Genomic DNA, 57,671 nt, shown 5'->3' with positions numbered 1-57,671 from the left:
AGGTATTCGAGCGCGTCCACGAGGAAATCCTCGCTCATCGTGGCCAGAGACCGGACCTCGATGTGTTTGGATTCTCCGAACAGTGACGGGCTCGCGGCCATGAGCAGTTCGCCGCGCTCGTAGGAGGACGCGTCGAACCGGGTGACTTCCGTTTCCGGCTCTGCGGCCATCACCTGGCTGCGCACGAGATCGAAGCTGCGCGAGGCGACATACTCCTCCGGTCCGGACAACAGGATCAAAGGCGCCGGCTCGACACCCCGCCAGGCGTGCGGGTCAACCGCGCCGCGCTGGGAACCGCGACGTGGGCGCGCTCCGGACATGAATTCCTCCTCGGTGACGTCGGTCTTCGATCCTATCGCGTCGCGTTCCGCGCCGAGGGTCGAGGACGCGCACGGCCAGCCGCGCCGCCCCGGACCCGCCCTGCAGGTCCAGCAGCAGGGTGCCCTGTTCGTCGGTCCGCAGCAACGGGACCCCCGCGTCCCGGTAGGCGTCCACGATCCGCGGCGAGGGATGACCATAGGTGTTCTCCCGCCCGACACTGACGAGCCCGATCTTCGGCCGGGCGAGCTCGAGCGTCTCCGTGCCCCCGTTGGATGCACCGTGGTGGGAGACCTTCAGCACGTCGGCCCGCAGATCGGGGTGCGCCCGGAGCAACGCTTTCATGGCCTCGTCCTCGATGTCGCCAGTCGCGAGCATGCGAGCCTCCGCTCCAGCTTCGGAGACGATGAGGTCCAGTACGAGCGACGCGTCGTTCTCCCCGCCCGGAATGCGGTCGGCGTCCGGCCACAGCGCCCGCCACGACAGGGAGTGCTGCCCGTGCCCGAAGTCTCCGTGGTCCCCGGCGACGAGCCTGCGAATCAACGGCGGGGCCGAGGATCCCGTACCGGACAGCCCCAGCAGACGTTCCGGGTGTCCCTCCCCCGGGCCCATATATGGTTGCGCGGTCGAATAGTAGACCTCACGAACAGGGTATCGACTCGCCACGTCCGTCAGGCCGCCCACGTGGTCCGCGTGCAAGTGGCTGACGAAGACGGCTTCAAGCTGCTCCACTCCGACCCGGTCCAGGCACGAGAGGAACGCTTCGGGCTCGTCGCCGACATCGATGGCCACGGCGGCCGACTCGCCGGTGCGAATCAGAAATCCATCCCCCTGACCCACGTCGCACGCCACGACGTTCCAGTCCTGCATCCGGGGTTCCAACAACGGCGTGGCCGGGGCCAGGACCGCGGCGATCATCGCCGCAGCCGCCGAGACGGCACCGGTGGCCGCAGTCCACGGCGGGACGCGACCCGCCGTATCCGGTCCACGGCGGACGCGAGCGGGCCGCCGCGCCTGCCGGGCGACCGCCCACAGGGCAAGGGCAGCGCACAACACCAGGCCCACCGCCAGCCCGGAGCCGACCCCGCCCTCCGGCCAGGGCACGGACGCGCCCGGCCAGCTCCCGATCGTCGTGCCGAGCAATCCCACGAGGTGCGCCGCCCACCCCGAGAGGAAGACCAATGGGGAAGCAAAGACGCTGGGCAGGGTCGAGGTCACCAGGCCCGCAGTGCCGAGCACGGTGATGAAGGGCACGAGCGGTGCGACGACGAGATTCGCCAGCACCCCGTAAGTGGCCAGCCGGGGCTGCAGCGCCACGAGGACCGGCTGGCAGAACAACTGTGCAGCGAGGCTGATGGCCACGCCTTGAGCGAGCCAGAGCGGCATCACCGCGGCGAGCCGGGCGGCCATCGGCCGCCCCATCACGACGATCCCCGCCGTCGCGAGGACCGATAGCTGAAAGGCCGGGTCGCGCGAAAAAGCAGGCATGAGCCCCAGCAGGACGACGCTGCACGCGCACAGTGCCGCGAACGCCTGCCGGCCGCGTCCGACGAAGACCGCCACTGCGGCGATCGCCCCCATGACGGCCGCGCGGATCACGCTGGCCTCGAAGCCCACGAGGACGACAAAACCGGCCAGCGAGGCGGTCGCACCCGCGAAGGCTGCCCATCTCGGGCACCGCGCCAACCGCATCACCCAGAGCACCGTGCCGAAGATGAAGGCGCAGTTCGCCCCGCTGACCGCAGTCAGGTGCGCTAATCCCGTGACCTTCATCGCCTCGTCCAGTTCCTCGGACTGCCCGCTCCGGTCACCCATGACCATGCCCGGCAGCAGTGCGGACCCGTACTCGGGGAGGTGACTGCTGCGTTCGACGAAACGATCCCGCAGCTGGTGCACGAGCCCGTCGCGTCGGGGATCGACGATGGTCTCGCCGTCGTCCATCGCGGCCCAGTACGCGTGGTTCATCCCCTCCTCCGCCGCCTTCAGCACGGCGAACCCGTAGACGCGGGTCTGCGCGCGTTGTGGTCCTGGTCGGGCGCTCCCGTGCCCCTCCCCCGGCAGGCTCAGGTACACCGGAACATCGGCCTCGTGCCATCGCCCCCGGGACCAGAAGCGCTGCACTTCGGCCGGGCCGGAGATCTTCCAGCGGCCGCCCTCTACGTCGGCAGCCTCATCGGGGGCCCCGTCTGTGTCCCAGGTGGCGCGCGGTGCACGGCCGACACGGTCGGATTCGTCCGTTCCTCGCGACCACGGGTCCTCCCTCCACCTCGACAGCGCGTCCCCCGTCAGCTCGATCTCGACGCGCACGGCCGAGCCGCCATCGACATGCTCGGCGAGCTCCTCGCGGCCCGTCATCGGGTCGATCAGCGCGACAGTGGAGGCCACGAGCGTGCCACCGGCCATCACGGCCAAGGCCGGCCCCCACAGGTGATGGGACCAGGCAACGATCCCCCGATTGCGCGCCAGCGCCCACCCGAGCACGCCGAGCAGGCAGACCCCAGCGGCTGCGGCCCAGCCGGCGAGGACCGGGCTGGCTTGCCCCAACGCCAGCGCCGCACCCCACGCCCCGGCGACGGCCCAAATCCCGCGCGCGTCGAAACCAGGGTGCCGGCTGCCGGAGTGGTCTGAAACCCCTGGCATCAGAACGCGACGAGGTCGCCGAGCTGCTCGAGCAGCACCGGCCCGATGCCCGAAACGGCGCCCAAGTCGCTGACGTTCTGGAAGGGTCCATTGCGCTCGCGGAAGTCGACGATGCGCCCGGCCAGCGCCGGGCCGATGCCCGGCAACGCCTCGAGGCCTGCGGCATCGGCAGTGTTCACGTTGACGGTCGCTTCCGCACCAGTGCCGCCGGGCTGTCCGCCAGCCTGAGCTTGAGCGGGCATCTCCTCGGCCTCCGACCGGGTCGGGATCCAAATCTGCTGACCGTCCGCGACTTCGGCGGCCAGATTGACGACCTCTGTCGCGGCCTCCTTGGTCGCGCCCCCGGCCGCTTCGAGTGCCTCGAGTGCACGGGCGCCGCTGTCGAGTTCATAGACCCCGGGTTTCCGGACGGCGCCGACGACGTGCACCAGCAGCTCCGACGCGGCCTGTTCGGGTGTCGTTCCAGTCGTCTCCGGGCTCGCGTACTCCACCGCGGGCGAACTATCAGCGGAGTCCGGAGCGTGCGCCTCTTGGTGCAGTTCGACGGTCTGGAGCTCCCGTGCGCCGCCGCTGAACGGCCGCACGACGAGGCTGACCCCGATCCAGACGATCACCCCGACGGTGAGACAGATGAGCACGCCGCGGCTGAGCGACCAGCGCACGCGGGCGGGCGCCGGCTGTTCCCGGGTGTCGTTGCGTGTCTGCCAGCGGTGTCGAACCATGCCTCGACGCTAGGGCCACGATGAGCCCGCCGGGGTGCGCCGAGGCCTCCTGTGGATCGCCACGTCGGGTCCGCGTCATTGTGGACGCGGAGTCAGGCGACGACGACGGCGACGACGCCGGCGCCGGTGTGCGCGCCGAGCACGGCCGGCAGCCCGACGACACGCACCTCCTCCGCCGCGTAAGCGGCGAGCTCGTGCACGATCTCTTGGGCCCGGTCGGCGTTGCCGTAGCAGTGCACCGCGATGTGCGCCGGCCGTCCCGTGCGCTCCGCGCGCGCCACGGCCTCGTCGCGGCTGATCTCGACGAGCCGGGCGAGCGCGCGCGACTCGGTGCGTACCTTCTCGCGGATCTGGATGTGACCGTCACTGAGCGTCAGGAGCGGCTTGACCGCCAGCAGGGTGCCCAGCACGGAGGCGGCCAGCGTGATGCGCCCGCCGCGACGGAGCTGGTCCAGCGAGGGCACGACGAAATTGATGACTCCCGGATCCTCGACCGTGGCCGCGGCAGTCACGTCGTCGACGCCGGCGCCGACGCGGGCCGCTTCGAGCGCGGCGAGAACCGCGTACCCCTGGGCCATGCCGACGGTCTCCGAGTCGACGACGCGCACGTCGATCCCGATGTCTTCGGCGGCGAGCCGGGCGGCGTCCACCGTCCCGGAGAGCCGAGAGGAGAGATGCACGGAGACGATTCCGGCGTATCCGGCCGTCTCGAGCTCGCGGTAGGTGCGGGCGAAGACGCCCGGAGCCGGACGCGACGTGCTGATCTTGGCCCCCGTGGCGAGGCCCGTGGCCAAGGCGGTGGCGACGTCGTCGTGCCCCTCGGTGTAGATCTGTCCGTCGATCATGACGGGCATCGGCACGACGCGCACCCCGGCCCCGAAGCGGGCCAACCAGTCCTCGGGCAGCGCGGCTGCGCTGTCGGTCACGACGGCGACGCGTACGGCCACCTGACCCGGACGCAGCACGGGGACGGTCAGCTCGCGGAGTCGTTCGATCCACCCCGCGGCCTGCCGTCCCCGCGTCTCGCCCATACCGTGCAGCCTACCGGGCTAGGCCGGGACGATGTTGACGAGTTTCGGCGCCCGGACGATGACCTTGCGCGGTTCGACGCCACCGAGGATCTTCTGCACGGCGTCGGAGGCGAGGGCCAGCTCGCGCAGCTCGTCTTCGCCGATCTCCGGGGAGACCTCGAGGCGGGCGCGTACCTTGCCCTTGATCTGCACGACGGCGACGACCGTGTCGTCGACGAGCAGGGCCGGGTCGACCGCAGGCCAGCCGGCCTTCGCAACGGAGGGCTCGTGGCCCAGACGGGCCCACATGTCCTCCGCCGTGTAGGGGGCGAACAGGCTAAGGACGACGGCGACGGCCTCGACCGCCTCGCGAACCGCCGGGTCTGCCGGACCCGCGCCCGAGTCGATCGCCTTGCGGGTCGCGTTGACGAGTTCCATCGTCTTGGCCACGACGACGTTGAACTTGCCCGATTCGAGCAGCTCCCCGGCCTCGGCGACGGTCTTGTGGGTGATCGAGCGCAGACCCGCATCACCGGTGGCCGCGTCCGCGCCGGGGGCGCTCGTCACGTCGCCGGCGAGGCGCCAGGCGCGCGCCAGGAACTTGGCGGAACCGGACGGCGAGACGTCCGCCCAGTCGACATCGTCTTCAGGCGGGGAGGCGAAAATCATCGTCAGGCGGACCGCGTCGACGCCGAACAGGTCCAGCTGTTCGCCGAGGTCGACGCCGTTGCCGAGGGACTTGCTCATGGCCTTGCCCCCGTTGAGCACCTGCCCCTGGTTGAGGAGGGCGCTGAACGGCTCGGAGGCCTCGATGAGGCCGAGGTCGTGGATGACCTTCGTGAAGAATCGGGCGTAGAGCAGGTGCAGGATCGCGTGCTCGACACCGCCGACGTACTGCCCGACGGGCATCCAGTTCTTCGCGGCCTCGGGGTCGAACGGGCCCTCGGTGTACTGCGGGGAGACGAAGCGCAGGAAGTACCAAGACGAGTCCACGAACGTGTCCATCGTGTCGGTGTCGCGCTTGGCGTCGGCCCCGCAGCGCGGGCACGCCACGTTGACCCAGTCCTCCGCTGCGGCCAGCGGGCTCGTGCCCTTCGGGGAGAGCTGCTCGCCGCGCAGGTTGTCCGGCAGCCGCACGGGCAGCTGGTCGTCGGGCACCGGCACCTCGCCGCAACTGGCGCAGTGGATGATCGGGATCGGGGTGCCCCAGAACCGCTGGCGGGAGAGCAGCCAATCGCGCAGGCGGTAGTTCACCGTCTTCTCGCCGGTGCCGGCACCCTCGACAATCTCGATGGCCTTCGCGATGCCCTCGGCCTTGCCCAGCCCGTCGAGCTCACCCGAGTTCATCAAGGTGCCCTCGCCGGCGGTCGCGACGCCGGTCTCCGCCGGGTCCTCCTCGCCGGTGTCGACGACGGCGCGCACGGGCAGCCCGAATTCGCGCGCGAAGTCGAGGTCGCGCTGGTCGTGGGCGGGCACGGCCATGATCGCGCCGGTGCCGTAGTCGGCGAGGACGTAGTCCGCGGCCCACACGGGCAGTTTCTCCCCGGAGAGCGGGTTGACCGCGTAGCGCCCGGTGAAGACACCGGTCTTGGGCCGCTCGGTGGACTGGCGTTCGATCTCGCTGAGGGCCTTGACGCTCTCCTGGTAAGCCGTCAGGTCGGCCCGGTGCTCGTCGGTGACCAGCTGGTCCGCGAGCTCGGCATCGGCGGCGACGACGAAGAACGTCGCGCCGTGCAGGGTGTCGGGCCGGGTCGTGAACACGGTGACCTTCTCCGCCTCGCGGCCGCCTCCGGCTTCGATGACGAAGTCGACGTGCGCGCCCTCGGAGCGGCCGATCCAGTTCTTCTGCATCAGCAGCACGCGCTCGGGCCAGTGGCCCTTAAGCGCCTCCATGTCGTCGAGCAGCCGGTCGGCGTACTCGGTGATCTTGAAGTACCACTGGTTCAGGGACTTCTTGGTCACCGCCGTGCCGCAGCGCTCGCACGCGCCGTCGACGACCTGCTCGTTGGCCAACACCGTCTGGTCCTTCGGGCACCAGTTGACGGGGTGGTTCTTCCGGTAGGCCAAGCCCTTCTCGTAGAAGCGCGTGAAGAGCCACTGGGTCCAGCGGTAGTACTCGGGGTCGGAGGTGTGCAGGCGGCGCGACCAGTCGGCGCTGATGGCGTAGCGCTTGAACGACGCGGCCTGCGTGTCGATGTTCGTGTAGGTCCACTCCGCCGGATGGGCGTCGCGCTTGATCGCGGCGTTCTCGGCGGGCAGTCCGAAGGAGTCCCAGCCGATCGGGTGCAGCACGTCGTAGCCGCACTGGTTCCAATAGCGCGCGACGACGTCGCCCATCGCGAACGCCTCGGCGTGGCCCATGTGCAGGTCGCCGGAGGGGTAGGGGAACATGTCGAGCACGTAGCGACGCTCGCGGCTGCCGTCGTCGGCCGGCGTGAACACGCCTAGCTCCTCCCACACCGGGCCCCAGGTGGCCTCGATCTCGCGGAAGTCGTAGGCGACACCGCTCTGGGTCGCTTCGCTGGGCTGCGTGCTCACGTGTTGTTTCACCTTCACTGTAGGTAGGTCGTGCGTCGGCGCGGTTCCCCAGTACAAGGGAACGCCGGTGGTGTGGCCAGAACATGCAAAAGCCCCTTGCATGCAAGGGGCGAACCGCGCGAAGACGTCCGTGGGGATCGTCTCGGCGCGGTCAACGTAGGACTGGGCGCAATACCATGCCCGTCAGTTTACAGCACGTCCGGAGGACGACGGCGGCACTCCCCCGCCGCCGTCGTCCCCCGCCCAGCTGGGCGCGGCCGTCGCCGCGCGGCGGCCCTACTTCACGTCTTCGTCGACCCAGTCGAGCGTGCGCGCTACGGCCTTCCGCCAAAGGCGCATCTGGCGCTCGCGCTCGGCGACGTCCATCGTCGGCTCCCACCGCTTGTCCTCGGCCCACTTGGCCGTGAGCTCGCCGAGGTCGTTCCAGAAGCCGGTGGCGAGGCCGGCCGCGTAGGCCGCGCCGAGCGCCGTCGTCTCGGTGATCTTCGGGCGCACCACGGGCACGCCGAGGATGTCAGACTGGAACTGCATCAGGGCGTCGTTGGCGACCATTCCGCCGTCGACGCGCAACTCGGTCAGCGGGACGCCAGCGTCGGAGTTGACCGCGTCGAGCACCTCGCGCGTCTGGAAGGCCGTGGCCTCCAGAGCCGCGCGGGCCATGTGGTTCTTGTTGGCGAAGCGGGTCAACCCGACAATCGCGCCGCGAGCCTCGGGGCGCCAGTGCGGAGCGAAGAGGCCGGAGAACGCCGGGACGATGTAGACGCCGCCGTTGTCTTCAACCTTCTGCGCCAGCTCCTCGATCTCGGGCGCGCTGGCGATGATGCCCAGCTGGTCGCGGAACCACTGCACGAGCGAGCCCGCGACGGCGATCGATCCTTCGAGCGCGTACACCGTCTTGTTCTCGCCGAGCTTGTAGGCGACCGTGGTCAGCAGTCCGTTCTCCGAGTGGACGATCTCCTCACCCGTGTTGAAGATGAGGAAGCAGCCGGTGCCGTACGTGTTCTTGGCCTCGCCCTGGTTGAAGGCCGCCTGGCCGAACGTGGCCGCCTGCTGGTCGCCGAGGATGCCGGCGACCGGGACCTCGCGCAGCAGCTGCGATCCGGCGACGTGGCCGTAGACCTCGGAGGACGAGCGGATCTCCGGCATCATGGACACCGGAACACCGAAGTCCGCCAGGATCTCCTCGTTCCACGTCAGCGAATCCAGGTTCATGAACAATGTGCGCGACGCGTTGGTGACGTCAGTAGCGTGCACGCCGCCGTTGGTCCCGCCGGTCAAGTTCCACAGCACCCACGAGTCGGTCGTGCCGAACATCAGGTCCCCGGCCTCGGCGCGCTCACGGGCACCGTCGACGTTGTCGAGGATCCACTTGATCTTGGTGCCGGAGAAGTAGGTCGCCAGCGGCAGACCGACACGGTCCTTGTAGCGGTCGGTGCCGCCGTCGGCGGCCAGCTCGTCGACGATGCCCTGCGTGCGGGTGTCCTGCCAGACGATTGCGTTGTAGACCGGTTCACCGGTGTTGCGGTCCCAGACCACAGCGGTCTCGCGCTGGTTGGTGATGCCGACGGAGTCGATGTCGTGGCGGGTCAGGTTGGCGCGGGAGAGCGCCTGGCCGACGACCTCGCGGACGTTCGTCCAGATCTCCGCAGCGTCGTGCTCGACCCAGCCGGCCTTCGGCAGGATCTGCTCGTGCTCCTTCTGGCCGACCGAGACGATGTTGCCCGCGTGGTCGAAGACGATGGCGCGGCTGGACGTGGTGCCCTGGTCGATCGCAATGATGTAGCTCATGTGGGGTCTCCTTTGACTGAGTGGATGAGTTGACGATATTGCAGGCTTAGACGAAGACGGCGCCGGCGGCGAGACCGCCGAGTGCGCCGCCGATCAGCGGCCCGACGACCGGGACCCACGCGTAGCCCCAATCGCTACCACCCTTGCCCTTGATGGGCAAGAGGGCGTGCGCGATGCGGGGGCCGAGGTCGCGGGCCGGATTGATCGCGTAGCCCGTCGGGCCGCCGAGCGACGCGCCGATGGCGACAACGAGCAAGCCGGCAGCCAGCGGGCCGAGGCCGTTCGGCGTGCCGTCGAAGGCGCCGAGGACGAAGACGAGGAAGAAGGTTCCGACAACCTCGGTGACGACGTTCCACGGCTTGTTGCGGATCTCAGGCCCGGTGGAGAAGACGGCGAGCTTCGCGCCGGTCTCGGTGTCCGCGTGGTCGAAGTGGTTGCGGTAGGCCAGCCACGCCACGACGGCGCCGATGAACGCGCCGAGCATCTGGGCCGCGAAGTACAGCAGTGCGTTGGGGAAGTTGGCGGCAACGCCGTCGGCGAATTCGGTGGCGTTCGGGTTGGTCAGCAGGCCCACAGTGACCGCCGGGTTCAGGTGCGCGCCGGACTGGGCAGCCACGAAGACACCCGAGTAGACGCCGAGGCCCCAGCCGAAGTTGATGAGCAGCCAGCCGCCGCTGAAGCCCTTGGTCTTGGCGAGAACCACGTTCGCTACGACGCCGCAGCCGAAGGCAAGCAGCGTCATTGTGCCGAGCATCTCGGCGAGGAATATCTGGGCGGTCATCAGGTGACTCCTTTGTCAGTCATTTTCGGTTCGGTGATGAATGTCGTCCAGGCGAGTGCCTAGACAAGCACGACTTGGTGCTTATCGTGCAGAACCGACTCGCAGCCGCGGATCTCGGCTGCTCGGCGGTCGGCGTCCCAGCCGAGGCGAGCAGCGAGCTCGTCCCCCAGCTGTGCGACGAGTTCGTGGGTGACGAGGCCCCGGAAGGCCAAGGCGGTGCGGCGGACAAGCACGTCGATGATGTGGCCGATCTGCTCCCGCTCGACCATGTAGGTCAGCTCGCCCGTGGTCAGCTCGTTCGAGTTGCCGAGTCCGGCCAGCGGCACGTCATCGGGGCCGCCAAGGTACGGAAGCACCTCATCCGCGCGGGTGCCGTATCGCTCGAGCAGGACATCCAGACGCTCGGCGCCGGCAAAGCCGGTCCGCGCCGAGACCCACGCGCGCCGCCCTTCCTCCGTCGTCGGGAAGTTGCGGCCCCCTCCGATGGCGAGACCGGCGGTCTGAACCGAGCGGGTCAGGCCGATCTGTTCGAGGACCTGGTTCGTCAGGTCTTCGGCGACGGCCCGGAACGTGGTCCATTTGCCGCCGACGAGGGAGAAGACCACGTTGCCGCCATCTCGGCGCTCGATGCGGTAGTCGCGCGAGACGAAGCCCGGAGCGGTGTCGTCGTGGCGCGGCAACGGCCGGACCCCGGAGAAGCGGTAGACGATCTGCGAGCGGTCGACGGCGATCTTCGGGAACACGTGCCCGACGAGATCGAAGAAGTAGTCGACCTCCTCCTCCGTGCAGACGGCGTCGGTGCTCATGTCGGCGTCGACGTCGGTCGTACCGACGAGGACGCGGTCCCCCAGCGGGTAGATCAGCACGATGCGGCCGTCGGTGTGCTCGAAGAAGATCTCGCGCCCAGCGCACGCGGCGTGCAGCTCGGGGTGATCCAGGACGATGTGCGAGCCCTTCGTGCCGCCCATGTACTTCGTCGGCGCCCCCATGTCCTGGTTGGTCAAGTCGGTCCACGCGCCGGTCGCGTTGACGACGACGTCAGCGGCGAACTCGAAAGTCTCGCCGGTGAGCTCGTCACGCAGAGTGGCCTTGCCGCCGTCGTTCCCCACGAGCGAGACGTAGTTCGCGGCCCGCGCCTGCGGGTTCGCGGCGAGTCCGTCGCGCAGAACGTCGAGAGTGAGGCGCTCGGGGTTGTGCACGGACGCGTCGAAGTAGGTCGCGGTGTACTTCACGTCGTCGCGCATGGCCGGCAGCTGCTCGAGGCTCGCCTTGCGACCGACGAACGTGTGCCACGGAGTGTTGCGCTTGACGCCGGCGAACGCGTCGTACATCACCAATCCGAGCTTGATCAGGACGGCGCCGCGCTCGGTCGGCTTGCCGGAGCGGTGGGTCAGAAAGCGCATCGGGGCCGAAAGGATCCCGGAGAAGGTCGAGAAGATCGGGATCGTCGTCCGCAGCGGCTTGACGTGGTGGGCGGCGACGGCGAGCAGGCCGTTGCGCTCCTGGACGGACTCGTGCACGAGCCGGAACTCGCCGTTCTCCAGGTAGCGAATGCCGCCGTGGATCATGTGACTGGACGCGCCCGAGGCGCCCTGGCAGTAGTCGCCGCGCTCGACCAGCGTGACGTCGACGCCCTGGAGCGCCAGATCGCGGAACGTTGCAACGCCATTGATTCCGCCACCGACGACCAGCACGCGGGCCTCGGGGCGTTCCTGAAGCTGGCGGACGATCTGGCGGCTCTGTTCGGTCTGCACGGTGGTGATGACTCCTCGAATACGTGGTGTTGTGACCTCAACTGCGGGGTCACACCACCAGTCTTGAAATCCGCCGCACGATCGGTCAATCTAGATGCACAAACGTGCAATAATTGAGCCTCCAGGGAGCTACTCCAGCGTAGGAAAGGTGTCCTCCGTGAGAAAACGTGAGGCGGGTCACCGCAGCGAGGCAGCCGTGCGGCGCGACGTGCAGGCGCTGCGGGCGTCTCAGCTCTATTACGTGCAGCACCTGACCATGGAGTCGATCGCCCGCGACCTCGGCACATCCCGATCCACCGTCTCCCGGCTGCTGACCTACGCGCGCGATGCCGGGATGGTCACGATCACCATCACCGAGAACGAGCGCCAGGCACCGGAGACCGCGGCGGCCATCGCCCGCCTCTTCGGGGTCCGCGTGCACGTGGTCCCCACCGACGGCGGGCTCAGCGAGGCGCAGGTGCTCGACCGCGTGGCGGCTCAGGCCGCATTGCTGACGGGGCGTCTCGTCGACTCCGAGATGACGATCGGCGTCGCCTGGGGGTCGACGATGAGCGCGATCAGCCGACACCTCAAGCGCAAGCCCACACACGACGCAGTTGTCGTCCAGCTCAACGGGTCCGGCAACACGCAGTCCTCCGGCATCGGCTACGCCTCCGAGATCCTGCACCGCTTCGGCACCGCGTTCACGGCGCGGGTCGAGCAGTTCCCGGTGCCGACGTTCTTCGATCGCGCCGAGACCCGCGCGCTGATGTGGCAGGAGCGGTCCGTGCGCCGCGTGCTGGACCTGCACGCGCACATGGGGCTCGCCGTCTTCGGCCTGGGCACGATCGGCGCCGAGGTTCCCAGCCACGTCTACCGCGGCGGTTACCTCACCCCGCGCGACATCAGCGGCCTCCGCCGACAGGGAGTCGTCGGAGACATCGCCACCGTGTTCTTCCGGTCCGACGGCGACACGGAGGGCATCGAGCTCAATGCCCGGTCCACGGGTCCGCCCCTCGAGCAGCTGAAGTCCGTGCCGCGCCGGCTCTGCGCCGTGGCGGGTCAGTCCAAGGTCCCGGCTCTCGCCGCGGCACTTGAAGCGGGCTACATCACCGACCTCGTCGTGGATGAGGGGGCGGCCAGGCACCTCGTGAGGCACCACGAGCGCCACTCGGCGCAGCGGTAGATTGTCACCATGACCTCTCGACGCGCCCTCATCAGCACCCATGCCGTCCACGGAGCGACGGTCCGCTGCTGGACGTACCCGGGCCAGTCCATGGCGGGCCGAACGCCACCAGTGATCGTGGCCGTGCACGGTTTCCGGGGGGACCACCACGGCCTCGCCCGCGTCATCGACGGGCTGGAGCACTTCACCGTCGTGGTCCCGGACCTGCCGGGCTTCGGCGCGTCCAGCGACCTACCAGAGTCCTCCGGCCACCGCCACGACATCGGCGGCTACGCCGCGGCCCTGCAGGAACTGCTCGTACAGCTCGAGGTCCCGGCCGACGCGAGGCTGCTCGGCCACTCGTTCGGCTCCATCGTGGCCGCGGCGCACGCGGCGACCCACCCGGAGCGGTGGTCGCGCGTGATCCTGATCAACCCGATCAGCGAGCCGGCGCTCGAGGGCTCCGAGGCCCTGCTCTCCCGCCTCGCGCACCTCTTCTACCTGCTCGGCGCTGCCCTGCCCACCCGGCCCGGGGAGGCATTGCTGCGCTGGCGGCTCGTCACCGACATCATGAGCCTGACCATGACCAAGTCGCGGGACCGCGCCACGCGCGAGTACGTGCGCCGGCAGCACCGGCTGTACTTCGGCGGCTTCGGCAGCCGCCGCGCACTGCTGCAGGCTTTCGAGGCGTCGATCACCAGTACCGTTCGCGACTACGCGGCAGCCGTCCCGCTGACGACCCTGCTCATCGCCGGCGTCGAAGACGAACTCGGCAGTCCCGCGTCCCAGCAGCACCTCGCGACCCTCTTCCCGGACGCCCGGCTGGCGATGCTCGACGACGTCGGCCACCTCGTGCACTACGAGGCCGCCGGCTCCGCCGCCGCTCTGGTCGCGGAGTTCGCGGCACGCTAGAGCTGAGTGTCTCCGTCGACACGGACATTGACGATGGGTTCGCGGTTCGCGGAAGACACTGCTTTGGCCTCGCGCAGCCGCCCCGTCACGGCCGTCCCGTCGGCGTGCCGGAAGAACAGCAGCCACCGGTGCTTCACTGTTTCCTCCTCTTCGAGGATCACCGGCCCGATCCGGCGCACCTCAGCGGGCAGCTCGAGGGCGCCGACGAAGGCGTCGGCGGCCGCGGACGGACCCGTGACGACGGCACTGCGCACTGCGGGCGGCAGGCCCAGCTCGCGCCGTTCGACCAACTCCCGCTCGGCGAACCCGGGCGCGTCCCAACGGACGAAAGCTCGCAGCACCTCAGATTCTGCGGCTGTGGCCACGACCACCCCGCCGTCGTCGCGGGCGCGGCCGAGTGCGGCGGCGGCGAACCAGCGGTGCAGGACCTCCTCCGCGGTGCGCAGCGAGTCGCGCGCGAGCATTCGGTCGCCGTCCAGCAGCAGGACGGCGGCGTAGCCGTCCACGGCCACGGGCTCAGCGCCGGGGGTCGCGACCACGAGCACACCAGAGCCGGAAACCGAAGCGCGGGGATTCGCCCCGGTCGCCGAGACCACCCGGGCCTGGGGAAAGGCGCGTCCGAGCTCTTCGGCCGTGCGATCAGCACCGATCGAGGAGGCGCGAAGGCGCTGGAAGCCGCAGCTCAGGCACGCCCACCCGTGGGCAAACGTCCCGCACCAGCGGCAGCGCGGGGCGGCCTCGCGCGATCCGAGCTCGAGCGGGCCGTTGCAGTCGAGGCAGCGGGCCGGCTCGCGGCAGCGTTCGCAGCGCAGGGCCGGGATGAAGCCGGTGCGGGCGACCTGGACGAGCACGGGCCCGCGCGCCAGCCCGTCGTGCGCGGCCTGCCAGGCGGCGCGCGGCAGCCGGGCGGCGTGCAGAGTCGGGTCGCGTTCGACCTCGTACGAGTCCGACGTCGCGAGCACGCGCGGCGCCCGCCGCCGCAGGACCGGGCGGGGCAGCTTCAGCTCGCGCGCCCAGCCCGTGAGAACCAACCGATGGGCCTCGGGCGAGCGCGACCAGCCGGCGATCAGCAGGCCGCATCCCTCCAGCTCGCTGCGCAGCAGCAGGATCTCCCGTGCGTGCTGGTACGGACTGCGCGGCTCGGCGTGCGATGTATCGTGATCCTCCCAGAGCACCGCGAGGCCGAGATCCGCAACGGGCGCGAAGGCCGCGGAGCGCGTGCCCACGGCGATCCGCACGTCGCCGCGGCTGACCGCGAGGAAGTTGCGGTAGCGAGCGGTGGCGCCGTCGTCGGCGGTGAGCCGGGCGTAGGCGGTGGCGCCGAAGACGGCGTCGAAGAATTCGCACAACCGGTCGACGTCTCGCTGGTCGGGGGCGACGACGACGGCGCCGCGGCCGGCCGCGACGGCTGCTGCGACGGCCGAAGCAATCGCCTGCAGCCACGCGGCTCCCCCACCATTCCCAGCTGGCTGAGGCGCAGGCACGTTGGGGGCGAGCGTGATGACCGCGCGCGGCGCCGCACCTCCGGCGAGCTCCCCCAGGAAGGCCGTACCGCCGTCGTACGCGGCGAGGGATTCGGCGGTGGCTTCGGGCGCGGGCGCGGGCTCGCCCCACGCGGGGCGCTCCTCCTTCTCGACGCGCGCCATGCGCGGCGGCACGGCGGCGCGGACGACGTCCGAGACGACGCCGGCGTAGCGGGCCGCAACAGCCTGGCAGAGCGCGAGCACGTGCGCGGACAGGACCGGCTCGGGCGAGACGACCTTGTGCAGTGGTTGCAGCTTGACGCCCGCGTCGGTCTCGGCGCGGCGCTCGGTGATGAACCCTCCGAGCTCCTGACCGCCGAAGCGGACACGAACGCGGGTACCGGCCACGGCCTGTTCGTCGAGCTCCGCCGTCACCGCGTAGTCGTAGAGCTGATCCAGGTGCGGGACCGGGGTCTCCAGGAGCACACGGGCCACCGGCAGGTGCTCTGCGAGGCGGGGACCGCCGGGCGCCGGCCGGCTGACGTCGAAGCCCTGCAGGAGGGACGGCTGCGATACGTCCACCCTCGTGCCCGTCCTACGCGTTGAAGTAGCGGCGCAGTGCGTCGGTGCGGTTCGTGGCCTCCCACGGGAAGCCCTCGCCGTCGCGGCCGAAGTGCCCGTGGGCCGCCGTGCGCTTGTAGATCGGGCGAAGCAGGTCGAGCTCCTCGATGATGCCCAGCGGGCGCAGGTCGAAGACCTCCTGGATCGCCGCGGGCAGGCGCGCCGGGTCCACAGTCTCCGTGCCGAACGTCTCGACGTAGAGCCCGACCGGACGGGCCTGGCCGATCGCGTAGGCAACCTGCACTTCGACGCGGCGGGCCAGACCCGCGGCGACGATGTTCTTGGCCACCCAGCGCATCGCGTACGCCGCGGAGCGGTCCACCTTCGACGGATCCTTGCCGGAGAAGGCGCCGCCGCCGTGGCGGGCGAAGCCGCCGTACGTGTCGACGATGATCTTCCGGCCGGTCAGGCCGGCGTCGCCCACAGGGCCACCGACGATGAACTTCCCGGCCGGGTTCAGGATGATCTTGGTGTTGGAGGTGTCCAGCTCGAGGTCCAGGCCCTCGAGCACGGGGCGGACGACGTCGGCGTCGAGGATCTGCTGGAGGTCGCCGAGTTCGAGCTCGCGGGCGTGCTGGGCGGAGACGACGACGGTGTCGACGGCGACAGGCGTGTCGCCGTCGTAGCCGATCGTGACCTGCGTCTTGCCGTCCGGGCGCAGCAGCGGCTGGGAGCCGGACTTGCGCACGTCGGTCAGGCGCTCGGAGAGGCGGTGCGCGAGATAGATGGGGGTCGGCATCTGCGCCGTGGTCTCGTCCGTGGCATAGCCGAACATGAGGCCCTGGTCGCCCGCGCCCTGCGCGTCGCGGGGGTCGCTCGCCGAGCCGTTGCGAACCTCGAGGGAGGTGCTGACGCCGTCGGAGATCTCCGGGGACTGCTGCCCGATGGAGATGGAGACGCCGCAGCGCTCCCCGTCGAACCCGTTCGCGGAAGAGTCGTAGCCGATGTCGAGGATCGTGTCGCGGACCAGGCGCGGAATCTCGACGTAGCCTTCAGTCGTGACTTCGCCGGCGACGTGCACGAGGCCGGTGGTCGTCATCGTCTCGACGGCGACGCGCGAGTTGGCGTCCTGGGCCAGCATCGCGTCCAGGATCGCGTCGCTGATCTGGTCGCAGATCTTGTCCGGGTGGCCTTCGGTCACCGATTCGGAACTAAACAGGCGGAGGGAGTTGGCTTCAGTCACCCGATCCACTTTACCGGTTGAAAGCCTCACCCATGACGTCCGCGACCTTCCGGGCCACGTCGTCCTTGCTGCCGGCGACATGCTCGGGCGCGCGGGGGCCTCCGGGGGCGTCCTCGCGGAAGAGCAGCGTGGCCGCGTTCTCGTCCCGGCCGAAACCCTTCTGCTCGCCAACCTCGTTGACCACGAGCACGTCGCAGCCCTTGCGCGCGAGCTTGGCGCGGCCGTACTCCTCGACGCTCGCGGCCTCGTCACCGGTCTCTGCCGCGAAGCCGACGATGACCTCGGGCAGCTCGGCCCCGGCACGTCGCTCGGCGACGATCTCGGCGAGGATGTCGGGGTTGCGCACCAGCTCGATCGTGGGTGCGCCGTCGTCGCCAGTCTTCTTGATCTTGGAATCGTTGTAGGCGGCGGGCCGGAAGTCCGCGACGGCCGCAGCCATGACGAGCCCGTCGGCCCCGCGGACGGCCTCGCGCACGGCGGCGCGCAGCTCGACGGCTGTACCCGCCACGCTCAGCTCGACGCCCTCGGGTGCGGGCTGATCCATGTGGGCCGCCACGAATCGCACGGTCGCGCCGGCCGCGGAGAGGGCCTTCGCTACGGCGATGCCCTGCTTGCCCGAGGATCGATTGCCGAGAAAACGAACGGGGTCCAGCGGCTCACGGGTGCCGCCGGCCGTGACGACGACGGTGCGACCGGCGAGCGGTCGCTCCACGTCGAGGGCGCTTCCGCCGAGGAGCGCACGTGCGGCCGCGTAGATGTCCTCCGGCTCGGGCAGGCGCCCGGGCCCGGTGTCGACCCCCGTCAGGCGGCCGACGGCGGGGTCCAGTACCGCGACGCCGCGCTCGCGCAGCGTCGCGACGTTTGCGCGCGTGGCACCGTGTTCCCACATCTCGGTGTGCATGGCCGGGGCCATCAGTACCGGGGCCCGGGTGGCCAGCAGCGTGTTGGTCAGCAGGTCGTTCGCGAGCCCGGCGGCGGCGCGGCCGAGCAGGTCGGCGGTGGCGGGGGCGACGACGACCAGGTCGGCCGCCTGGCCGAGGCGGACGTGGTTCACGGTCTCGACCGCGTCGAACACGCTGTCGGTCACGGGGTTGCCGCTGAGCGCCTCCCACGTGGGCCGGCCGACGAATTCCAGAGCGTTCGCCGTGGGCACGACGTCGACGTGGAAGCCGTCCTCCTTAAAAAGCCGCAGCAGCAAAGCGGCCTTGTAGGCGGCGATACCGCCGCACACCCCTAGGACGATTCGCTGCTGCGACATACGTTCAGCTCTCAGCGCTCGAGCCGGATTACTCGGCCGGCTTGTCGGTCGCCTCGGTGACCTGAAGCAGGCCCTCGTTGATCTCGCGCAGGGCGATCGAGAGCGGCTTCTCGTTGAGCTTGGTGTCGACGAGCGGGCCGACGTACTCGAAGAGGCCCTCGTGCAGCTGGGCGTAGTAAGCGTTGATCTGACGTGCACGCTTGGCCGAGTTGATGACCAGTGCGTACTTCGAGTCGGTGGTCTTCAGCAGGTCGTCGATCGGCGGGTTGATGACGCCCTCAAGGTTCGTGGACACGAAGTCTCCAAATTCTGTAGAAAGTCGTTCGGTGGAGCCGGTTCTCAGCGCTGGTGCGGGGCCAGACCCATGAGGCCGACCAGTTCGTCCGCAGCGCGCCGGACGTCGTCGTTCACGATCGTGACGTCGAACTCCGACTCGGCAGCAAGTTCCAGTTTAGCGGTTTCCAGCCGTCTCTGCTGCTCCTCGGGAGATTCCGTGCCGCGGCCGATGAGTCGGCGCACGAGTTCGTCCCACGACGGCGGTGCCAGGAAGACGAATTTGGCCTCGGGCATAGAGGCTTTGACCTGGCGTGCGCCCTGCAGATCGATCTCCAACAGCACGTGCTTTCCGTCCTCGGCGGCCGCCTGGACTTTGTCCCGGATCGTGCCGTAGCAGTTCTTGCCGTGCACGACGGCCCACTCCAGCATCCGCCCGGTGTCGGCCAGGCGCTGGAATTCGTCCCGGTCGATGAAGTAGTAGTGCACCCCGTCCTGCTCGCCGGGGCGCGGGTCGCGCGTCGTGGCCGAGACGGACAGCCAGACATCCGGGTAGTTGTCGCGGATGTATGTGGAGACGGTCCCCTTGCCAACGGCGGTGGGGCCGGCCAGGACAGTTACCTGCGGCTGGCGTGTGGCGGACATGGTGCCTTTCGTGGAGGTCAGTCGGCGAAGTGCTCGATCAGCGCCGCCTGTTGTTTGCGCCCGAGTCCGCGGACTCGGCGGTTCGCGGAGATCCCCAGACGCTCCATGAGCGCGGCGGCACGGACCTGGCCCACGCCCGGGACGGATTCGAGCAGGTCAGCGACGCGAAGGCGCCCGACCGCCTCGTCGGAGGCCCCGAGTTCCATCACATCGCCGATGGAGATGTTACCCGTTCGGAAGGCTTCCTTGATCTCGGCACGTCGGGTACGGGAGCGCAGGGCCTTGGCCCGCGCATTCGCGCGATCTTCGTCTGACAGCGATTTCAGGACCATGTCGCTCTTCCCCTTGGTTGACTAGGCCGTCTTGTAAACAAGACGCTGTGGCTCTGAACCTAGCGAACCGGGTGGTCAGGCGCAATGGTTTGCGGCAAGGATTTTGCTCAAGATTGGATATAGGTGCGGGGTGGGAAATCTCACCCCGCACCTGCGATCCGCAGACTAGGCCAGCTCGTCGCGCGCCTTCTCGGCGGCCGCACGCAGCCCGGCCGCATCCGGACCGGCGGCCAGGATGCCGCGGCTGCTCGTCGCGAGCACCTGCTCCCAGGCACCGCCGAAGGTCCGGCGCATGTCCTCGGCCGTGGCGCCCTGGGCCCCGAAGCCCGGGGCGAGCACGGGCGCGCGGGTCGCGGCGAGGTCGATCCCCAGTTCCTCGAGCGCCTCGCCCACGGTGGCCCCGATGACGAGCCCGACGGAACCGAGCGCCGGGGCGCTGGGGCCGGGGACGACGTCGTCGCCCGCGTTGTCGGTGCCCGCCGCCTCGATGATGCGTTTGGCCACGGAGGCCTGAGCACCGACGTGCTGGACGCTGGCTCCCTCGGGATTGGAGGTGAGTCCGAGCACGAAGACACCGCGGCCGGTGCGCTGGGCCAGATCGATCGCGGGCCGCAACGACTCGTAGCCGAGGTACGGGCTCAGGGTCACGGAGTCAGCCGCGAGGGGCGAGCCCTCCCCCAGCCACGCGTCGGCGTACGCCGCCATCGTCGAGCCGATGTCCCCGCGCTTGGCATCTGCGATCGAGAGCACGTCGAGCCCCCGGGCTGCCGCGAGCAGCTCCTCGAGCACGGCGAGCCCGGCGGAACCGTGCCGCTCGAACAGGGCGACCTGCGGCTTGACGGCCGCCGCGACGGGCGCGAGCGCCTCGAGCGCGGTGAGCGAGAACCGCCTGAGCCCGGCGACGTCGTCGTCCAAGCCCCACTGCGCCAGCAGCGACGGGTGGGGGTCGATGCCAGCGCACAGCGGCCCGCGGTCCGCCATCGCGGCCGCGAGCCGCCGCCCGAAGGGGGCGCGAGCTGCGGTCGGCTGCGGCTGCGCGTCAGGCATCGACTGCCTCGGCGGCGGCACGCAGTCCGGCGGAAATCGTCCGCGCGTGCTCCTGCAGGCTCGTCACGTTCCACTGGAAGTGACGCATCGCGGTGATGGCCTGGATCGCTGCGCCCAGCTCGGCGACGGTCGTGATGACCGGCGTGCCGACGCTCGTGGCGGCCGCGCGGATCTCGTAGCCGTCGCCGCGGGCGTCGCCGCCGGAGGGCGTGTTCAGGATCAAGTCGATCTTGCCGTCGGTGACGAGGTCGACGATGTTGTCCTCGCCCTCGGCGACCCCCTCGCGGACCTTGCGAACCACGGTGGCCTCGATGCCGTTGCGGCGCAGCACGTCGGCGGTGCCGCCCGTGGAGACGATCTCGAAGCCGAGATCGGCGAGGTGCTTGATCGGGATGACGATTGAGCGCTTGTCGCGGTTGGCCACCGAGACGAAGACGCTGCCGGAGGTCGGGAGCGGGTTGTTCGCCGCGGCCTGGCTCTTGGCGAAGGCCGTGTCGAAGTGCTTGTCGATGCCCATGACCTCACCCGTGGAGCGCATCTCCGGGCCGAGCAGGGAATCCACGACCTTGCCCTCGGGGGTCCGGAAGCGGGCGAACGGCAGGACCGCTTCCTTGACCGAGATCGGGGCGGACTCGGGCAGCGTCGAACCGTCGCCGACGGCGTTCAGCAGACCCTGTTCGCGCAGCCCGCCGATGGTCGCACCCGTGCCGATGAGGGCGGCGGCCTTCGCGAGCTGGACGCCCGTGGCCTTCGACGTGAACGGCACCGTGCGGCTGGCGCGCGGGTTGGCCTCGATGACGTAGAGGACGTCGGAGGCCAGCGCGAACTGGATGTTGATCAGGCCGCGCACGCCGACGCCGGCGGCGATGTGCCCCGTCGCCTCGCGAACGCGGTCGATGACGTCGGCGGCCAGCGTGATGGGCGGCAGGACGCACGCAGAGTCGCCGGAGTGGATGCCGGCCTCCTCGATGTGCTCCATGATTCCGCCCATGTACAGGTCGGTCCCGTCGAAGAGGGCGTCGACGTCGATCTCGATCGCGTCCTCGAGGAAGCGGTCGACAAGGACCGGGTGGTCCGGGGTGATCTCGGTGGCGTTCTCGATGTAGCGGGCGAGGTTGGCCTCGTCGTAGACGATTTCCATGCCACGACCGCCGAGCACGTAGGAGGGGCGGACGAGGACCGGGTAGCCGATCTCGTCGGCGATCCGCTTGGCCTCCTCGAAGGACACGGCGGTGCCGTTCTTGGGGGCGATCAGCCCGGCCGCGTCGAGCACGCGCTGGAACGCGCCGCGGTGCTCGGCGAGGTCGATGGCCTCCGGCGAGGTGCCGAGGATCGGGACGCCGGCGGCCTTGAGGTCGGCCGCGAGCTTCAGCGGGGTCTGACCGCCGAGCTGCACGTAGACGCCGAGGACGCCGCCCGTGACCTGCTCCGCGTGGATGACCTCGAGGACGTCCTCGAGCGTCAACGGCTCGAAGTAGAGCCGATCGGCCGTGTCGTAGTCCGTCGAGACGGTCTCCGGGTTGCAATTGACCATGACGGTCTCGTACCCGGCGTCGCGCAGGGCCATCGTGGCGTGAACGCAGGAGTAGTCGAACTCGATGCCCTGGCCGATGCGGTTCGGGCCGGAGCCGAGGATGATGATGCTCGGCTTCTCGTGCGCGCCCACTTCGTTCTCCTCGTCGTAGGACGAGTAGTGGTAGGGGGTGAACGCCTCGAACTCGGCCGCGCAGGTGTCGACCGTCTTGTAGACGGGGCGCACTCCGAGCGCGTGGCGGACGCCGCGGACGACGGCCTCGTCGAGGTTCCGCAGCTTGCCGATCTGCGCGTCCGAGAAGCCGTGGCGCTTCGCCGTGCGCAGCACGTCCTCGGTGAGGTTCTCGGCCTCGCGGATCTCCGTCGCGATCTCGTTGATGAGCACGAGCTGGTCGAGGTACCAGGGGTCGATCTTCGTGTAGCCGAAGACCTTCTCGATCGACGCGCCGCCGAGCAGGGCGCGCTGCACGTTCGACAGGCGCGCGGTGCTGCCCTTGATCGAGGCCTCGAGCAGCTGCTCGATCTCCTCGTCACCCGGGGCGTCGAACTCCAGCTCGGCACCCTTCTGCTCGAGCGAGCGCAGCGCCTTCTGCAGGGCCTCGGTGAAGTTGCGGCCGATGGCCATGGCCTCGCCGACGGACTTCATGGTCGTGGTCAGCGTCTTGTCGGCGGCCGGGAACTTCTCGAACGCGAAGCGCGGGACCTTGACGACGACGTAGTCCAGGGTCGGTTCGAAGCTCGCCGGCGTCTTCTTCGTGATGTCGTTCGGGATCTCGTCCAGGGTGTAGCCGAGTGAGAGCTTCGTGGCGATCTTCGCGATCGCGAAGCCGGTCGCCTTGGAGGCCAGCGCCGAGGAGCGCGAGACGCGCGGGTTCATCTCGATGACGACGACGCGGCCCGTGTCCGGCTCGATCGCGAACTGGATGTTGCAGCCGCCGGTGTCGACACCGACCTCGCGGATGACGTTGATGGCGATGTCGCGCAGCCGCTGATACTCGCGGTCGGTCAGCGTCATGGCCGGTGCGACGGTGATGGAGTCGCCCGTGTGGACGCCGACCGGGTCGAAGTTCTCGATCGAGCAGATGACCACAACGTTGTCGTTCTTGTCGCGCATCATCTCGAGCTCGTACTCCTTCCAGCCGAGGATGGACTCCTCGAGGAGCACCTCGGTGGTCGGCGAGTACTGCAGGCCGGCGCCGGCGATGCGGCGCAGGTCCTCAGCGTTGTACGCCATGCCGGAGCCGAGCCCGCCCATCGTGAAGGAGGGGCGCACCACCATCGGGTAGCCGAGCTGGTCGACGGCCGCGAAGGCCTCCTCCATGGAGTGCACGATCACCGACCGGGCGGATTCCGCGCCGGAGCGCTCGACGACGCCCTTGAACTTCTCGCGGTCCTCACCGAGCTCGATGGCGGCGATGTTCGCGCCGATGAGCTCGACGTCGTATTCGGCCAGCACGCCGTTCTTGTCGAGGGCGATCGCCGCGTTCAGGGCCGTCTGCCCGCCGAGGGTCGGCAGAATCGCATCGGGCCGCTCCTTAGCGATGATCTTCTCGATGACTTCGGGCGTGATCGGCTCAACGTAGGTGGCGTCGGCGAACTCGGGGTCGGTCATGATCGTCGCCGGGTTCGAGTTGACCAGGATGACGCGCAGCCCCTCCTCTTTCAGGACCCGCAGGGCCTGCGTTCCGGAGTAGTCGAACTCGGCCGCCTGGCCGATCACGATCGGGCCGGAGCCGATGACGAGGACGGACTTCAGATCTTCGCGCTTCGGCATTAGTTTTCTTCCTTGGTCGATGCGGTGTTGGCCGCCATCACGTCGATGAAACGGTCGAACAGGTAGGCGGAGTCGTGCGGCCCCGCGGCGGCCTCCGGGTGGTACTGCACGGAGAACGCTGGCAGATCCAGGCAGCGCAGCCCCTCGACGACGTCGTCGTTGAGGGAGTAGTGGCTGACCTCGACCCGACCGTAGCGCTCGTTCGGCGCCTCGACAGCACCCTGCGTGGGTGCGTCGACGGCGAAGCCGTGGTTCTGGCTGGTGATCTCGACCTTGCCGGTGGTCTTGTCCATCACGGGCTGGTTGATACCGCGGTGGCCGAAGCGCAGCTTGTAGGTGCCGAAGCCGAGGGCGCGCCCCAGGATCTGGTTGCCGAAGCAGATGCCGAAGAACGGCGTCTTGGCGTCGAGGACCCGCTGCAGCAGCGCCACCTGGGTTTCAGCGGTGGCGGGGTCGCCCGGCCCGTTGGACATGAACACGCCGTCCGGGTCGAGCGCCACGATGTCCTCGTAGGTTGAGGTGGCCGGCAGCACGTGCACGCGCACCCCGCGCTCGGCGAAGCGGAACGGGGTCATGCCCTTGATGCCGAGGTCTACGGCGGCGAGCGTGTAGCGCGCCTCGCCCTCCCAGCCGCAGTCGGCCGGCTCGACGACGTAGGCCTCCTCGGCCGTGACCTCCTCGGCCAGGCGGGCGCCCTTCATGGACGGCTGGTCCTGGACCTCGGCGATCAGGTCCGCCTCGGGCCGGCGGGCGTCCGCGCCCGAGAAGATGCCGCCCTTGAGGGAACCGGCCTCGCGCAGGTGGCGGGTGATGGCCCGGGTGTCGACGCCCTGGATGCCGATGACTCCCTGCTCCTCGAGCTCGGCGTCGAGCGCCTTCTCGCTGCGCCAGTTCGAAGGGCGGCGGGCGGCGTCGCGGACGACGTAGCCGGAGACCCAGATCCTGCGGGACTCGGCATCTGCGCTGTTCACACCGGTGTTGCCGATGTGCGGGGCCGTCTGAACGACGATCTGCCGCGCGTACGACGGGTCGGTGATGGTCTCCTGATACCCGGTCATGCCGGTCGCGAACACGGTCTCGCCGAGCGTCGTTCCACGCGCACCGTAGGAGCGGCCGCGGAAGATCCGTCCGTCTTCAAGCACCAGCAGGGCCGGTTCGGCCTGTGCCGAACGAGGCGTTGCCTGCTCGGGGTTCGTCTGTGCAGTCACTTGGTGTCCTTCTTCTCAGCAACGTGGTTGGTCTGTGGGCCGCGCGTCTCGGCTGCGTGCGCGGCGATGATCATGTCGAGGGCGGCGACGGTTGCGTCGCCGTCGTCCCCGAATCGGGGGCGGAAGCCGGTGTCGACGGCGAGGGTGCCGAGGGTCCATTCGGCGACGACGAGCCCGTCGCGCTCGACGAATTTGCCGGCCATGCCCGATTCGCGCCGCACGCTCGTCAGGTCGGCTACCGGGACGAAGACGTCCGGCGCGCCATCACGGGCGAAGAGGGCACCCTCGGGGTGCACGGTCAGGGTGGCGTTCGCCTTGAACCCGAGCGAATGCACGGCGATCCGGTCGAGCCAGTCGCCGGCCGTCGTCGTGCTGACGTACTGGCCCTCTACGCTCACGTGCGGCTCCGAGAGCTCGGCGGGGACGGCGACCGGCGCTGGCACGTGGCCCTGTCGCTTGAGCCGGTGGCGCCACCCGAGGGCGATGAGCAGCACGAACACCGCACACACCGCCAGAGTCGCCAGGATGGCGGGGAGGTACTCGCTCATGCGTCCTCCCCCACGCTCCGCGGGCTGTTCAGCTCGCCGTCCAGGACCGTGGCCGTGCCGTGGAAGAACGTCGCGCGGACGCTGCCCGGCAGCTCGAGGCCCGAGAACGGGGAGTTGCGGCCCATGGTGGCCATGGCCTCGGGATCGACGATCCAGCGCGCCTCGGGGTCGACGAGGGTGACGTTCGCGGGCTCGCCGGCCGCGAGCGGGCGGCCCTGGTCCGCGACCTGGCCGATCGCCGCCGGCGTCGTCGACGTGACGCGCGCGAAGTCCTCCCAGGTCATCATTCCGGTCTCGATCATCGTGTGCTGGACGACGGACAGGGCGGTCTCGAGCCCGGTCATGCCCATCGCGGCCTGCGCCCACTCGCACTCCTTGGCCTCGGTGGGGTGCGGGGCGTGGTCGGTGCCGATGATGTCGATCGTGCCGTCGGCGAGGGCCTCGCGCAGGGCCATGACGTCGGCCTCGCGGCGCAGCGGCGGGTTGACCTTGAAGACGGGGTCGTAGGTACGGGCCTTCTCATCGGTCAGCAGCAGGTGGTGCGGGGTGACCTCGGCGGTGACGTCGATGCCGCGGGACTTGGCCCAGCGGATGATGTCGACGCTGCCGGCGGTCGAGACGTGGCAGACGTGCAGGCGGGAGCCGACGTGCTCCGCGAGCAGGACGTCGCGGGCGATGATCGCCTCCTCGGCGACGGCGGGCCAGCCCGGCAGGCCGAGGACGGCGGAGACGTCACCCTCGTTCATCTGCGCGCCCTCGGTCAGCCGCGGCTCCTGCGCGTGCTGGGCGACGACGCCGCCGAAGGCCTTCACGTATTCGAGGGCGCGGCGCATCAGCACCGGGTCGTGCACGCAGATGCCGTCGTCGGAGAAGACGCGGACTCCGGCACGGGACTCGGCCATCGCGCCGATTTCGGAGAGCCGCTCGCCGGCGAGGCCGACCGTGACGGCGCCGACGGGCCGGACGTCGACCCAGCCGCTGCGGCGGCCGAGGCTCCAGACCTGTTCGACGACGCCGGCGGTGTCGGCCACCGGGTTCGAGTTCGCCATCGCGTGCACGGCCGTGAAACCGCCCAACGCGGCAGCGCGGGTGCCCGTCTCGACGGTCTCGGCGTCCTCGCGGCCGGGTTCGCGCAGGTGCGTGTGCAGGTCGACCAGGCCCGGGAGGGCGATGAGCCCTGCGGCGTCGACCACGACGGCCTGCGCGGCCCGTTCGTCAGCGGCTGCGGCCTCGCCGGTTGCGGCGATGATCCCGTCGGCGAGCAGGAGATCGGTCGGCGCCCCGCCCAGGAGGGAGGCGCCGCGGATGAGATAGGTTTCGGTGGCTGCGGTGCTCGTCATGATTGCTCCAAAGTCTAGATTGCTTCGGCGGGTGGTCGCCGGTGTTACGTGGGGTCCGGCGGGGCTAGTGGTCGCCGGAGAGCAGCAGGTACAGGACGGCCATGCGGACGGCGACGCCGTTGCTGACCTGTTGGAGCACGACGGCTCGCGGCGAGTCCGCGGCCCCGGAGGAGATCTCCAGGCCTCGGTTCATCGGTCCGGGGTGCAGGATGATGGTGTTCTCGAGGCCGCGCGCGTCGAGCGCGGCCAGCCGAGCGTCGTCGAAACCCCAGCGCCGCGAGTACTCGGCGGTGCTCGGGAAGTAGGCCGCGTTCATGCGCTCGGCCTGGACGCGGAGCATCATGACGGCGTCGGGGCCGGCGGCCAGCGCGTCGTCGAGATCGTAGTTGATCGTGCACGGCCAGGCGTCGGCGCCGATGGGAAGCAGCGTCGGCGGCGCCACGAAGGTCACGTCGGCACCGAGCGTCTTGAGCAGCCAGAGGTTTGAGCGGGCCACGCGGGAGTGCAGGACGTCGCCGACGATGACGACACTCATTCCGTCCAGCCCCGTCCCGAGGGGATCGACGCCCTGGACCTTGGCCCAGTGCTGGCGCAGGGTGAACGCGTCGAGCAGGGCCTGCGTCGGGTGCTCGTGCGTACCGTCGCCGGCGTTGATGACCGCGGAGGAGATCCAGTCGGTCGACGCCAGACGGGCAGCCGCCCCGGAGGCACCATGACGGATCACGACCGCCTCGGCGCCGATCGCTTCAAGGGTCTGAGCGGTGTCCTTGAGCGATTCGCCCTTGGAGACCGAGGAGCCCTTCGCGGCGAAGTTGATGACGTCGGCGCTGAGGCGCTTGGCGGCGGCCTCGAAGGAGATGCGGGTGCGGGTCGAGTCCTCGAAGAAGAGGGTCGCGACAGTGCGGCCGCGCAGCGCCGGCAGCTTCTTGATCTCCCGGGTCCCGACGGTCGCCATCTCCTCGGCGACGTCGAGGATCCGGACGGCGTCGGCGCGACCGAGATCGTAGGTGGAGAGCAGGTGTTTCATGCGCGGGCCTCGATGACTACCTCGTTGATGGGTTCGCCGTCGATCTCATCGAGTTCGGCGAGGCGGACCTTGACCTTCTCGCTCGTGGCGGTGGGCAGGTTCTTGCCCACGTGGTCGGCGCGGATCGGCAGCTCGCGGTGGCCGCGGTCGACGAGGACCGCGAGCCGGACGGTTTTGGGCCGGCCGATGTCGGCCAAGGCGTCGAGGGCGGCGCGGATCGTGCGGCCGGAGTAGAGGACGTCGTCGACGAGGACCACGACCTTGCCGTCGAGCCCGCCGCCGGGGATGCGGGTCGGGGCCGGCGTGCGCGAGGTGCCGTGGCGCAGGTCGTCCCGGTACATCGTGACGTCGAGCTGGCCGACGAGCTCTTCGAGCTTCACGGTGGGATCGGTGGCGGCGATGCGCTGCCCGAGCCGTTGGGCCAGCGGATGGCCGCGGGTGGGGATGCCCAACAGGACGAGCCCGTCGGTGCCCTTGTTGGCCTCAATGATCTCGTGGGCGATGCGTGTGAGAACGCGCTCGATGTCGCTGCCCGTCAGGACGGTCCGCGATGTCGTGGGCACAGGTGTGCTGCGGTCTGGTGAATCAGCAGGATTCATTGCGCCGCCTCCTTCCCCGCCTCACAGGACGGAATTTAAAGGGTGACTGCCAGGAGCAAACTTATCACGCGCCCCGCGGCGGTTCCCCCGGCCCGGGTGTCCTCGCGGCGCGAACGTGACGGAGTTCATTCGGCTCAGGCCGGGGCCACCCGGTTGTCGAGGCCCTCGGCCTCGGAACGCACGTCGAGGCGCGCTCCGCCGTGCGCCCGGCCACTCGACTCTCTGCTGTCGTGCCGCCGGGGCGTGTTCTTGGCACGCTCCTCACTCGTCAGGTATCCGGGCCCGGGCAGCGACGCCGTGTCGGCGAGGTCCCAGGCGGCCAGCGCCTGGACGCTGATCCCGCGCGGGCCGGTCCGCCGGGTGATCCCGTGCATCAGCAGCAGCCGGGTGCCGAACAGGAACGGCCCGGAGCGCTGCTGCGCCTCGTGGAAGAACGTGCAGTCGACGCATCCGGTGCCGTCGTCGACGCTGATGAAGACCACTCTCCGGCCTCCCCGCATGGGCGGGGTCTGGGTCGCCACGCGGACCCCGGCGACGAGGACCTCGGTCCCGTTGCGCAGGCCCAGCAGTTCGCTCGAGGGCGTGACGCCCAGCCGGCGCAGGAGCGGGGCGTGGCTGTCCATCAGGTGTCCGCTGACGTCGACGGCGAGCAGGTCCAGCTCGGTGCGCACGGTTTCCTCGCGGGTGGGGGCCGCGGCGCCGATCGGCAGCGCCGCGCGCTCGAGGTCCGGCAACGGCAGCGGCAGCTGCCCCGGAAGCGGCCGCTTGGACGCTGGCAGGGCGCGTGGCGGCCGGCGGCCGAAGTGGCGCATCAGGTCGACCCTGTTGCCGCGCCCGTCCTGCAGCGAGTCGAACGCGCCCAGCGCGGCGAACCGTTCGAGCGAGGCCCGCTTGAGCCCGGAGCGCTCCCGCACGTCGGACAGGGTCGCGTAGGGCTGCCCGGATTTCAGGCGCGCGACCTCGCGCCCGGAGACTCCGTGCACCCCGGCGAGCGCGAGGCGGATCCCGAGGGAGCCGTCGTCGCACCGTTCGACGCGGTAGCAGGTGTCGGAGGCGTTGACGTCGAGCGGCAGGATGGGGATGTTCAGGCGTCGGGCCTCGGCGACGAGGAGCCGCTTCGGGTACATCCCGGGGTCGTGCTCCCACAGGCCGGCGAGGAACGCCTCCGGGTGGTGGGCCTTCAGCCATGCGCTCTGATAGGTGGGTACGGCGAAGGCGGCCCCGTGCGCCTTGCAGAACCCGAAGCTGCCGAAGGCCCGCAGCGTCTGCCAGACCTCGTCGACCACTGCCGGGGCGTAGTTCCGCCCGGCGCGCTCGCGGAAGTACTCCTCCACCCGCGGCTCGTGCGTGGGGCTGCCGAGCAGGCGCCGGAAGACGTCGGCCTGGGCGTAGTCGCACCCGGTCATGACACTCAGGATGCGCAGGATCTGCTCGTGGAACACGGTCACGCCGTGAGTTTCGGCGAGCGCGGGGCGGAGGTCGGGATGCGGGTAGACCTCCGGGGCGAAGCCGTGCCGGTTCTCGAGGTAGGGCTTGACCATGTTCGATTGCATGGGCCCCGGCCGGAAGAGGGAGATGTCGATGATGAGGTCGTTGAATTCCCTGGGCGCGAGTTTGCCGATGAGCTCGCGCTGGCCCGGCGATTCGATCTGGAAGCAGCCCAGGGTGTGGGTGCTGCGGATCAGTTCGAAGGTCGGCTCGTCGTCGAAGGGGATGCGTTCGAGGTCGATGGTTCCGTCTGTCTGCACGAAGTCCGGTGCCCGGCCGTCCTGCAGGTGTCCCCCGGCGGCCGCGACCTGTGCTGCGTCGCCGTGGATACGGCGGACCTCGGAGACCGCATGGGCCATGGCGCTCTGCATGCGCACCCCGAGGACGTCGAGCTTAAGCATGCCCATCGGGTCCATGTCGTGTTTGTCGAACTGGCTCATCGGGAGGTCGAGGCCGCTGGGCTGGACCGGGGTGCGGGCCAGCAGCGAGGTGTCGGAGAGGATCACTCCGCAGGGATGCATCGAGATGTGCCGGGGCAGGCGGTCGAGCCGCTCGGTGAGGTCGACTAGGAGGTCGAGCTGCCGGTGGGAGCTGACCTGTTCGGAGAGGCGGGCGAGTTCGGGTTTCTCGGCGAGCGCCTCGCGGAAGTTCGAGGCGGAGAAGCGCCAGAGCTGCTTGGCGATGTCGTCGAGCCCGTCGGACTCCATGCCGAGGGCGAGGCCCGCGTCCCGGACGGCGCCTCGTGCGCGGTAGGCGTTCTGCATGCTCATGAGGGTCACGCGTTCGGAGCCGAAGCGCGCGAAGATCTCCCGGTAGACGCGGTGGCGCTCGGCGCTCTCGACGTCGATATCGATGTCCGGGAGGGTGGTCCTGTTGCGGGAGAGGAATCGTTCGAAGACGAGGTCGTGGCGCAGGGGGTCCACCTGGCTGATGCCGAGCAGGTAGTTCACGAGGCTCGAGGCTCCGGAGCCGCGGGCTGCGTTGCGCACGCCGAGCCGGGTGATCATCGCGGAGACCTCCGCGACGGTGAGGAAGTAGGAGGCGTAGCCGAGGTCGGAGACGACGTCGAGCTCCAGGCGCAGCCGGTCCCGCAACCGGGTCTCGGCCGCGTTCCCGGGCGCGGCGGCGCCGTCGTGCCCGTAGAGCCGTTCGATGCCGGCCTCGCAGCGCAGGGCGAGTTCCCGGTCTGGCGCCCCGGTGATCCCGATGACTCCGGCCTCCGGCACCACGGGCACACCCCACCCCGTGTCGCCGACGGGGTCGAGGATGCACGACCCGGCGACCGTCTCGGTGTCGCGCAGCAGCTCGGTGGCGACGCCTGCCCCGGCGCCGACCGCGTAGGCGATGTCCCGGGCGATCCGTTCCATCGCGGCCCCGTCCTTAAGCCATCCCTGTCCGTTCGGTTGCCAGCCGCCGGGGGTTCCGGGGGCGCCCGCCCGCCCGAGGTGCTGCAGCGGGGTCAGCGCGCGGACCGCGTCGAGCACGTCGGCGGTCGCCGCCCCGTCGGGGCCGACGTAGCGCACGGCGTTGGTCAGCACGGTCCGCACGCCGGCTGCCCGGCCGGCCCGGACCATCCGCGCCGCGTGCGAGGTACTCAAGTACTCCCCCGGCGCGTTGAGATGCGTTACGGCCTCGACGGCGACGCTCCCGGGCGGCAGGCTGCTCGTCCAGCGCCGCAACAGTGCGCGCTGGCGTGCGTCGTCGCGGCCCAGGCAGGCGCGGCCGAGGTCGGACTCCGGGCCGATCAGCACTGTCAGCGCCGGGTCCCTGCCGGCGGCCTGCGCGATCTGGTCGCGCGTCACGCCCGTCGTACCGCCCGAGGCGTGGGCGGCGGAGACGAGGCGGCAGAGCGCGCCGTAGCCCGCGCCGCCGTCGTGCCCGCGGGCGAGGACGGTGACCCGCCCTTCGATGTCTCCACCCGCAGCCGTCCGCCCGCCTTTCTTCGCGGGCCTACGACGGCGTTCGGCGCCGTCCGCGCGCACCGCCAGGTTGACCCCGATGATCGCGCCGAGGCCGTGTTCGCCACAGGCCTTCAGGTGCTTGACGACCCCGTAGAGCCCGTCCCGGTCGGTGCAGGCGAGCGCGGGCTGGCCGTCGGCGGCCGCGGCCGCCGCCAGGACGTCGGGCCGGGAGACGCCGTAGTGGGCGCTGAAGGCGCTGGCCACGTTGAGGTGGGAGAACCCGACGGGAGCGCTCATGCCGCGTCCCGCAGGGCCTCGTGAACGCGGATCATGCGCCAGCGCCTCGAACGCTGGTGGCGCGACAGGTCGAAGGTGCGGTGCTGCCCGTCCGTCGCCCCGATCGCCTGCACGCGCCAGATCTCGTGGTCGACCAGGCCGGAGCCGCTGCCGCGCTGTGCGCGCTGTTCCTCGGCCCACCAGCTGCGTCGCTCGAACCAGCGCACAGGTTCAGCGCAGACGGCATAGTCCTGCCCCTGCCAGTGCAGCCGCTCCGGAACCCCGTCCGGGGAGCAGCCGACCTCGATGCCCTGTGTGAATAGACCCATGTGAAAAACCTCCATGCCCTGCGCCGGCAGTGTGAGCGGCTGCGCGGCGCATGGAAACGGGGGAAGCCCTCGCCCTCGGGAAGCGTGAAGACGAGACCTCCATTGTATTCGAAATCCTGTTCGAATGCACGCAGAAGGCTACCCATCGGAACCCGCAGAATGGCTGCGTTCGGGCGGTCGGGACTAGAACAAGGCGCTGACAGGCGCGATCAGTTCGGGACCGTTGTTGCGGACGTTCCCGACGGCGGCGCCGACCGGGTCCAGACGCCAGGAGGCGGCGACGTCGTACGCCTCGGCCCGGATGCGCTCCACCAGCGACGCCGCGTCGCGCTCGGCGGGATCCAGCCAGGCATCCATCGCCTCCCCGGAGAGCGGGACGGGCAATCGGTCGTGCAGACCACCCAGGTCGCCGAGCACCCCCTCCGCGCCCGGATCGGGCGAGGGCATCGTGACGATGCTCGTCGAGAGCATCCACTGGCCGGGCTCGCCATCGGAGACCGCCGGGTCCTTCCACCACTCGTAGAGGCCGGCGAAGAAGCTCAGCCCGCCATCTGCGGCATGCACGAAGTAGGGCTGCTTGGGTGAGGTGCGCCCGGTCCCCTGGCGTTTCCACTCGTAGTAGCCGTCCATCGGGACGGCGCAGCGGCGGGAGACGACGGCGGAGCGGAACGTGGGCTTCTCGGTCACGGTCTCGCTACGGGCGTTGAAGGCCCGCACGCCGACCTTCACATCCTTGGCCCAGCGCGGTACGAGCCCCCAGTGCGCGACGTGCACTTCGCGGCGCGGCTCGTCGCCGACCAGCCGTTCGAGCACGATCGGCACATCGGTCGTCGGGGCCACATTCCACGACGGACTCAGCTCTCGCCCCTCGAGCTGCTCGCCCAGCAGCGCATCGGCCTCCGCCATCAGATCTCCAGAGGCCCGCGCCATCACGTATCGGCCGCACATACGGCCATGGTATCCCCGGCAGCTGCGACCATCACGTCAAATGGTCGAATTCTCCACTCGCCCAGGCGGCGTGACGGCGCGCGGAGTACCGCAGCGCCTCCTGGGCGCCGGATTCGTGGCAGTTCCCGAAGTTAGCGTAGACACGGTCGAACTCGAGCGGCTCCAGTTGCTCGACGATGCGTTGAGCGACCGCGCCGGAGAGCGGGATGCGGTTCGGGTACGACCACAGGAAGGTCAGCGTCCGCCCGTCCGGGTTGGGGGCGAAGGCGTCTCCTGCCAGCAGTACACCGCGCCCCTCCGCGCCGGAACGCCAGTGGGCCACCGCGCTGCCGGGGAAGTGCCCGCCGACGCGGTGCAGGACGATCTGCGGGGCGACCTCGAAGCGCTCGCCCCAGAATTCGATAGCCGGGTCGCCCCGACCCAGCCACTCCCGGTCGGCCTCGTTGACGAGCACCGGAACCCCGCCCAGCGCCCGGCTCCACTCCACCTGCACCCCGAACATGTGCGGGTGGCTGGCCGCTACGGCACGGATGGGCCCCAGCGCGACGACGGCGCGGACGGCGTCGTCGTCGATGTAGGCCGGCGGGTCCCACAAAAGCCCTCCCTCCCCGGTGGCGGCGACGAGCGCGGTGTGGCCGATGCCCACTTTCGGGTGGGCCCGCAGGCCGGTCAGGCCGGGCTCGAACGCGCGCAGGCGCAGCTCGTGGCTCGCCGACATCTCCTCCAGCGCGAGCCATTCCTGGCCCGAGGCGGGGACGTACTGACGCTCGTCGGCGCAGATGGGACAGGTCTCGGGCAGCGGCTCCTCGCGCTCGACCCCGCAGGTGGCACAGATCCTCATGCTCCTCCTTCGCCACGGCGTACCGTGCTTCACCCGCCCAGCCTTCCCGCCGCGCGCGCCCGAAGTCAACAGCACGGCGTACGCTTGCACTGCCGCAGAACGATCCGAGGAGGGCGATGAGAACAGCAGGCGTGCAGCGGGCGCTGATCGCGACCGTCCAGGTCCTGGCCCTCGCCGTGTGGTTCTCGGTTTCCGCCGTCGTCCCCAGCGTGCAGCAGGATCTGGGCATCTCGAGCAGCTCCGCGGTGTGGCTGACGGCCTCCGTGCAGCTCGGCTTCGTCGCCGGCGCGGTCACGTCCGCCGCACTGAACCTCGCGGACCGCGTCCCGGTACACCTGTTGCTCGGCACGTCCGCCGCGCTGGCCGCCGTCGTGACCTCGCTGCTGGCGCTCGTCGCGACGGGCCTGCCCGAAATGGTCGGGCTGCGGTTCCTCACGGGCCTGTTCCTCGCGGGCGTCTACCCGACGGGCATGAAGCTCATGGCCTCCTGGGCGTCGGCGACGCGACGGGGACTGTCCATGGGTCTTCTCATCGGCGCCCTGACGCTCGGGTCCGCGCTGCCGAACCTCGTCGGGGGCCTGGCCGCCCTCGAGTGGCGTTCCGTCCTGCATGTCACCGCCGTGGTGGGCGGGCTCGGCTCGCTGCTCGCGTTCGCCCTCGTCCGCCCCGGCCCGCACCTCAGCCGATCCAAGTCCCCGCTGGATCCCGGGTACGCGCTGCGCATGTTCACCCAGCGCCGGCCGCTGCTGATCAACCTCGGCTACTTCGGCCACATGTGGGAGCTCTACGCGCTGTGGACGTGGATCCCGGTGTTCGTGCTGCATGCCTCAGCCGATTTCGGCGGCTACAGCCAGGTCATGGTCTTCGCGACGATGGGCGTCGTGGGCTTCGCGGGGTGCCTGCTCGGCGGCTGGGCGGCGGACCGCTTCGGGCGCCGCCGGGCGGCCGTGACGGCGCTGACTGTCAGCGGGGCCTGCTGCCTGCTCTCGCCGCTGGCGTTCGACGCCGCCGCTCCCCTGCTCGCCGTGTTCTGCGCCGTGTGGGGCGCGTCCGTCATCGCCGACTCCGGCGTGTTCTCCACGGCGCTGTCCGAGTCCGTGGACCCGCAGCACGTCGGCACGGCTCTCACCGCACAGACCGCCGTCGGTTTCGCGCTCACGGTCGCGAGCATCCAGATCGTCCCCCTGCTCGCCGAGGCGACGCAGTGGCGCTACGCGCTCCTCGTCCTCGCCGCCGGCCCGATCCTCGGGGTCCTCGCGATGGGCCGGCTCGAAGCCAGGGGGACTCCGCAGAGGACCACGACCTCGGGAACCGCGTGAGCGGCCAGGCGTAGAGTGGGCAGATGCAGCCGACGGTCCGCTTCTGCACCTCTGCCGACGGGACCGGCATCGCCTTCGAATCGCGCGGTTCCGGCCCGACACTGGTGCGTGTCGGCACGTGGCTGACCCATCTGAGGCACGACGGGAACAGCCCTCTGTGGTCGCATTGGATCGATGCCCTGTCCGCCGGCCGCACCCTGGTTCGCTACGACGAGCGGGGCTCCGGCGCCTCAGACCGCGACGCGGCACGGTTCTCCATCGAAGCATGGGTAGAAGACCTCGAGGCGGTGGTCGACGCCGCCGGTCTGGAACAGTTCTCCCTGCTGGGCATGTCGAACGCGGCGGCCGTCGCCGTCGCCTACGCCGCCCGGCATCCCGGGCGCGTGAACCGACTCGTGCTGTACGGCGGATTCGCGCAGGGCCGCCTGCGCCACGACACGTCTGCCCGTGCCCGCGCCGAGGCCGATCTGCTGGTCGACCTGATCAGGACCGGGTGGGGCAAAGCCAACCCGGCCTTCCGCAGGATCTTCACCACGCTGTTCGTGCCGGACGCGACCAACGAGCAGATGGCCTGGTTCGACGAGATGCAACGGGTCTCCGCCTCCTCGGTGACGGCCGCTCTGATGCGGCAGGCCCGCCAGCGCATCGACGTCGTCGATCTCCTCCCCCGCGTCGAGACACCCACCCTGGTCATGCACGCCCGGGACGACGCCGTCGCACCGTTCGAGCAGGGCCGGATTCTCGCGGCCGGTATCGACGGGGCGCGCCTCGTCCCCCTCGACGGACGAAACCACATCCTCCTGGCGGACGAGCCCGCGTGGTCAGCCTTCACTCGTGAGCTCGACGGCTTCCTGGGCGGCGGTGACAGAGCCGGAACCGCGACGGGGACGCTGACGGCCCGGCAGACCGACGTCCTGCGCCTGCTGGCCGGCGGCCGGAGCAACGCGGAGATCGCGGAAGCCCTGCACCTCAGCGAGCACACCGTCCACCGGCACATCGCGAACATCTACCGCGCGCTCGGGCTGAACACGCGCGCCGCGGCCTCGGCGTACGCCGCCCTCAGAGGCATCCTCTGAAGACAGCGTTCCGCGCGATCGGCTCAAGCTCCGCCTCCGGCGGCCAGCGCGTGCACATCGGCGGTGGTGAGGGCGTTGCCGGCGATGCCCCAGTCCCCGCTGGCGACCTCGTGGATCACGCACCACGTGACCGGCCGCATGTTCTCGCCCTCGACGGCGACCATGGCGTCGGTGAGCTTGGCGATGATCTCGGTCTTCTGCCCGGGGGTGAAGACATCCTTGATGACGTTTACCTGGATGAGCGGCATGATCCTGAACCTTCCGGAGGATCCCTGGATGGGACCGTCTGGTCTCAGTATCGGCCCGGTGCCGGCCCCACCGCTTCGGCCGTGTGGGCCATCTTCCGGCACCCTGGATGGCCCGCACGGGCCACCATCCGGCGGAGCGGCGGGGAGGCAAGACCGGTTAAACGACGAAGTCCCGGGACATCGGATGAACGATGTCCCGGGACTTCACACTGTGGAGGTAAGGGGATTCGAACCCCTGACCTTCTGCATGCCATGCAGACGCGCTACCAACTGCGCCATACCCCCAGAATGGAGTGCCGCCACGGACGAAGTCCGAGGCAACTCATCCATCATAGTAGAGGAACCGGAACCTCACAAATCCCGGTCCCCGCCCGCCTATTCGGCGGAGGCAGCCTCGCCCGGCTTGGCGAACGACGGCAGCTCGATGGCCGGGCAGTCGCTCCAGAGGCGGTCCAGGGCGTAGAAGACACGGTCCTCGTTGTGCTGGACGTGAATGACGACATCGAGGTAGTCCAGCAGGACCCAGCGGCCCTGACCACGGCCCTCCCGGCGGGCCGGCTTCAGGTCCAGCTGCTCCTGCAGCGCGTCCTCGATGCCGTCCACGACGGCGTTGACCTGCCGCTCGGTCGCCGCCGACGCCATGAAGAAGGCATCGGTGATGCCCAGACGTTCGCTGACGTCGATGGCGGCCAGGTTCTCGGCCAACTTGTCGTCGGCCGCCTGAGCGGCGATGTTGATGATGTTCTGAGTGTGCTCGTTGAGCGCCACGGGTCTCCCTCGCTGGTACTTCTCTAGTTGCTGTTGATGATCATCACGAGGCCCGCGATGAAGGTGGCCACGCCGACGCCCAGAGCGCCGAACGAGACGAAGAACCACAGGTTGGCCCGGCGGATGCCGGCCGTCACGGCATCGAGCGGGTCGAGCCCCTGCGCCTGGACTGCCGCCAACGGCTGCCCGCCGGCAGCGGCCGTCTGTGGACGGATCTCACCGACCGCCCCATCGTCGTCCGCGGTCTCGGCTGAACCGTAGTCGGCCTCGGCCACGTCGGCCGCCTGGTGCTCGGCTTCCTCGGTGCTGCGCTCCTCGGCGTCATCCGGGGAGGCGAAGTCCAAGTCCACCCCGCTGGTCGGCGGCCCCGAGATGCCCGTGTTGACGAGGCGGCGCTCGTCCTCCGTGCCGACGAACTGGTTCATGGACCCGGTGAACGGGTCCGAGCTGACCTGGTTGAGCCGCTGGACGTGCTCGGCTTCGAGCCGGCGACGCTCCGCGATGCGACGGTTGATGATCGCCGCGCGGGCCGCGTGCTCACGCTGCGCGGCGAGGGTCTCGAGATCGATCAGGCCGGTGTCGTCGGTCGGATAGTCGGCCACGGTCGCCGGCCCGTCGACGTCGTGCCCGGCAGCGTCCGGCATGGCCTTCTTCTGCTCTTCGAGAGCCTCTTCAATGCTCATCTCGGATTCCGCAGCGCGCGCCGCCGACGTGGCGGGACGCACGACGGGACGCGGCGCCGTATCGAGGTTCGCCGCCTCCTCGGGCGAACTGGCGGACTGCGGGGCAGACGGGGCCGACTCGTCGCTCCCCGGTCCTGGAGCGGGTTCCGTCGTCTGGCCGGACGCGGCCTTCGCCGCGGCCAGCGCCTGCAGGCGAAGCTGGCGGCGCGTCAGCGGCGCCGCCTCCTCGTCCGGCGCGGGCGCCGGGGCGGGCGCGGTCTCGGCAGCACGACGACGGCGCAAGGCCTCGCGGTCACGCGCCCGTTGCAGGGAACTGCGCTCGCCGCGCTCAGGAACGGCGTCGACCGGAACCTCCGCAGCTCGGCGGCTGCGGTTGGCCCGCTGGACGCGCTGGACTGTAGCGTCCTCGGCGTCCTGGTTCTCCACCTGCGCGCCGGCCGTCGTCGGCTCGGACGGGGCTACGGGCACGTCGGCATCGGCTGCCGGCTCGTCGGTACGAGTCTCGGCGGCCTCGGTTGCGGCGCGTTCCGCAGCCTCCCGCGCACGCCTTCTTTCCCGCAGAGCTCGCCTGGTGAGGGCGGGCTCTCCTTCGTTGCTCATACTGTCCATTCCCCGTTAAGCAATCTCGGCATCTGACGCTTCTAAATACAATTCGTGTTTTGCGATGTGCTGGACCACGCCGTCAGGTACGAGGTACCAAACGGGCTGATGATCCTTCACGCGGTTGCGGCAATCCGTCGAGGAGATCGCCAGCGCCGGAATCTCGAGCAGACTGACGTCTTGACGTCCCAGATCCGGCAGGTCGTGACCGGGTCGGGTCACACCGACGAAGTGCGCCAGCCCCCAGAGTTCGTCCACGTCCTTCCAAGACATGATCTGCTCCAGAGCGTCGGCGCCCGTGATGAAGAACAACTCCGCCTCGGGACGCTGCCTGCGCAGGTCGCGCAGGGTGTCGATCGTATACGTCACACCCGGTCGGTCGATGTCCACTCGGCTCACGGTGAACCTCGGGTTGGAGGCCGTCGCGACGACCGTCATCAGGTACCGGTGCTCCGACGGCGACACCTTCTTGTGCTGCTTCTGCCACGGTTGACCGGTGGGCACGAAGACCACCTCGTCGAGGCCGAACTTGGCGGCGACCTCGCTGGCCGCCACCAAGTGGCCGTGGTGAATCGGGTCGAACGTACCGCCCATGACCCCCAGCCGGACCTTACGGCCCGCCGTCTTCGAACTAGTGATTTGCCCCACCGTGGTTGTTCGGGTGCTGGCGGTGCGGGTCATGCGTCTCGGCGTGAGCCTCGTGGCCCAGGCCGCGATTGGCGAACGATACCGTGATCAGGAGCAGCAGGAGGAAACCTGCCATGATGCTGCCGCCGATCAACAACGCGTACTGTCCGGCGTTTTCTGCCTCGGCGGCTGCGGTCGCAGCACCAGAGGCGATGAGCTGATCGAGCATGTGTCTCCCTTATCTCTCGGCGACCCCCGTCACGGCCTCGAAGGCCGGACGGAGTCAGTAGTCTGCACTAATGGTACCCACTGACAGGGCTACGCCACGAATGACTCGCGTGTCCCTACGGGCGGATCTGCCCGTCGCCCTGAATGATCCACTTCGTGGTGGTCAGCTCGCGCAGACCCATCGGCCCGCGTGCGTGCATCTTCTGCGTGGAAATTCCCACCTCGGCGCCCAGCCCCAGCTGGCCGCCGTCGGTGAACCTGGTCGAGGCGTTGACGATCACGGCGGCGGAATCGATCTCGCGGACGAAACGCTCGGAACGCGACAAATCGTTCGTCAAGATCGCCTCGGTGTGACCGCTGGAGTACTCGCGAATGTGATCCAATGCGTCATCGAGCGAATCGACGACGGCGACCGCGATGTCCATGTCCAGGTACTCGGTGCCCCAGTCCTCTGCTGTGGCGGGCACGATGTTCAGACCCGCCGCCAGCTCCGCTGCTCGCTCGTCGACGTGCAGCCGCACGCCGGCGTCGGACAGCTTGGTCAGGACCTCGCGAGCCGCGACGGCGTCCTTGTGAACGAGGAGCGTCTCGGCCGCGTTGCAGACAGACGTGCGGTGCGTCTTGGCGTTGACGACGATCGGAACGGCCAGATCCTCCGGCGCGGACTCGTCCAGGAAGATGTGCACGTTGCCCTCACCGGTCTCGATGACCGGGACGGACGCGTTCTGCACAACGGCCTGGATCAGGCTGCGCCCGCCGCGCGGGACGAGCACGTCGACCTTCCCGCGAGCGCCCATCAGGGCGGTCGCGCCCGGGCGTCCGAGCTCGTCGATGCCCTGGACGGCGTCAGCCGGCAGGTCGACACCCTCGAGCGCCTCGCGGATCAGGCGGATCAGAACCTTGTTGCTCTCCTCGGCCGCAGAACCGCCGCGCAGCAGGACCGCGTTGCCGCTCTTGAGCGCGATGCCGGCGATGTCCACGGTCACGTTCGGGCGGGCCTCGTAGATCGCGCCGACGACACCGAGGGGGACGTGCACCTGGCGCAGGCGCAGCCCGTTCGGCAGCGTCTGGCCGCGCAGGACTTCGCCGACCGGATCCGGCAGGCCAGCCAGGTCCTCGAGCGCCGAGATCAGGCCGTCGATGCGCGCGTCATCCAGGCGCAGTCGGTCCAGGAGCGCCTGCGACGTGCCGTTGGCCTCGCCACGGACGAGATCCTTCTGGTTTCCTTCGAGGATGGCGGCGCGGTTGGAGTCCAGCGTCTCGCCGATCGCGCGCAGAGCGCGATCCTTGTGGTCGCGGTTGGCCTGGGCCAGGACGCGGGAGGCCGCGCGGGCGCGATCAGCCTTGGCGGCGATCGCCGCTTCGACCTCGGTTGCGGAAGTATCAAGAGTGGTGTCGGTCATGTCTCCCCCTGAGGGTTGATGTGGCTTCGAGTGGACGGGCGTCAGCGGCGGCGTACTACCACCATGTCGTCCACGTGGACGACGGAACGCGCATAGCGCTTGCCCTGCTTCTTCGAGAGTTCGCGCGTGGTCTTGCCGATCATGGCCGGGAGCTCGTCGTTGTCGTAGTTGACGATGCCGCGGGCGATGATCCTGCCGCGCTTGTCCGTCAGGTCGACGACGTCGCCGGCGTTGAAGTCGCCGCTGACTGAGGTGATACCCGCCGGCAGGAGCGACTTCTTGCCGGTGGCAATGGCCTTCACGGCGCCGGAGTCGAGGACCACGCGGCCGTCCGGGTCGGCCAGGTGCTCGAGCCAGAGCATGCGCGCCGAGCGGCGCACGCCACGGGTCGAGAACCACGTGCCGACGTCTTCTCCGGAGAGCACGCGCCCGACGTTCGCGGCTGACGTCACGAGCGCGGGGATGCCGGACTCGGCGGCCATCGTCGCGGCGCGGACCTTGGTCGCCATGCCGCCGGTGCCGATGCCGGAGCCGGTGCCGCCGATCTCGACGCCGTCGAGATCGGCCGGGGAATCGACGCGGCTGATGCGCTTGGCGCCCTTCTGCGGCGGCCCGTCGTAGACGGCGTCGACGTCGGAGAGCAGCACGAGAGCCTCGGCCTTGACCAGGTCGGCGACGAGCGCGGCGAGACGGTCGTTGTCGCCGAAGCGGATCTCGTGGGTCGCGACGGTGTCGTGCTCGTTGATGATCGGCAGGACGCCGAGGTCGAGCAGGCGGTTGAGCGTATTGAACGCGTTGCCGTACTGCTCACGGCGGTTGAGATCTTCCGCGGTCAACAGCACCTGGCCGACGGTGACGCCGTGCTTGGCGAACTCGTCGACGTACTGGGCCACGAGGTGGCCCTGCCCGACGGCGGCGGCGGCCTGCTGGGTAGCGAGGTCACGCGGGCGACGCTGGATGCCCATCGGCGAGAGGCCTGCCGCGACGGCGCCCGAGGAGACCAGGATGATCTCCGTGCCGGCAGCGCGGGCCCGTCCCAACGTGTCGACGAGTGCCTTCAGGGCGTCTTGGCTGACACCGCCGTCGACGGTGGTCAGCGACGACGAGCCGACCTTGACGACGATTCGTCCTGCACGTGTGATATCGGACCGCTCGCGAACCGCGGACGGTTTGCGAGTCTCTTTCATCCTCAGGCGTTGCTTCATCCCTTGTCGCTGTCTCCTTCAGGGCCGGGCATCTTGTAGTTGACCGATTCCGTCCAGATCCCAGCTTTCCGCTCGGCCTCCAGTTCATCGCGGGCGGCCTGCTTGGCCTCCTTGCGGGACTGGTGGTCCTCGCGCTTCTGCTGACGCGTCGGGCGGTCGGTTTCCTCCAACCGCACGTCGTGACCTCGGCGCGAACCCAAGAGCTCGGCACCGGCGCTCATGGTCGGCTCCCAGTCGAAGATCACACTGTCGCTCTCGTCTCCGATCACGACGGCGTCACCCGGCTGAGCACCCACCCTGAACAGTTCATCCTCGATGCCAAGCTTGGCGAGACGGTCGGCCAGGTAGCCCACTGCCTCGTCGTTCCGGAAATCCGTCTGCTTGACCCAGCGAACCGGCTTCTCTCCGATGATACGGAAGAGCGGCTCGAGATTCCGCTCTTCACGCCGAATTGTGAACGCACGTTGATTGACGGCTCGGGGTTTGATAACCGGAGCCTCGACAACGGGAGGCGCGGCATCGATCCTGGCCCGTGCTTCCGCGACCAATTCGGCCATGGCGAACGAAAGCTCACGGAGGCCGGTACGCGACAATGCCGAGATTTCGAAGACCCGATAGCCCCGCTTTTCCAGCTCAGGGCGAACAAAGTCGGCCATGTCCTGGCCGTCCGGCATGTCCACCTTGTTCAGTGCGATGAGCTTCGGGCGCTCGTTGAGCGGGATCAGCTGGCCGTCGGAACCGGCAAACGACGAGTCGACCTCGTACTGCTCGAGTTCCGCCTCGATGATGTCGAGATCGGAGACCGGGTCGCGGTCCGATTCCAGCGCGCCGCAGTCGAGCACGTGCACGAGTGCCGCGCAGCGCTCGACGTGGCGCAGGAACTCGTGGCCGAGCCCCTTGCCCTGGCTGGCGCCCGGGATCAGCCCGGGCACATCGGCCACGGTGAAGCGGGTCTCCCCCGCCTCCACGACGCCGAGATTGGGGACCAGAGTGGTGAACGGGTAGTCGGCGATCTTGGGCCGGGCCGCCGAGATCGCGGCGATCAGGCTCGACTTGCCGGCCGAGGGGTAGCCCACGAGGGCGATATCGGCGACCGTCTTGAGCTCGAGCACGATGTCGCGCTCGTCGCCGGGGATGCCGAGCAGCGCGAAGCCCGGGGCCTTGCGCTTGCGCGAGGCCAGAGCGGCATTGCCGAGCCCGCCCTGGCCGCCGGCGGCCGCGGTGTACTCCGAACCCTCGCCGACCAGGTCGGCCAGGATGTTGCCTTCGCGATCCTTGACGACCGTGCCCTCCGGAACCGAGAGGATCAGGGTCTCGCCGTGGCGGCCCGGACGGTTGTCGCCCTTGCCGCCCTCGCCATTGCTGGCGTTGCGGTGCGGCAAGTGGTGATAGTCGAGCAGCGTGGTGGTCTGGTTGTCCACACGCAGGACAACGTCTCCGCCGTTGCCGCCGTTGCCGCCATCGGGCCCGCCGAGGGGCTTGAACTTCTCACGATGGACGGAGACGCAGCCGTGCCCGCCCGTGCCTCCGGACACATGCAGGACTACGCGATCAATGAACGCTGCCACGAATTGGACTCCTCACGATTGCTGCACCCACTGCTCGGGTGCGGATAAGACGTTCGACGACTTCGCGTCGTCGTTCCCTCTTCCGACGGTAAACCACCGCCGGCGAGAAAAACACCGGATAGACGACTGGAGGGTGGGCCCGCAGGCCCACCCTCCAGTCTAGATAATTCTTTGTTGACGAAACCGTCAGCCGAGACCTAATTAGTCAACGGAGACGATGTTCACCACGCGGCGGCCGCGACGAGTACCGAACTCGACGGAGCCGGCGGCCAGGGCGAACAGGGTGTCGTCGCCACCGCGACCGACATTGGCGCCCGGGTGGAAGTGCGTTCCACGCTGACGAACCAGAATCTCGCCAGCGGAAACGACCTGGCCACCGAAGCGCTTGACGCCCAGGTACTGTGCGTTCGAGTCGCGGCCGTTGCGAGTAGAGCTAGCGCCCTTCTTATGTGCCATTGATTATGCCTACCTTCAGATCAGGGGGTTACTGGTCTCTTCGTCGCCTCAGGCGATCGAAAGGACCTTGACCTTGGTCAGAGCAGAGCGGAAGCCCTGGCGCTTCTTGTAACCGGTCTTGTTCTTGAACTTCTGGATCACGATCTTGGAGCCACGGAAGGACTCGACGACCTCAGCCGTCACCTTGATCTTAGCCAGTTCGTTCGCAGCAGAAGTCACCTTGTCACCGTCGACCAGCAGCAGGGCGGGGAGCTCAATGGTGCCGCCGGCAGCTACGGGAACGCGGTCAAGGGTAACGAAGTCTCCAACAGAGACCTTCTCCTGGTGGCCGCCAGCGCGGACAATTGCGTACACCACTTTGGTACTCACTTCTCTCGACGTTCTGAAATCTCATTACTGCGCAGAGGTGCCCCAGACAGAGCCACGATGTGGCCCCGGTAAGTTCCAGGGTTTGCGCCGTGCAGTCACGCCGATTGGAAAAGGATCCGATGAGCGGCGTTCGCACCGAAGAACTAGACTACGCTAGTTCGACCTCCGGGGGCAAATACAACGGCCTCCGGCGAGTCGTCAAGACCTGCGAGCAGCGAAGTTTCCAGTTCCGCGCCCCATGGTCCGCCTAGCTTGTCCAGCAGCTTCGCCTCTTTAGAGTTCCGACGCGGGCACGCCCACGCCAAAAATTTTGGGTTCCGAGCCAGCCTCCGAAACGTCGCGCCCGATCGGTGAAGCACCGACCGTATGCGCCGTTCCCTCGGCCGCAGGGCCTTCGCCACGCTCGATCGGGGTCTGGCCCGACCCCTGGGCGCTCGTGGCCACACGGGAGCCGCGGCCGCGGCGGCGTGTGGTCGTCGGAGCCGGCGCGGCCGGCTCCTCGGTGGACACCACTGCCTCGGCCGGCGCCACTGCTGGTTCGGCCACGGGCTCGACTCGGGCTGGCACCGACTTTTGCTCGGCGGCCGGCTGCTCGGCCCGTGCGGGCTCGGCAGCGGGGTCCGGCGCCCCGAAAGCCGCAGTCAGGCTCTCGAGCGTCAGCTCGGGACTCTGCGCCGGTGCGGTCGCCTTGCGGCGTCCGCGGCGCGAGCGTGGGAGCTTGACCTTCTCGCCGCCGATCTCGACGACGGGCTCGCCGTCGCCATCTGCCGCCTCGGCGGCCGGTGTGGGGGTCTCCTCGACCGCGACCTCCGGTTCCTGCGGCTCGGGCTTCGTTTCGACCTCCCCCTCGTGCTCGTGGGCGGCGTGGGCGGCGGCGGCGATGTTCGCGAGCGCCTCGCGGGCCGCGTTGGCCTTGGCCTCGCGCTCCTCGTCAGTCGGGGTGGCGTCGCTGCCACTCGACTTCTTCTTCCCGGTGTCCTGGCTCTTGCCCTCGCCGCCCTTGCGACGACGGCGGCTCGAGCGGTCGCCGGTCGGCTCGCTGCTGACGCTCGGGGCCCGGCGGTGATCGACAGGCTCGTCGTGCGTGATCACGCCGCGGCCGGCGCAGGCCTCGCAGTCCTCGCTGAAGACCTCGAGCAGCCCGGTGCCCATGCGCTTGCGTGTCATCTGCACGAGGCCCAGCGAGGTGACCTCGGCGACCTGGTGCTTGGTCCGGTCCCGGCCGAGGCATTCGACGAGGCGCCGCAGCACGAGGTCCCTGTTGGACTCGAGGACCATGTCGATGAAGTCGATGACGATGATCCCGCCGATGTCGCGCAGCCGCAGCTGGCGGACGATCTCTTCGGCGGCCTCGAGGTTGTTCTTGGTGACGGTCTCCTCGAGGTTGCCGCCCGAGCCCGTGAACTTGCCGGTGTTGACGTCGACGACCGTCATGGCCTCGGTCCGGTCGATCACGAGGGATCCGCCCGAGGGCAGGAAGACCTTGCGGTCGAGGGCCTTGTAGATCTGCTCGTCGATCCGGTGCGCGCTGAAGATGTCCTCCTCGTCCTCCCACTTCTGGAGGCGCTCGAGCAGATCGGGCGCCACGTATGTCACGTAGGCCTCGATCGTGTCCCACGCCTCCTCGCCGGAAACGACGAGCTTCGAGAAGTCCTCGTTGAAGACGTCACGCACGACCTTGATGGTCAGGTCCGGCTCCGAGTAGAGCAGTTCAGGCGGGGTCGTCTTGTTCGACGAGGACTTCCGCTCGATCTCCTCCCACTGGGCGCGCAGGCGGTTGATGTCGTGCATCAGCTCCTCCTCGCTCGCCCCCTCGGCGGCGGTGCGGACGATCACGCCGGCGTTCTCCGGCAGGTGGTCCTTGAGGATCTTCTTGAGCCGGTTGCGCTCCACGTCGGGCAGCTTGCGGGAGATGCCGGTCATCGAACCGCCCGGCACGTACACGAGGTAGCGGCCCGGCAGCGAGATCTGGCCTGTGAGCCGAGCGCCCTTGTGCCCGACGGGGTCCTTGGTGACCTGCACGACGACGGACGCGCCCGACTTCAGCGCGTTCTCGATGCGGCGCGGGGACCCGTCGAGGTTGGCGGCGTCCCAGTTGACCTCACCCGCGTACAGGACGGCGTTGCGGCCCCGGCCGATGTCGATGAAGGCGGCCTCCATCGACGGCAGCACGTTCTGGACTTTGCCGACGTACACGTTGCCGATCAGCGAGTCCTGCTGCGTCTTGGAGACGAAGTGCTCGGCGAGCACGCCGTCCTCGAGGACGCCGATCTGGATGCGGTCGTCGGCGTGGCGGACGACCATCTTGCGGTCGACCGACTCGCGGCGGGCGAGGAACTCGGCCTCGGTGATCACCTGGCGGCGACGGCCCGAGTCGCGGGACTCGCGGCGGCGCTGGCGCTTGGCCTCGAGCCGCGTCGACCCCTTGACGCTCGTGACCTTGTTGCTGGGCTGGGGCTCGCTCGTCCGCGGGCCGCGCACCCGGGTGACGGTGCCGGGCGGGTCCTCGTCCGAACCGCCGGTCAGCTCGAGATCGGCGTCCCCGCGACGGCGACGGCGACGGCGGCGCGACGAGACGCCGTCCTCCTCCGCGGCCTCCTGCGTGTTCTCCGCCTCGTCCTTCTCATCCGTTCCGCCCTTGCGACGGCGGCGCGAGCGGCGGCCGCGGCCGGCGTCGCCGGACTCGGCATCCTGCTCGTCATCGGAATCGAGATCCGCGGCGTCGTCCTCGGCCGCGGGCACGGCGGCGAAGTCGGGCGCGTGGAAGAGCACGGACGTCGGCGACGGCGGGACGGTGAACGGGTCTCCGGCCACGTCGGCCTCGGAGGACTCATCCTGAGCTGCCGCCGGCTCCGGTGCGTTTTCGACCTCAGGCTCGGCCGGCGTTTCTGCGGGGGCCGTCGGCTCGGCCTCGGCGGCCGGGGCCTCGACGGTCTTCTTGGGGCGCGTCTTCCGCGGGGCGCGCTTCGCGGGCGCCTTCTTCGCGGGTGCGGCCTCCCCGGCGGGCTCTTCAGCAGCGTCGCCGGCGGCCGCCTGTTCGGCGCCATCCTGCTCGGTCTCGGCCTCGGGCTCCACGGCCTTCTTGGCGCGCGACTTGCGCGGGGCGCGCTTGGCGGGCGCCTTCTTCTCGGCCTGCTCTGCGGGCTCCGCCGCAGCCTCGGCGACGGGCGCGTCGGCGGCACCGGTCTCCGCAGCAGCCTCGAGCTCCGCGGCCTCGGCTGCCTTCTGAGCGACCGTCTTACGGGGGCGTCGGGCGCGCTTCTTCGGTGCGGCCTCGACGTCGGACACGTTCTCAGGCGCGTCCTGTGCTGTTGCTTCTGTGGTGTCGTCCATCAAACTCAAATCTCCTAACCGACGGTTCCTCCACAGCGACGCCGCCGGGCGCTCGGTTCGGTCGCGCGGGCCGCCGGCAAATCACCGGAGCGGCCACGGACCGGAAGTCAGTAGCTATCCGTCCGAATGCGCCCGATCGTGCTCCGTGCGCGTCCTTCATGGACGGACCAGCGGCGCTTTTCCTGGCATGCCGCTTTCTGTTGCGGCGACCGGTGGCGGAATTCGTGTCGACGGTCGTATCGTTCACCGTCGTATCGAAACATCGCCCTACGGGCCTGGAAGCCTGTCGCTGGGTCTGCCGTGGACTGTGGATCCGCGGCCAACCAAGGCCATTGTCTCACACCACAGAATCCTCACAGGCTCTCCGGCGGCCTCGCGGCCGTCGTTGAACCTAGACTGAAGACATGTCAGACACCGTGCAGGCGCCTCAAACGCGCCCCTCCCCGACCGAAAAACGATTCGGCTGGTTCCTCGTCGCCACGGCGGCCGTCGCGTGGATCGCGTCGTTCGTCCTCGTCCTCGAGCGGCTCGAACTGTACAAGAACCCCGGCCACGTCACGAGCTGCGACATCAACCCCTGGGTCTCGTGCGGCGCCGTCATGCAGGAGTGGCAGGCCGCACTCTTCGGCTTCCCGAACCCGCTCCTGGGCATCGTCGGCTTCGCCGTCGTGGCAACCATCGGCGCGTCGCTGATCGCGGGCGCGCGCTTCCCGCGCTGGTACTGGGTCGCCACGCAGATCGGCGTGAGCTTCGCCTTCGTGTTCATCGTCTGGCTCTGGTCGCAGGCCCTCTACTCGATCCACGTGCTCTGCCTGTACTGCATGGTCGTCTGGGCGATGATGATCCCGATGTTCGTCTTCACGACGTCCCGGAATATCGTCGCCGGCGTCTTCGGCGCCTCCGAACGCGTGCGACGCGCGGTGGCCGAGTGGGCCTGGGTCGCCGCCGCCGGGCTGCTCCTGCTCGCCGCCGCCTCCGTGCTCGTCTCGTTCTCCGGAGTGTTCTTCGGCTCCTGAGCCCCCGGGTAGAGAAAAGGACGACGTCGGCACGCAGCGTGCCGACGTCGTCCTTTCTACTGGCGCTGAAGCTGGATCAGGCGAACCAGATGCCGATTTCGCGTTCGGCCGAGGCGACCGAATCCGAGCCGTGCACGAGGTTCTTCTGGACCTTCTCGCCCCAGTCGCGGCCGAAGTCGCCGCGGATGGTGCCGGGGGCGGCCGTCGTCGGATCGGTGGTGCCCGCCAGCGAACGGAAGCCCTCGATGACGCGATTGCCCTCGAGGACGACGGCGACCGACGGGCCCGAGAGCATGAACTCGACGAGCGGCTCGTAGAACGGCTTGCCGACGTGCTCCTCGTAGTGCTGCTCGAGCAGCTCGCGGGTCGCGTCGACCTGCTTGAGGTCCACGATCCGGTAGCCCTTGGCTTCGATGCGGGCGAGGATCGCGCCGGTCAGCTGGCGCTCGACGCCATCCGGCTTCACCAGAACGAGGGTGCGTTCGGTCGTCATGTGTTTCCCTTCGGGGTTGGGGATGTTCTGTTGGAAGTCTATGCGGTTCTACTCAGGCCGCGTCGCCGTGCTCGGCCTCCCAGGCCTCTTGGGCGGCGTCGCGCTCGAGGTTCTCCGCGTCCATCTGCGCGCCCTTGGTGACCGCGTACCACCACGCCACGGCGAACAGCGCGCCGATGACGAACAGGAAGTAGTCCAGGAAGCCTGCCGCAATGAGGACCAGCTGCAGCGTCCAGCCGATCCAGTAGCCGAACGGCTTGCGCAGGAGCGCGCACGTGAGGATGCTGACGACGGCCAACGCGAGCCCGACGCTCCAGACGAGCGTGTTGCCCAGCTCGTCCCCGCGCAGGCCCGCGAGCGACATCGTCGCGAACAGGAACACGAACGCTTCGAGGGTGAGCACCGTCGAGGCGAACATGACCCTGATCGAGCGCCGTTTCTTCTTCATGCCCGGGCGCCACTCGCGCTGGGCCTTGGTCATTCGTGCCATCGGTTGATTCCTAGCTCTTTCCCAGCAGTGTGCGTGCCTCGGCGACGAGGGTGATGGAGCCCGTGACGAGCACCCCGCCTCCGCCGAAGTCCTCCGTCGCGTCCGCCCGCCCGACGGCCCACTCCAGGGCGTCGTCGAGCTTCTCGGTGGCGTACAGGTCCTCGTCGGCGAATCCGGCGGTCAGGGCCAGCTGCCCCAATTCGCCGGCGGGAATCGCCCGGGGCGAGGTGGACTGGGTCAGGCAGACGTCCTCGACGAGGTCGCCGTAGGCCTCGCGCAGTTCGACGAGCATCGCCTCCGCGTCCTTCTCGGCGAGGATGCCGACGACCAGAACCAGCCGGGTGAAGCCGAAGACCTCTTTGATGGCTTCGGCCGCCGCTCGCACGCCGTGGGGATTGTGCGCTGCGTCGACGACGATCGTCGGCGAGCTGCGGACCACCTCGAGCCGGCCGGGACTCGTGACCTTCTCGAGGCCCGCGCGCAGCGTCTCCACGTCGAGTTCCTTCTCACCGCCGCCGAGGAACGCCTCGAGCGCGGCGATCGCGACCGCGGCGTTCTGGGCCTGGTGCGCGCCGTGCAGCGGCAGCAGCAGCTCCTCGTAGCGGCCCGCGAGCGAGCGGATGGTCAGCTGTTGCCCGCCGACGCCCATCTCCCGCTTCTCGACGCCGAACTCGACACCCTCGAAGCGGAACTCGACGCCCTTGTCCCGGGCGGCCTCGAGCAGTATCTGGGCGGCCCCGGGCTCCTGAGCCGCGGAGACGAGGAAGCCGCCCGCCTTGATGATGCCGGCCTTCTCGGCCGCGATGTCCTCGACGCGGTCGCCGAGCAGGTCGGTGTGGTCCAGCGAGATGGGCGTAACAACGGAGACCTGGCCGTCGGCGACGTTGGTCGCGTCGGTGATCCCGCCGAGGCCGACCTCGAGGACGACGACGTCGACCGGGGCGTCGGCGAAGATCGCGAACGCGAGGATCGTCACGGCCTCGAAGTAGGTCAGCCGGTTCTCGCCGCGCGCCACGAGCTCGTCGTCCACGATCGCGAGATACGGGCGGATCTCGTCCCAGATCCGCACGAAGGTCTCGTCGTCGACGGGCTCGCCGTCGATGCTGATCCGCTCGGTGACCTTGGACAGGTGCGGGCTGGTGTAGCGCCCGACCCTCAAGTCGTGTGCCAGCAGCAGCGATTCGAGGATGCGCGCGGTGGACGTCTTGCCGTTCGTGCCCGTGAGGTGGATGACCGGGGCGGCCTTGTTGGGCTCGCCGAGGATCTCCATGGCCCGGAACATCGGCTCCATGCGCGGTTCCATCTTGTTCTCGGGAGCCCTCCCGAGAAGTTCGGCGTAGACGCTCTCGACGGAGAACCCGTCGTATTCGGTCGCGCTCATGTGGTCGGCCCCATTTCCTTGTCGGCGGCCTCGGCCTGGGCGACGGTCTCGACCTGCACGGCCGGGGCCGAGCCGTCGTCGTTCGTCTCCAGGACCAGGCCCGTGGCGAGAGTCTCGCTCTTGAGCAGTTCGGCGTGCTGGTGCAGGGCCGCGATCGTCTCCGCGTCGGCGGTGACGACGGCGCGGATCCGGTCGGACACGTTCAAGTCGGCGTCCTTGCGCGCCTGCTGGATGACGCGGATCACGTCGCGGGCAGCACCCTCGGCGGCGAGCCCCGCGCTGACGTGCGTGTCGAGCACGATGAAGCCGACGCCGTCGATGACGGCCGCGGCGATCTCGGCGCCCTCGCTCGCATCGACGACGGTCTCCAACGAGTACTCGTGCTCCTCGAGCACGAGGCCGCCGGAGGTGACCACGCCGTCGTCCCCGACCGACCAGTCTCCGGACTTCGAGCCTTTGATCGCCTGCTGCACCCCTTTGCCGAGGCGCGGTCCGGCCGCGCGGGCGTTGACGACGAGCTTCTGGCTGATGCCGTATTCGCTCGCGGCCGTGTCCGCGGTGTCCTTGAGCTCGACCCCGCGCAGGTTCAATTCGTCGGCGATGATCGTGGCGTAGGTGCCCTCCAGGTCGGCGGCGCCGGCGGCCACGATCGTGAGCTTGTTCAGCGGGAGGCGGACCCGCAGGTTCGCACCCTTGCGCAGCGACGAGCCGACCGAGCAGATCCGGCGGGTCAGGTCCATGCGCGCGACGAGGTCGGCCTGCCGCGGGAACACCGAGGCGTCAGGATAGTCGGTCAGGTGCACGGAGCGCCCGCCCGTGAGCCCGCGCCAGATCTCGTCCGTCGCGAGCGGCAGCAGCGGCGCCGCGACCCGGGTCAGCGTCTCAAGGCACGTGTAGAGGACGTCGAAAGCCTGTGCGTCCTCGGCGAAGAAGCGCTGGCGCGAGCGGCGGATGTACCAGTTGGTCAGCGTGTCCATGTAGCGGCGAACGACGTCGCACGCATCCGAGATCTCGTAAGCGTCGAGGGCGGACTGAGCTTCGCGGACGAGGTCGCCCGTGGCCGCGAGCATGTACTCGTCCAGCGGGTCGCTGGACTCGAAGCGCAGCTGTGCATCGTACCCGGCGCCGCCGGCTGCCGCGTTCGTGTAGAGGCTGAAGAAGTGCCACGCGTTCCACAGCGGGAGCAGCACCTGCCGCACGCCGTCGCGGATGCCCTGCTCGGTGACGATGAGGTTCCCGCCGCGCAGGATCGGCGATGCCATGAGGAACCAGCGCATCGCGTCGGAACCGTCGCGGTCGAGGACCTCGTTGACGTCCGGGTAGTTCTGCAGCGACTTGGACATCTTCTGTCCGTCGGAGCCGAGCACGATGCCGTGGCTGATGACGTTCTTGTAGGCCGGGCGGTCGAACAGCGCGGTCGAGAGGATGTGCATCGTGTAGAACCAGCCGCGGGTCTGCCCGATGTACTCGACGATGAAGTCCGCCGGGTGGTGGGAATCGAACCACTCCTTGTTCTCCATCGGGTAGTGCACCTGGGCGTAGGGCATCGAGCCGGAGTCGAACCAGACGTCGAGAACGTCCTCGACCCGGCGCATCATCGACTTGCCGGTCGGGTCGTCGGGGTTCGGGCGCACCAGGTCGTCGATGAACGGGCGGTGCAGGTCGACCTCGCCGTCGTGGTTGCGGGGCAGGCGGCCGAAGGCCTCCTCGATCTCGGCGAGGGAACCGTAGACTTCGCGGCGCGGGTAGTTGGGGTCGTCGGACTCCCACACCGGGATCGGCGAGCCCCAGTAGCGGTTGCGGCTGATGGACCAGTCGCGGGCGTTCTCGAGCCACTTGCCGAACTGGCCGTCCTTGACGTTCTCGGGGATCCAGTTGATCTGCTGGTTCAGCTCCAGCATGCGGTCCTTGATCTTCGTCACCTCGACGTACCAGGAGGTGATCGCACGGTAGATCAGCGGGGTGCGGCAGCGCCAGCAGTGCGGGTAGGAGTGCACGTAGCTGGCCTGCTTGACCAGCCGGCCGGCCTCCTTCACGACGCGCGTGATGGTCTTGTTGGCGTCGAACGCCTGCACGCCGACGATCTCGGCGAGGTCGCCGCCGGCGAAGACGTCGAGGAACCGCGCCCCCGAGTCGACGGAGAGCACCACGGGGATCCCGGCAGCCTCGCAGATCGCCTGGTCCTCCTCACCGTAGGCGGGTGCCTGGTGGACGAGGCCCGTGCCGTCAGTCGTGGTGACATAGTCGGCGACGAGGAGTCGCCAGGCGTTCTGAGTCCCCCACTTCTCCGCGTCGGAGAAGGTGTCCCACAGGGGCTCGTAGGAGATGTCGGCCAGGTCGGTGCCGCGGAAGGTGCCGGTCACGGCGTCGGCGGCGGCAGCCGCGTCGTCGTACCCGAGATCCTTGGCGTGGTTGCCCAGCAGATCGGCGGCGAGCAGGAACGACCCGGTGGCCGCGGAGGCTTTGACGCCGGCGGGGCCGGCCGGCACGACGACGTATTCGATGTCGGGCCCGACCGCGAGGGCGGAGTTGGTCGGCAGGGTCCACGGGGTCGTGGTCCAGGCGAGGGCCTGCACGCCGGCCAGACCCAGCGACTCGGCCTTCTTACCTGTGAGCGGGAAGGAGACGGTCACGGTCTGGTCCTGGCGGTCCTTGTAGACGTCGTCGTCCATGCGCAGCTCGTGGTTGGACAGCGGGGTCTCGTCCTTCCAGCAGTACGGCAGCACGCGGAAGCCCTGGTAGGTCAGGCCCTTCTCGTGCAGCTGCTTGAACGCCCAGATGACCGATTCCATGTACTCGACGTTGAGGGTCTTGTAGTCGTTCTCGAAGTCGACCCAGCGCGCCTGGCGGGTGACGTAGTTCTGCCATTCGTCGGCGTATTTCATGACGGACGTGCGGCAGGCGTCGTTGAACTTGTCGATGCCCATCGACTCGATCTGCGCCTTGTCGGTCATGCCGAGCTGCTTCATCGCCTCGAGCTCAGCCGGCAGCCCGTGGGTGTCCCAGCCAAAGCGGCGTTCGACGCGGGAGCCGCGCTGCGTCTGGTAGCGGGCGACGAGGTCCTTGACGTACCCGGTGAGCAGGTGGCCGTAGTGAGGCAGGCCGTTGGCGAAGGGAGGGCCGTCGTAGAAGACGAACTCGCCCTCGCCGTCGGCGCCGGCGTCGCGCGCATCGATCGACGCGGCGAACGTGCCGTCCTCACGCCAGTACTCGAGCACGCGCTCCTCGATCTGCGGGAATCGCGGGCTGGCGGGCGTGGTGCCCTGCGGGTCGGTGGAGGCTTTCGGGTAGAAGCTCATCGGCGGCGGTCTCCTGCAGTCCTGGCATCGGTTGTCGCGTCCGCCACGGGTGGCGGACGCTGAGGTCCTCGATGCGGGGACGGGACCCGGCGCATGTGCGCAGGTCTCGCGGTACCACCCCGCTTGCACGCGGTCCCTCCCCTGGTCGGGAGACGGAACGCGGCCGCTTGTGGAAGCTGTGACGGGCTCACCCGTCCGGTTCTACTGGGCCCCGAGGGGCTGTTCTTCCGGAAGCTCGCCGGTGATGGCCGGGTCGTCGCTGGTGGAGTGACAAGTGTATGCGTCCAGTCTAGCGGCTTGCGAATCAGCTGGCGGACAGCGTCAGCACCTCGGACGAGGACGCGCCGCCCGCGGCACCGGCGGAGGGGCCGGGCACGGGCGGCGCGGTGGCGGCTTTAGACGTTGCCGGCGAACTCGCGGGCGGCGGAGCGCTCGATCATCGCCTCGCGCTCGACGACCTTGATGCGATCGCGAGTGACCGGCCCGAAACGGGTCGGCACCTCACCGGCGTCCGCGCCGAGCGCGCGCTCGTGCTCGTCGAGGGCGAGCCATCCCTTCCAGTCCGTGTAGGTCACGCCGCGCGCGTCGAGCAGCGCCTCGATCGGCTCTTCGACCTCGACGGCGGGCAGCGACGGGGCGTCCGCGAGCAGGTGGGTGATGGTCTCCTGCGCGTCGCCCTTCGTGTGGCCGATGAGGCCGATGGGGCCGCGCTTGATCCACCCGGTCGCGTACAGGCCGGGCACCGGTTCGCCGTCGGCGTCGAGCACGCGCCCCTCGACGTTCGGGACGACGCCGCGGGCGCCGTCGTACTCGATGCCGTCCAGCGCGGAGCCGAAGTAGCCGACCGCGCGGTAGACGCCGCCGACCGCGTAGTCGATGTACTCCCCCGTGCCGCGGGCGCCGCCGTTGCCGTCGAGCTCGTTGCGCTCGACGCGCAGGCCCGTGACCTTCCCGTCCTCGCCCAGCAGCTCGATCGGCGACTGCAGGAAGTGCAGGTGCAGACGGCGGCTGGCCGGGACGTGCTCCGGGCCCTCCTCGCGCTCCTCCTGCTCGACGAGCCAGTTGGTCAGCGTCGAGACCATCGTCTTGACCTGATTGTTGGACTTGATCTCCGCATCGGAAGCGGCGTCGAAGTCGAAGTCCTCCGGATAGAGCACGATGTCGACGTCTTTGCTGTGCGAGAGCTCGCGCAACTCGAGCGGGGTGAACTTCACCTGCGCCGGGCCGCGACGGCCGAACACGTGCACGTCCTTGACGGCTGAATTGTTCAGCTGCTCGTAGATGTGCTCCGGGATCTCGGTCTCCAGCAGCTGGTCTGCATGCTTGGAGAGGATGCGGGCGACGTCGAGCGCCACGTTGCCGTTGCCGAGCACGGCGACCTGCTCGGCGTCCAGCGGCCACTCGCGCGGCACGTCCGGGTGGGCGTCGTACCAGGAGACGAAGTCGGCCCCGCCGAAGGATCCTTCGAGCTCGATGCCCGGGATGTTCAGGTCGGCGTCCTTCTGTGCGCCCGTGGCGACGATGACGGCGTCGTAGCGGGTCTTCAGGTCCGGAAGCGAGAGATCGCGGCCGAGCGCGACGTTGCCGAAGAAGCGGATCCAGTCCTTCTCGAGCACCTTGTGCAGGGCGTTGATGATGCCCTTGATCCGGGGGTGGTCTGGCGAGACGCCGTAGCGGATGAGGCCGAACGGCGTGGGCAGCTCGTCGAACAGGTCGACGGCGAGGCGCACCTCGCCCGCGGACACCTGCGGGGACTTGCCCAGCAGGTCGGCGGCGTAGATGCCGGCCGGGCCGGCGCCGACGATCGCGACGCGCAGCAGGCGTCCGGTCGGCTGGTCGATGGTGGCTTCAGTCATGAGAGTTCCTTTGCTGTCAGGTACGGGGTGGCCGCCGGCTGTCCGGCGGCGAGAGCTGAGGTCAAAAGATCTTCGCGTTCGACGTCGGCGAGCGAGACGACGTCGCCGATCACGATCACGGCAGGGTTCGACACGCCGATCGAGCGCGCCCGCCCGGCCAGGGTGTCGAGGGTTGCGACGGTACTGCGCTGGTCCGGCAGGAATCCGCGCTCGATGACGGCGGCCGGGGTGGCCCCGTCGAGGCCCCGCGAGCGCAAGGCCGCGACGGTCGATTCGAGCCGGGCGACGCCCATCAGCACGATGAGCGTGTGATCGGAGCGCACGGGTACGTCGCCGAGCTCATCGTGCCCCGTGACGACCGTGAATCCGGTCGCCAGGCCGCGATGGGTCACGGGGATTCCGGCGGCCGCGGGCACCGCGACGGCGGAGGTCACGCCGGGGATGACGGCGACCTCGATTCCGTGCGCGCGCAGGAACGCCGCTTCTTCCCCGCCGCGACCGAGCACGTACGGGTCGCCACCCTTGAGCCGCACGACCCGGAGCCCGGCCTGCGCCTCGGCGAGCAGCCGATCGTTGATCTGGTCCTGGGTCGCCACGTGCGCCCCCGGCGCCTTGCCGACGTCGAGCACGAACGTGCCGGGCTTGGTGTGCTCGAGCAGTTCACGCGGGGCGAGCCGGTCGATGAGGACGACGTCGGCGCCGGCCAAGGCGCGTGCCCCGGCCAGGGTGATCAGGTCGGCGGCACCCGGCCCGGCACCGACGAGCGTGACGGACCCGGCGCCGGTGCGCGCCGTCGTCGTCTCTCGTGCGCCGCTCATGCGTTGGCCCCCATCGGGCTGAGGCCGCGGCCGGCGAGCAGGCGCCGCTCCCACGGTGCGAAGACCAGGAGCTCGACGACGATGCCGATCGCGAGGATGACCAGGATGATGAGGGCCACGAGCCCGAGATCGGCGAGGTCCCGGCCGCGCTGCAGCAGCGAGCCGACACCGAGTCCGAGCGATCCGCCGACGGC

General features: G+C 69.4%; 48 protein-coding genes and 1 tRNA gene (2 of these 49 only partly in view). 5 read left to right on the top strand and 44 right to left on the bottom strand.

What is annotated here, in order from left to right:
- From holA to EV380_RS04555, 8 genes are all read right to left on the bottom strand, one after another.
- Window positions 1-320: the beginning of a DNA polymerase III subunit delta gene (gene holA / locus EV380_RS04590; protein WP_130449652.1), read on the bottom strand. Its footprint begins 697 nt before the window's first position; the window shows 320 of its 1,017 coding nt (coding positions 1-320); its start codon is at window positions 318-320; its stop codon lies beyond the left edge, outside the window.
- Window positions 274-2,958: a ComEC/Rec2 family competence protein gene (locus EV380_RS04585; protein ID WP_130449650.1), complete on the bottom strand. Its 2,685-nt coding sequence runs from the start codon at window positions 2,956-2,958 to the stop codon at window positions 274-276. The genes holA and EV380_RS04585 overlap by 47 nt, the downstream gene beginning before the upstream one ends.
- The gene (locus tag EV380_RS04580) at window positions 2,958-3,680 is read right to left on the bottom strand and encodes a ComEA family DNA-binding protein (protein ID WP_130449648.1); all 723 of its coding nucleotides are present in this window, start codon (window positions 3,678-3,680) and stop codon (window positions 2,958-2,960) included. The genes EV380_RS04585 and EV380_RS04580 overlap by 1 nt, the downstream gene beginning before the upstream one ends.
- 92 nt (window positions 3,681-3,772) lie before the next feature.
- Window positions 3,773-4,711, bottom strand: coding sequence for a DegV family protein (locus tag EV380_RS04575; RefSeq protein ID WP_130449646.1), 939 nt, complete (start codon window positions 4,709-4,711; stop codon window positions 3,773-3,775).
- An 18-nt stretch (window positions 4,712-4,729) separates the two neighbouring features.
- Window positions 4,730-7,228 carry a leucine--tRNA ligase gene (gene leuS, locus EV380_RS04570; protein WP_207219311.1) on the bottom strand — a complete coding sequence of 833 codons (2,499 nt, stop codon included), beginning with the start codon at window positions 7,226-7,228 and terminating at the stop codon, window positions 4,730-4,732.
- Window positions 7,229-7,504: 276 nt separating this feature from the next.
- On the bottom strand, window positions 7,505-9,016 hold the full coding sequence (glpK, locus tag EV380_RS04565) for a glycerol kinase GlpK (protein WP_130449642.1): 1,512 nt from the start codon (window positions 9,014-9,016) through the stop codon (window positions 7,505-7,507).
- 46 nt (window positions 9,017-9,062) lie between these two features.
- A complete protein-coding gene (locus EV380_RS04560; RefSeq protein ID WP_130449640.1) occupies window positions 9,063-9,797 on the bottom strand; it encodes an MIP/aquaporin family protein in 735 nt (244 codons plus the stop codon).
- A gap of 59 nt (window positions 9,798-9,856) precedes the next feature.
- The gene (locus tag EV380_RS04555; RefSeq protein ID WP_242607503.1) at window positions 9,857-11,551 is read right to left on the bottom strand and encodes a glycerol-3-phosphate dehydrogenase/oxidase; all 1,695 of its coding nucleotides are present in this window, start codon (window positions 11,549-11,551) and stop codon (window positions 9,857-9,859) included.
- 157 nt (window positions 11,552-11,708) lie between these two features.
- On the opposite strand from EV380_RS04555, the gene EV380_RS04550 reads away from it, so the two are divergent.
- Entirely contained in the window at window positions 11,709-12,716 is a 1,008-nt protein-coding gene (locus tag EV380_RS04550) for a sugar-binding transcriptional regulator (RefSeq protein WP_242607502.1), read from the top strand.
- A gap of 9 nt (window positions 12,717-12,725) precedes the next feature.
- Window positions 12,726-13,607 (top strand): alpha/beta fold hydrolase, encoded by an 882-nt coding sequence (locus tag EV380_RS04545; RefSeq protein ID WP_130449634.1) that lies wholly within the window; start codon window positions 12,726-12,728, stop codon window positions 13,605-13,607.
- Here the strand turns inward: EV380_RS04545 and EV380_RS04540 are convergent.
- The 17 genes from EV380_RS04540 to EV380_RS04460 all read right to left on the bottom strand — a co-directional run bounded on the left by EV380_RS04540 (window position 13,604) and on the right by EV380_RS04460 (window position 34,241).
- Window positions 13,604-15,652, bottom strand: coding sequence for a primosomal protein N' (locus tag EV380_RS04540; protein ID WP_130449632.1), 2,049 nt, complete (start codon window positions 15,650-15,652; stop codon window positions 13,604-13,606). The genes EV380_RS04545 and EV380_RS04540 overlap by 4 nt on opposite strands.
- A gap of 13 nt (window positions 15,653-15,665) precedes the next feature.
- On the bottom strand, window positions 15,666-16,874 hold the full coding sequence (gene metK, locus EV380_RS04535) for a methionine adenosyltransferase (protein ID WP_242607501.1): 1,209 nt from the start codon (window positions 16,872-16,874) through the stop codon (window positions 15,666-15,668).
- Window positions 16,875-16,884: 10 nt separating this feature from the next.
- Window positions 16,885-18,132, bottom strand: coding sequence for a bifunctional phosphopantothenoylcysteine decarboxylase/phosphopantothenate--cysteine ligase CoaBC (gene coaBC / locus EV380_RS04530; protein WP_130449628.1), 1,248 nt, complete (start codon window positions 18,130-18,132; stop codon window positions 16,885-16,887).
- A gap of 28 nt (window positions 18,133-18,160) precedes the next feature.
- Window positions 18,161-18,427 (bottom strand): DNA-directed RNA polymerase subunit omega, encoded by a 267-nt coding sequence (rpoZ, locus tag EV380_RS04525; RefSeq protein ID WP_102158300.1) that lies wholly within the window; start codon window positions 18,425-18,427, stop codon window positions 18,161-18,163.
- 44 nt (window positions 18,428-18,471) lie between these two features.
- The gene (gene gmk, locus EV380_RS04520) at window positions 18,472-19,050 is read right to left on the bottom strand and encodes a guanylate kinase (RefSeq protein ID WP_102158299.1); all 579 of its coding nucleotides are present in this window, start codon (window positions 19,048-19,050) and stop codon (window positions 18,472-18,474) included.
- Between the two features lie 17 nt (window positions 19,051-19,067).
- Window positions 19,068-19,382: an integration host factor, actinobacterial type gene (gene mihF, locus EV380_RS04515; RefSeq protein WP_102158298.1), complete on the bottom strand. Its 315-nt coding sequence runs from the start codon at window positions 19,380-19,382 to the stop codon at window positions 19,068-19,070.
- A 165-nt stretch (window positions 19,383-19,547) separates the two neighbouring features.
- Window positions 19,548-20,429, bottom strand: a complete 882-nt coding sequence (gene pyrF, locus EV380_RS04510) for an orotidine-5'-phosphate decarboxylase (protein WP_130449626.1) — start codon at window positions 20,427-20,429, stop codon at window positions 19,548-19,550.
- Window positions 20,422-23,736 (bottom strand): carbamoyl-phosphate synthase large subunit, encoded by a 3,315-nt coding sequence (carB, locus tag EV380_RS04505; RefSeq protein ID WP_130449624.1) that lies wholly within the window; start codon window positions 23,734-23,736, stop codon window positions 20,422-20,424. The genes pyrF and carB overlap by 8 nt, the downstream gene beginning before the upstream one ends.
- Window positions 23,736-24,944 (bottom strand): glutamine-hydrolyzing carbamoyl-phosphate synthase small subunit, encoded by a 1,209-nt coding sequence (carA, locus tag EV380_RS04500; protein ID WP_130449622.1) that lies wholly within the window; start codon window positions 24,942-24,944, stop codon window positions 23,736-23,738. Before carA ends, carB begins: the two co-directional genes overlap by 1 nt.
- Window positions 24,941-25,492 carry a PH-like domain-containing protein gene (locus EV380_RS04495; protein ID WP_102158295.1) on the bottom strand — a complete coding sequence of 184 codons (552 nt, stop codon included), beginning with the start codon at window positions 25,490-25,492 and terminating at the stop codon, window positions 24,941-24,943. Before EV380_RS04495 ends, carA begins: the two co-directional genes overlap by 4 nt.
- The gene (locus EV380_RS04490; RefSeq protein WP_102158294.1) at window positions 25,489-26,832 is read right to left on the bottom strand and encodes a dihydroorotase; all 1,344 of its coding nucleotides are present in this window, start codon (window positions 26,830-26,832) and stop codon (window positions 25,489-25,491) included. Before EV380_RS04490 ends, EV380_RS04495 begins: the two co-directional genes overlap by 4 nt.
- 64 nt (window positions 26,833-26,896) lie before the next feature.
- Window positions 26,897-27,859 carry an aspartate carbamoyltransferase catalytic subunit gene (locus EV380_RS04485; protein WP_130449620.1) on the bottom strand — a complete coding sequence of 321 codons (963 nt, stop codon included), beginning with the start codon at window positions 27,857-27,859 and terminating at the stop codon, window positions 26,897-26,899.
- Window positions 27,856-28,458 (bottom strand): bifunctional pyr operon transcriptional regulator/uracil phosphoribosyltransferase PyrR, encoded by a 603-nt coding sequence (gene pyrR / locus EV380_RS04480; protein ID WP_130449618.1) that lies wholly within the window; start codon window positions 28,456-28,458, stop codon window positions 27,856-27,858. The genes EV380_RS04485 and pyrR overlap by 4 nt, the downstream gene beginning before the upstream one ends.
- Window positions 28,459-28,592: 134 nt before the next feature.
- Window positions 28,593-32,144, bottom strand: a complete 3,552-nt coding sequence (gene dnaE / locus EV380_RS04475; protein WP_130449616.1) for a DNA polymerase III subunit alpha — start codon at window positions 32,142-32,144, stop codon at window positions 28,593-28,595.
- The gene (locus EV380_RS04470; protein WP_102158290.1) at window positions 32,141-32,452 is read right to left on the bottom strand and encodes a DUF6504 family protein; all 312 of its coding nucleotides are present in this window, start codon (window positions 32,450-32,452) and stop codon (window positions 32,141-32,143) included. Before EV380_RS04470 ends, dnaE begins: the two co-directional genes overlap by 4 nt.
- Before the next feature lie 183 nt (window positions 32,453-32,635).
- The gene (locus EV380_RS04465; protein WP_130449614.1) at window positions 32,636-33,400 is read right to left on the bottom strand and encodes an SOS response-associated peptidase; all 765 of its coding nucleotides are present in this window, start codon (window positions 33,398-33,400) and stop codon (window positions 32,636-32,638) included.
- Window positions 33,401-33,431: 31 nt separating this feature from the next.
- Complete coding sequence (locus EV380_RS04460; RefSeq protein ID WP_102158288.1) at window positions 33,432-34,241, bottom strand: MBL fold metallo-hydrolase; 810 nt, start codon at window positions 34,239-34,241, stop codon at window positions 33,432-33,434.
- A 116-nt stretch (window positions 34,242-34,357) separates the two neighbouring features.
- Between EV380_RS04460 and EV380_RS04455 the strand changes: the two genes are divergently transcribed.
- On the top strand, window positions 34,358-35,560 hold the full coding sequence (locus EV380_RS04455; RefSeq protein ID WP_130449612.1) for an MFS transporter: 1,203 nt from the start codon (window positions 34,358-34,360) through the stop codon (window positions 35,558-35,560).
- Window positions 35,561-35,583: 23 nt separating this feature from the next.
- Window positions 35,584-36,636, top strand: coding sequence for an alpha/beta fold hydrolase (locus EV380_RS04450; protein WP_130449610.1), 1,053 nt, complete (start codon window positions 35,584-35,586; stop codon window positions 36,634-36,636).
- A 23-nt stretch (window positions 36,637-36,659) separates the two neighbouring features.
- Here EV380_RS04450 and EV380_RS04445 read toward each other — a convergent pair whose 3' ends face one another.
- The 12 genes from EV380_RS04445 to EV380_RS04390 form a co-directional block, all read right to left on the bottom strand.
- Window positions 36,660-36,884, bottom strand: coding sequence for a tautomerase family protein (locus EV380_RS04445; RefSeq protein ID WP_102158285.1), 225 nt, complete (start codon window positions 36,882-36,884; stop codon window positions 36,660-36,662).
- A gap of 212 nt (window positions 36,885-37,096) precedes the next feature.
- A tRNA-Ala gene (locus EV380_RS04440) sits at window positions 37,097-37,169 on the bottom strand.
- Window positions 37,170-37,259: 90 nt separating this feature from the next.
- Window positions 37,260-37,652 (bottom strand): ribosome silencing factor, encoded by a 393-nt coding sequence (gene rsfS / locus EV380_RS04435; protein ID WP_102161089.1) that lies wholly within the window; start codon window positions 37,650-37,652, stop codon window positions 37,260-37,262.
- Window positions 37,653-37,675: 23 nt separating this feature from the next.
- Window positions 37,676-38,935, bottom strand: coding sequence for a hypothetical protein (locus EV380_RS04430; RefSeq protein ID WP_130449608.1), 1,260 nt, complete (start codon window positions 38,933-38,935; stop codon window positions 37,676-37,678).
- A gap of 15 nt (window positions 38,936-38,950) precedes the next feature.
- Window positions 38,951-39,616 carry a nicotinate-nucleotide adenylyltransferase gene (gene nadD, locus EV380_RS04425; RefSeq protein ID WP_130449606.1) on the bottom strand — a complete coding sequence of 222 codons (666 nt, stop codon included), beginning with the start codon at window positions 39,614-39,616 and terminating at the stop codon, window positions 38,951-38,953.
- On the bottom strand, window positions 39,567-39,791 hold the full coding sequence (locus EV380_RS04420; protein ID WP_102161093.1) for a hypothetical protein: 225 nt from the start codon (window positions 39,789-39,791) through the stop codon (window positions 39,567-39,569). The genes nadD and EV380_RS04420 overlap by 50 nt, the downstream gene beginning before the upstream one ends.
- 115 nt (window positions 39,792-39,906) lie before the next feature.
- Window positions 39,907-41,238: a glutamate-5-semialdehyde dehydrogenase gene (locus EV380_RS04415; RefSeq protein ID WP_278030570.1), complete on the bottom strand. Its 1,332-nt coding sequence runs from the start codon at window positions 41,236-41,238 to the stop codon at window positions 39,907-39,909.
- Window positions 41,235-42,380, bottom strand: coding sequence for a glutamate 5-kinase (gene proB, locus EV380_RS04410; protein WP_102161100.1), 1,146 nt, complete (start codon window positions 42,378-42,380; stop codon window positions 41,235-41,237). The genes EV380_RS04415 and proB overlap by 4 nt, the downstream gene beginning before the upstream one ends.
- A gap of 14 nt (window positions 42,381-42,394) precedes the next feature.
- A complete protein-coding gene (gene obgE, locus EV380_RS04405) occupies window positions 42,395-43,966 on the bottom strand; it encodes a GTPase ObgE (protein ID WP_102161102.1) in 1,572 nt (523 codons plus the stop codon).
- A 201-nt stretch (window positions 43,967-44,167) separates the two neighbouring features.
- Window positions 44,168-44,422, bottom strand: a complete 255-nt coding sequence (rpmA, locus tag EV380_RS04400; RefSeq protein ID WP_130449602.1) for a 50S ribosomal protein L27 — start codon at window positions 44,420-44,422, stop codon at window positions 44,168-44,170.
- A gap of 48 nt (window positions 44,423-44,470) precedes the next feature.
- A complete protein-coding gene (gene rplU, locus EV380_RS04395) occupies window positions 44,471-44,779 on the bottom strand; it encodes a 50S ribosomal protein L21 (RefSeq protein ID WP_102161106.1) in 309 nt (102 codons plus the stop codon).
- 285 nt (window positions 44,780-45,064) lie between these two features.
- On the bottom strand, window positions 45,065-48,124 hold the full coding sequence (locus EV380_RS04390; RefSeq protein ID WP_130449600.1) for an Rne/Rng family ribonuclease: 3,060 nt from the start codon (window positions 48,122-48,124) through the stop codon (window positions 45,065-45,067).
- Between the two features lie 404 nt (window positions 48,125-48,528).
- Here EV380_RS04390 and EV380_RS04385 point away from each other — a divergent pair, with 404 nt between their 5' ends.
- Entirely contained in the window at window positions 48,529-49,140 is a 612-nt protein-coding gene (locus EV380_RS04385) for a vitamin K epoxide reductase family protein (RefSeq protein ID WP_130449598.1), read from the top strand.
- Between the two features lie 76 nt (window positions 49,141-49,216).
- Here EV380_RS04385 and ndk read toward each other — a convergent pair whose 3' ends face one another.
- The 7 genes from ndk to EV380_RS16835 form a co-directional block, all read right to left on the bottom strand.
- Complete coding sequence (ndk, locus tag EV380_RS04380; protein WP_102161112.1) at window positions 49,217-49,633, bottom strand: nucleoside-diphosphate kinase; 417 nt, start codon at window positions 49,631-49,633, stop codon at window positions 49,217-49,219.
- 52 nt (window positions 49,634-49,685) lie between these two features.
- The gene (locus EV380_RS04375) at window positions 49,686-50,123 is read right to left on the bottom strand and encodes a DUF4233 domain-containing protein (RefSeq protein ID WP_130449596.1); all 438 of its coding nucleotides are present in this window, start codon (window positions 50,121-50,123) and stop codon (window positions 49,686-49,688) included.
- Window positions 50,124-50,133: 10 nt separating this feature from the next.
- Window positions 50,134-51,504 (bottom strand): bifunctional folylpolyglutamate synthase/dihydrofolate synthase, encoded by a 1,371-nt coding sequence (locus EV380_RS04370; RefSeq protein ID WP_130449594.1) that lies wholly within the window; start codon window positions 51,502-51,504, stop codon window positions 50,134-50,136.
- Window positions 51,501-54,803 carry an isoleucine--tRNA ligase gene (ileS, locus tag EV380_RS04365; protein ID WP_130449592.1) on the bottom strand — a complete coding sequence of 1,101 codons (3,303 nt, stop codon included), beginning with the start codon at window positions 54,801-54,803 and terminating at the stop codon, window positions 51,501-51,503. Before ileS ends, EV380_RS04370 begins: the two co-directional genes overlap by 4 nt.
- Window positions 54,804-55,198: 395 nt before the next feature.
- Window positions 55,199-56,659, bottom strand: a complete 1,461-nt coding sequence (locus EV380_RS04360) for an FAD-dependent oxidoreductase (RefSeq protein WP_130449590.1) — start codon at window positions 56,657-56,659, stop codon at window positions 55,199-55,201.
- Window positions 56,656-57,477: a uroporphyrinogen-III C-methyltransferase gene (gene cobA / locus EV380_RS16840; RefSeq protein ID WP_102161121.1), complete on the bottom strand. Its 822-nt coding sequence runs from the start codon at window positions 57,475-57,477 to the stop codon at window positions 56,656-56,658. The genes EV380_RS04360 and cobA overlap by 4 nt, the downstream gene beginning before the upstream one ends.
- Window positions 57,474-57,671, bottom strand: the final stretch of a protein-coding gene (locus tag EV380_RS16835; protein ID WP_242607499.1) for an ABC transporter permease. Its footprint extends 699 nt past the window's final position; 198 of the gene's 897 nt are visible here — the last part of the coding sequence; its start codon lies beyond the right edge, outside the window — the gene reads right to left on this strand; the stop codon is at window positions 57,474-57,476. The genes cobA and EV380_RS16835 overlap by 4 nt, the downstream gene beginning before the upstream one ends.

The organism is Zhihengliuella halotolerans (assembly GCF_004217565.1).
Taxonomy (GTDB): domain Bacteria; phylum Actinomycetota; class Actinomycetes; order Actinomycetales; family Micrococcaceae; genus Zhihengliuella; species Zhihengliuella halotolerans.
The sequence above is the reverse complement of the archived record's forward strand: the minus strand, read 5'-3'. Positions and strand labels throughout refer to the sequence as shown.

What these genes read in the sequence shown, in the direction of transcription:
- EV380_RS04585 (WP_130449650.1), bottom strand. Translation starts at nt 2,958, where the DNA reads ATGCCAGGGGTTTCAGACCACTCCGGCAGCCGGCACCCTGGTTTCGAC.
- EV380_RS04580 (WP_130449648.1), bottom strand. Translation starts at nt 3,680, where the DNA reads ATGGTTCGACACCGCTGGCAGACACGCAACGACACCCGGGAACAGCCG.
- EV380_RS04575 (WP_130449646.1), bottom strand. Translation starts at nt 4,711, where the DNA reads ATGGGCGAGACGCGGGGACGGCAGGCCGCGGGGTGGATCGAACGACTC.
- glpK (WP_130449642.1), bottom strand. Translation starts at nt 9,016, where the DNA reads ATGAGCTACATCATTGCGATCGACCAGGGCACCACGTCCAGCCGCGCC.
- EV380_RS04560 (WP_130449640.1), bottom strand. Translation starts at nt 9,797, where the DNA reads ATGACCGCCCAGATATTCCTCGCCGAGATGCTCGGCACAATGACGCTG.
- EV380_RS04545 (WP_130449634.1), top strand. Translation starts at nt 12,726, where the DNA reads ATGACCTCTCGACGCGCCCTCATCAGCACCCATGCCGTCCACGGAGCG.
- coaBC (WP_130449628.1), bottom strand. Translation starts at nt 18,132, where the DNA reads ATGTCGCAGCAGCGAATCGTCCTAGGGGTGTGCGGCGGTATCGCCGCC.
- gmk (WP_102158299.1), bottom strand. Translation starts at nt 19,050, where the DNA reads ATGTCCGCCACACGCCAGCCGCAGGTAACTGTCCTGGCCGGCCCCACC.
- mihF (WP_102158298.1), bottom strand. Translation starts at nt 19,382, where the DNA reads ATGGTCCTGAAATCGCTGTCAGACGAAGATCGCGCGAATGCGCGGGCC.
- pyrF (WP_130449626.1), bottom strand. Translation starts at nt 20,429, where the DNA reads ATGCCTGACGCGCAGCCGCAGCCGACCGCAGCTCGCGCCCCCTTCGGG.
- carB (WP_130449624.1), bottom strand. Translation starts at nt 23,736, where the DNA reads ATGCCGAAGCGCGAAGATCTGAAGTCCGTCCTCGTCATCGGCTCCGGC.
- EV380_RS04495 (WP_102158295.1), bottom strand. Translation starts at nt 25,492, where the DNA reads ATGAGCGAGTACCTCCCCGCCATCCTGGCGACTCTGGCGGTGTGTGCG.
- EV380_RS04490 (WP_102158294.1), bottom strand. Translation starts at nt 26,832, where the DNA reads ATGACGAGCACCGCAGCCACCGAAACCTATCTCATCCGCGGCGCCTCC.
- EV380_RS04485 (WP_130449620.1), bottom strand. Translation starts at nt 27,859, where the DNA reads ATGAAACACCTGCTCTCCACCTACGATCTCGGTCGCGCCGACGCCGTC.
- pyrR (WP_130449618.1), bottom strand. Translation starts at nt 28,458, where the DNA reads ATGAATCCTGCTGATTCACCAGACCGCAGCACACCTGTGCCCACGACA.
- dnaE (WP_130449616.1), bottom strand. Translation starts at nt 32,144, where the DNA reads ATGAGCGCTCCCGTCGGGTTCTCCCACCTCAACGTGGCCAGCGCCTTC.
- EV380_RS04470 (WP_102158290.1), bottom strand. Translation starts at nt 32,452, where the DNA reads ATGGGTCTATTCACACAGGGCATCGAGGTCGGCTGCTCCCCGGACGGG.
- EV380_RS04465 (WP_130449614.1), bottom strand. Translation starts at nt 33,400, where the DNA reads ATGTGCGGCCGATACGTGATGGCGCGGGCCTCTGGAGATCTGATGGCG.
- EV380_RS04460 (WP_102158288.1), bottom strand. Translation starts at nt 34,241, where the DNA reads ATGAGGATCTGTGCCACCTGCGGGGTCGAGCGCGAGGAGCCGCTGCCC.
- EV380_RS04455 (WP_130449612.1), top strand. Translation starts at nt 34,358, where the DNA reads ATGAGAACAGCAGGCGTGCAGCGGGCGCTGATCGCGACCGTCCAGGTC.
- EV380_RS04450 (WP_130449610.1), top strand. Translation starts at nt 35,584, where the DNA reads ATGCAGCCGACGGTCCGCTTCTGCACCTCTGCCGACGGGACCGGCATC.
- EV380_RS04445 (WP_102158285.1), bottom strand. Translation starts at nt 36,884, where the DNA reads ATGCCGCTCATCCAGGTAAACGTCATCAAGGATGTCTTCACCCCCGGG.
- EV380_RS04430 (WP_130449608.1), bottom strand. Translation starts at nt 38,935, where the DNA reads ATGAGCAACGAAGGAGAGCCCGCCCTCACCAGGCGAGCTCTGCGGGAA.
- nadD (WP_130449606.1), bottom strand. Translation starts at nt 39,616, where the DNA reads ATGACCCGCACCGCCAGCACCCGAACAACCACGGTGGGGCAAATCACT.
- EV380_RS04420 (WP_102161093.1), bottom strand. Translation starts at nt 39,791, where the DNA reads ATGCTCGATCAGCTCATCGCCTCTGGTGCTGCGACCGCAGCCGCCGAG.
- proB (WP_102161100.1), bottom strand. Translation starts at nt 42,380, where the DNA reads ATGAAAGAGACTCGCAAACCGTCCGCGGTTCGCGAGCGGTCCGATATC.
- rpmA (WP_130449602.1), bottom strand. Translation starts at nt 44,422, where the DNA reads ATGGCACATAAGAAGGGCGCTAGCTCTACTCGCAACGGCCGCGACTCG.
- EV380_RS04390 (WP_130449600.1), bottom strand. Translation starts at nt 48,124, where the DNA reads ATGGACGACACCACAGAAGCAACAGCACAGGACGCGCCTGAGAACGTG.
- EV380_RS04385 (WP_130449598.1), top strand. Translation starts at nt 48,529, where the DNA reads ATGTCAGACACCGTGCAGGCGCCTCAAACGCGCCCCTCCCCGACCGAA.
- ndk (WP_102161112.1), bottom strand. Translation starts at nt 49,633, where the DNA reads ATGACGACCGAACGCACCCTCGTTCTGGTGAAGCCGGATGGCGTCGAG.
- EV380_RS04375 (WP_130449596.1), bottom strand. Translation starts at nt 50,123, where the DNA reads ATGGCACGAATGACCAAGGCCCAGCGCGAGTGGCGCCCGGGCATGAAG.
- EV380_RS04370 (WP_130449594.1), bottom strand. Translation starts at nt 51,504, where the DNA reads ATGAGCGCGACCGAATACGACGGGTTCTCCGTCGAGAGCGTCTACGCC.
- ileS (WP_130449592.1), bottom strand. Translation starts at nt 54,803, where the DNA reads ATGAGCTTCTACCCGAAAGCCTCCACCGACCCGCAGGGCACCACGCCC.
- EV380_RS04360 (WP_130449590.1), bottom strand. Translation starts at nt 56,659, where the DNA reads ATGACTGAAGCCACCATCGACCAGCCGACCGGACGCCTGCTGCGCGTC.
- cobA (WP_102161121.1), bottom strand. Translation starts at nt 57,477, where the DNA reads ATGAGCGGCGCACGAGAGACGACGACGGCGCGCACCGGCGCCGGGTCC.